This is a genomic window from Enterobacter cloacae complex sp. S3 (assembly GCF_014930495.1).
Taxonomy (GTDB): domain Bacteria; phylum Pseudomonadota; class Gammaproteobacteria; order Enterobacterales; family Enterobacteriaceae; genus Enterobacter; species Enterobacter asburiae_B.
This window is the reverse complement of sequence record NZ_JADBRD010000008.1, coordinates 1-57,671: the sequence shown is the minus strand read 5'-3', so window position 1 is coordinate 57,671 and position 57,671 is coordinate 1. Positions and strand designations below refer to the sequence as shown.

The window sequence follows — 57,671 nt, the reverse complement described above, 5'->3', positions numbered from 1 at the left end:
CGGGCTCTCAATGACTTTATCCAGTCGAGATGTAATCTCTTCACGTACCTGTGAAACCGTTTTTCCCGCCACCCGCAGCTTACCGACGTAGGGATAAAAGAGCGTACCATCGGCGTTGACCCAGTTGCCGGCATCGCTCGCACTACGATATTGTCCCGCGGGCGTCGTTAATTCAGGGTGATCCCAGACGGTGACCGTCAGGATGTCGCCTGTGCCAATACGGTATTCCCAGTTTTTGATCTGCTCATCCAGATTAGGATTTGCCTGAGATTTCGACACGGTCGGAAGTAGTTTTTCAATTAATCCCGGCGTCAGTGGAAAAATCTCCACGCGCTTATCAAGCTGATAATTGTTCTCTTCCACAGAAATGACTTTTTTCCCGGATACGCTTAAGTTCTGACCTGAGGAAAAAACACACCCTGCCAACTGACTAACAGTAAGAAATAAAAGAGAAAATGCAGTTATATTTTTCATTTATATAAATATTAGTTTTTTAACGTTATGTTTATTGTTAAACCTGCAAAGAGATTCGAGCTAACACCATGAAATTTAATTATTTATTTTCCTTAACATGAGTTTATGGCATAATTAACCGCAACCCATCAGCTCTCTAGTAAAAACAATGAGAATACTCAGTCTTCTAAAAAGTAAGTGAGTACGTTTCACCCGACGACGATATTAAATCTTGTTGAGTGAGAAAGCATTCGTATAGAAGTCCAATTTTGACTTAGAAAGTTATTTTTAGAATTGATGAATGAAATAATAAATATTAAAAATACATTACACAGAAAATATTCACCACAATGATAAACATCATCCAGTTTGACTACACAAAACCGTCCACTTTTGTTACATTTTTTCTCAAACATACCCTGCGTTGATACTTAAAATGGACTGTCTGCTCCGCTTTGCACGACCTGCAGACGAAAAGTATCTGTAACGATATCACTGGAGAAAAAATGGCTAAGCGTAAATTGCTGCTTCTGGGTGTATTACTGTCTCTGGCGGGATCCGCATTCGCTGCCCCGCAAACGGCCGCTGCGCCATCGGGCATCAAGGCCTATGAAGAACAAGAGTTCATCGCTGACTTTACGAAATTCAAGATTGGCGACACGGCGCCGGCGCAGTACCAAACGCCGGAGTACACCATCAAACAGTATCAGCTGCGTAACCTGCCGGCTCCGGATGCCGGAACCCACTGGACCTACATGGGTGAGAACTACGTACTGATCGGCGATGCTGATGGCAAGATCTACAAAGCCTACAATGGAGATATTTTCTATCACCGCTAACGCAATTCTGATTCGCCCCTGGCAGGAAAGCGACCGCCCTTTCCTGCGCACGCTCTACCTCCACGCCCGGCGTGAAGCCTGGCCATGGCTGGACAGCGCGGACTGGCAGCTTGAAGACTTTGACGCGGCAACCTGCGACGAAGTGATTTGGGTTGCTGTTCAGAACGGTCATCGCCTGGGTTTTGCCTCCGTCTGGACGAACGATAATTTCCTGCACAACCTGTTTGTCGATCCGCAGTATCAGAGCCTGGGCGTCGGGCATGAGTTGCTTGAACACGTACAGAAGACGTTTACCAGTACGGGTTCACTTAAGTGCCTGGTGAAGAATGCGCGGGCTATTGCGTTTTACCAGCGACACGGCTGGCACATAGAGGCGACGGGTAATTCTCCGGACGGAGAGTATTATTTGATGCACTATCGGTTGAGTTAAAGTCGGGTGGCGGCTTCGCCTTACCCGACCTACGTGATGGTGCCATTTGTAGGCCGGGTAAGCGAAGCGCCACCCGGCAATTAGGAGCTGAGGAATTACACCGCGCGGAACGCGATTTCCCCCGGGATGATTTCGCCCTGCCAGTAGAGCTGCGCCGCAACGCGTCCCGCCAGCTGGCGATACATTTCCGCAAATTCGCTGTCCGGACGGCTGACAACCGTGGGCTTTCCGCTGTCCAGATCTTCACGCAGGGTAATGTGCAGCGGCATCTGCCCCAGCAGCTGGGTGTGATACTTCGCGGCCAGTTTTTCTGCACCACCCGTACCGAAGATAGGTTCGTGGTGACCGCAGTTGCTGCAGATGTGCACGCTCATGTTCTCGACGATACCGAGCACCGGCACTTCCACCTTCTCGAACATCACGATGCCTTTTTTGGCGTCGATCAGCGCGATATCCTGCGGCGTAGTCACGACGACCGCCCCCGTGACCGGAATGTTCTGCGCCAGCGTCAGCTGAATGTCACCGGTGCCCGGCGGCATGTCCAGCACCAGATAATCCAGATCAGGCCACATCGTCTCCTGCAGCATCTGCAGCAGCGCTTTGCTGGCCATCGGGCCGCGCCAGACCATGGCGTTATCGTCAGTCACCAGGTAACCGATGGAGTTGGTCGCCAGACCGTGCGCCATAATTGGCGCCATGTGGGTCCCGTCCGGCGAGGTGGGGCGCTGGTTTTCCGCGCCCAGCATGTTCGGAATAGACGGACCGTAGATATCCGCATCCAGAATGCCGACCTTTGCCCCTTCCGCTGCCAGCGCGAGCGCCAGGTTAACGGCGGTAGAAGATTTCCCTACCCCGCCCTTGCCCGAGCTGACGGCAATGATATTTTTCACGCCGTTCACGCCAGGCTGGTTTTTCACGCGCTTCAGCGTGGCGATGCTGTGGCTCAGCTTCCAGTCGATCGCCTTCGCACCGGTAATACGCAGCAGCTCAGAGCTGGTCTGCTCTTTCAGCGCGTCAAAGGCGCTGGTCCAGACGAACGGCATCTGCAGCTCAATGTGCAGGGTATCGTCCAGCCAGGCAACGTGGTGTAACGCTTTCAGCGTAGTGAGATTGTGCTTCAGGGTTGGATGCTGAAAGTTAGCCAGCGTCCCGGCGACCATTGCTCGTAAGGCTTCCGGTGATTTGGCCTGGGATTGAGAACTCATCCCGACTCCTTTGTTCTTGTGAATAAGACCTTAGATGAACAAGTTTACCTGAAAGGCCGTGGTTTGTGCTTACTTAATAATGCCCCTTTTGGTAATATCGAAAACCCTTTTCACAGTTAAAAGAAGTAATGCCTACTATGACTCAAGTCGCGAAGAAAATTCTGGTAACGTGCGCACTCCCGTACGCCAACGGCTCAATCCACCTCGGCCACATGCTGGAGCATATCCAGGCTGATGTCTGGGTCCGTTACCAGCGAATGCGCGGCCACGAGGTTAACTTCATCTGTGCGGACGATGCTCACGGCACGCCGATCATGCTGAAAGCGCAGCAGCTGGGGATCTCCCCGGAGCAGATGATTGCCGAAATGAGTCAGGAGCATCAGACTGATTTTGCTGGCTTTGACATCAGCTATGACAACTATCACTCCACGCACAGCGACGAAAACCGCGAGCTGTCGGAGCTGATCTACACCCGTCTGAAAGAGAACGGTTTTATCAAAAACCGCACCATCTCTCAGCTGTACGATCCGGAAAAAGGCATGTTCCTGCCGGACCGTTTCGTCAAAGGCACCTGCCCGAAATGTAAATCCCCGGACCAGTACGGCGATAACTGCGAAGTGTGCGGCGCGACCTACAGCCCGACCGAGCTTATCGAGCCGAAATCCGTGGTTTCCGGCGCAACGCCCGTCATGCGTGACTCCGAGCACTTCTTCTTCGACCTGCCGTCCTTCAGCGAAATGCTGCAGGCGTGGACCCGCAGCGGCGCGCTGCAGGAACAGGTGGCGAATAAAATGCAGGAGTGGTTCGAATCCGGCCTGCAGCAGTGGGATATCTCCCGCGATGCGCCGTACTTCGGCTTTGAAATCCCGAACGCGCCGGGCAAATACTTCTACGTCTGGCTAGACGCACCAATCGGCTACATGGGCTCCTTCAAGAACCTGTGCGACAAGCGTGGCGACACCGTCAGCTTCGACGAATACTGGAAAAAAGATTCTACTGCCGAGCTGTATCACTTTATCGGTAAAGACATCGTTTATTTCCACAGCCTGTTCTGGCCGGCGATGCTGGAAGGCAGCAACTTCCGCAAGCCAACCAACCTTTTCGTTCACGGCTACGTGACGGTGAACGGCGCGAAGATGTCCAAGTCTCGCGGAACGTTCATTAAGGCCAGCACCTGGCTGAACCACTTCGACGCGGACAGCCTACGCTACTACTACACCGCGAAGCTCTCTTCCCGCATCGACGATATCGACCTGAACCTGGAAGATTTCGTGCAGCGCGTGAACGCGGACATCGTCAACAAGGTGGTAAACCTGGCCTCCCGTAACGCGGGCTTTATCGCCAAGCGTTTTGACGGCGTGATGGCGGCTGAACTGGCTGATCCTGCCCTGTACAAAACCTTTACCGACGCGGCAGCCACCATTGGCGAAGCCTGGGAAACCCGTGAGTTCGGTAAAGCCGTGCGCGAAATCATGGCGCTGGCCGACCTGGCAAACCGCTATGTGGACGAACAGGCACCGTGGGTTGTCGCCAAACAGGAAGGTCGCGATGCCGATCTGCAGGCCATCTGCTCCATGGGCATCAACCTGTTCCGCGTGCTGATGACGTACCTGAAGCCGGTTCTGCCGCAGCTGGCATCCCGCGCTGAAGCGTTCCTGAACACCGAACTGACCTGGGATGCCATGGCGCAGCCGCTGCTCGGCCACAAGGTGAACACCTTCAAGGCGCTGTACAACCGCATCGAGATGAAGCAGGTTGAAGCCCTGGTGGAAGCGTCTAAAGAAGAGGTTAAAGCGGCTGCGGCACCGGTGACCGGCCCGCTGGCAGACGATCCGATTCAGGAAACCATTACCTTTGACGATTTCGCCAAAGTCGACCTGCGCGTGGCGCTGATCGAAAACGCGGAATTCGTGGAAGGTTCTGACAAGCTGCTGCGCCTGACGCTGGATCTGGGCGGCGAGAAGCGTAACGTCTTCTCCGGCATTCGTTCTGCGTACCCGGACCCGCAGTTGCTGATCGGTCGTCAGACCGTGATGGTGGCGAACCTGGCGCCGCGCAAAATGCGCTTCGGCATCTCTGAAGGGATGGTGATGGCCGCAGGCCCTGGCGGGAAAGATATCTTCCTGTTAAGCCCTGATGAAGGCGCGAAGCCTGGCCAGCAGGTGAAATAACAAAAAAGCCGGAGATAATCTCCGGCTTTTTTTTGCCCGGCGGCGCTACGCTTGCACGGGCTTACGGGTTTTGTAGGCCGGGTAAGGCGAAGCTGCCACCCGGCTAAATCACGCTTTCGGGTGATGCACCCGGTGGGTCAGCCCGCGCAGGAAATTACGCAGAAACTGGTCGCCGCACTCGCGGTAGTTTTTGTGGTCCGGCGCGCGCATCATGGCGGTCACTTCCGGCACGGATACGCGGTATTTTTGCTCGGTCATGATCGCCACAATATCGTCCGTTTTCAGCGAGAACGCGATGCGCAGCTTTTTCAGCACCGTGTTGTTGTTCACGCGACGCTCCAGCGCCAGCTCCGGCGCGGCCGGATCCTTGCCACGTTTGTCGTAAATCAGGCCATTCAGGAAACCCGACAGAATGATGTCCGGGCAGCGAACGAAGCCCTCTTCGTCTTCTTTGGTCATCCAGGTATCGAAACCGGCAGACGTGGATTCCATGTCCGACAGCGCAAGAATGCGCACCATGTCGTTGTTGTTTGCTTTCAGGGTGTAGCGCAGGCTACGAAGAATGTCGTTACTTAGCATAGAGCCTTCGAATGTCGATGATGCAATGGCGCGCAGTGTACCAGTTTTACAGGCCAATCGCCTCTTTCAAACTCTTGAGATAGCGACGGCTGACGGGTACCGTTTGCCCGGCACGCAGCACCAGCTCGGCCTGGCCGTTATCTTCCAGGCGGATCTCCTTCAGGTGCGCCATGTTCACCAGATACTGGCGATGGCAGCGGATCAGCGGCGTGCGGCTCTCCAGCGTGCGCAGGGTCAGCTCGGTAAACCCTTCGTTCCCTTCGGCGCTGGTGACAAACACCCCGCTCAGGCGGCTGCTGACAAACGCCACATCATCCATCTGCAGAAGATAAATTCGGCTGTGCCCGGTGCAGGGGATAAACTTCAGCGGCTGCTGGTTTTCCGGCAGCAGCGTGACGTCCTGTACGGTTCGCTCCTGGCGTAAACGGGTGAGCGTTTTTTCCAGACGCTTCTCTTCAATCGGCTTGAGTAAATAGTCAAACGCGTGCTCCTCAAAAGCCTTAACGGCATATTCGTCGAACGCCGTCAGAAACACGATATAGGGGCGATGCGCCGGGTCGAGCATGCCGACCATCTCCAGCCCGCTGATGCGGGGCATTTGAATGTCGAGGAACAGCACGTCCGGGCGCAGCTTGTGCACCGCGCCGATGGCCTCAATGGCGTTCGCGCACTCCCCCACAATCTCAATATCAGGCTGCTCCTGCAGCAGAACGCGCAGGTTTTCTCGTGCCAGCGGCTCGTCATCCACGATCAGCACTCTTAACATGCGTTTTCCTCCAGCGGCAGTCGTACGGTAATACGGGTAAATCGGTCTGGCTCACAGGCGACGGTAATGCCGCAGTCGTCGCCAAAATGGGCGCGCAGGCGTTTATCCACCAGGCTCATCCCTAAACCGCCCGAGGCGGAAGGCTGGTAAAGCCCGGCATTATCTTCAATATCCAGCACCAGATGGTGGTTGAAACGGCTGGCGGCAATGGTTATCTCCCCCGTTCCCAGAAGCTGTGACGTGCCGTGTTTAATGGCGTTTTCGACAATAGGCTGCAGGGTAAAGGCCGGGAGATGCTGATACGCCAGCTCGTCCGGAACGGAGAGCGACACCTGCAGGCGCGACTGGAAACGCGCCTGCTCGATCTGCAGATAGGCATTCACGTGCTCAATCTCATCGGCGAGGGTCACGATCTCAGACGGCCGTTTCAGGTTCTTACGGAAAAAGGTCGACAGAAACTGCACCAGCTGCGCGGCCTGATCGCTGTCGCGGCGGATCACCGCTTTGAGCGTGTTGAGGGCATTAAACAGGAAATGCGGGTTGACCTGAGCATGCAGCAGCTTAATTTCGGACTGCGTCAGCAGGGCTTTCTGCCGCTCATACTGCCCGGCGAGGATTTGCGCGGACAGCAGCTGGGCTATCCCCTCCCCCAGCGTGCGGTTGATGGAGCTGAACAGACGGTTTTTGGCCTCATACAGCTTGATAGTCCCCATCACCCGCTGATTTTCCCCGCGCAGCGGAATCACCAGCGTGGAGCCCAGCTTGCACTGCGGATGCAGCGAACAGCGGTAAGGCACTTCGTTACCGTCGGCATACACCACCTCACCGGTTTCAATGGCGCGCAGCGTATAGGCTGAGGAGATCGGTTTACCCGGCAGATGGTGATCGTCCCCGGTGCCGGTAAAGGCCAGCAGCCGCTCGCGATCGGTTATGGCCACCGCGCCGATATCCAGCTCCTTGTAGAGCACCTGCGCGACCTTCATGCTGTTCTCTTCGTTAAACCCCTGGCGCAGGATCCCTTCGGTCGAGGCGGCGACCTTCAGCGCCGTGGCGGAAAACGCCGAGGTGTACTTCTCAAACATGGCGCGCTTGTCGAGCAGAATGCGCATAAACAGCGCCGCACCCACGGTGTTGGTGACCATCATCGGAGCGGCAATACTGCTGACCAGGTGCAGCGCATCTTCAAACGGACGGGCAATGAGCAGAATGATCGCCATCTGCGCCACTTCGGCCACAAAGGTAATGGCACCGGCGGTAAGCGGGCTAAAGACTTTATCCGGGCGGCCGCGTTTGATCATGTAGCTGTGCACCAGGCCGCCGAGCAGCCCTTCCACGATCGTTGAGATCATACAGCTGAGCGCCGTCATTCCGCCCATGGAATAGCGATGCAGCCCCCCGGTTAAGCCAACAAGGCCACCGACGACGGGACCGCCCAGCAGCCCGCCCATCACCGCGCCGATAGCGCGCGTGTTGGCAATAGAGTCTTCGATATGGAGGCCAAAATAGGTCCCCATAATGCAGAAAATAGAGAAGGTAACGTAGCAGAGCAGCTTATGCGGCAGACGTACGGTAACCTGCATCAGCGGGATAAACAGGCGCGTTTTGCTCATCAGCCAGGCAATGACAAGAAACACGCACATCTGCTGAAGCAACAGCAGCACCAGATTAAACTCGTACATACTCAAAACCGCACACGCTAAAAACGCGTAACATACACTGATGCGGGTTTACTTTCTTTGAAGCATCCCAAAAAAGCGCAAAATCGTGTCCGTTATCACACCTTTTTCTGAATATCGCGCATGCTTCGCATTGTTTGTTCAAAAATCAATCAATCCTTCCTGGTTCGCCAAAGTGGGTCTACAGTTAAGCTGGGAACGCGTAAGCCAGGGGGCGAATATGGCGCTTTACACGATAGGTGAAGTGGCACTCCTTTGTGATATCAATCCCGTTACCCTACGGGCGTGGCAGCGACGGTATGGATTGCTTAAACCGCAGAGGACCGACGGTGGGCATCGCCTTTTCAATGAGGCCGATATCGACCGCATCCGCGAAATTAAAAGCTGGATCGACAACGGAGTGCAGGTCGGCAAAGTGAAGTCCCTGCTGAGCCATGATGACCCGGACACGCAACACCTCTGGCGCGAACAACAGGAAACCCTGCTGCGGCTTCTGCAGGCGGGGAATCTTCAGCGCCTGCGCGCATGGATAAAAGAGCAGGGCCGCGACTATCCGGCACAGACGCTGATCTCCCATCTTTTCATTCCGCTCCGTCGACGTCTGCAATGCCAGCAGTCCACCCTGCAGGCGCTGCTCAGCATGCTCGACGGGGTGCTGATCAACTATATTGCCGTCTGCCTTGCCTCAGCGAAGAACAAAGCCGGAAAAGATGCGCTGGTGGTCGGCTGGAACGTGCACGATACCACCCGCCTGTGGCTGGAAGCGTGGATTGCGACCCAGAAGGGCTGGCGCGTGGATGTCCTGGCGCACTCGCTGGCGCAGCTTAAGCCCGAGTTTTTCGACGGTCAGACCCTGCTGGTCTGGTGTGGAGAAGTGCCGTCCGCCACGCAGCAACAGCTGCTGACGGAATGGCGAGAGAATGGTTACCCGGTTTATTCCCTTGGCCCGGATGAGCCATAACGGCATTTAATGGTTCATTAACAGCTGCGCTTCACCGTATAATTGTTCCGTTAACAACAGGAGCACATGATGAAGGCAACCAAACTGGCCATTATTACCCTTTTTGTCCTGATGGCCGTGAGCGGTATCGGCGGCGTGATGCTGGCAGGATACTCGTTTATTGTTCGCGGCGGTGTCGGCTGAGGTACAGCGCCAGCCGCTCAAAAAGGCGATCGACGACGATTGCCGCCAGCGCGACCAGCACCGCCCCCTGCACGATATAAGCCGTATTAAACCCGCTCAGGCCGATAATAATCGGCGTTCCCAGCGTATTGGCACCGACCGTAGACGCAATGGTCGCCGTCCCGATGTTAATAATCACCGACGTGCGGATCCCGGCAATGATAACCGGCGCCGCAAGTGGCAGTTCAACCTTGCGCAGCCGCTGGCCGCGACTCATCCCCATCCCTTCTGCCACGCTCAGCACCGACGCCGGTACCGCCGCGAGGCCCGCCAGCGTGCCCTGCAGCACCGGCAATACGCCGTATAAAATCAGCGCGATAATGGCGGGCTGCTGACCAAAGCCCATCACCGGAACCGCTATCGCCAGCACCGCCACCGGGGGAAACGTCTGGCCAATCGCCGCTATCGTTTCCACCAGCGGACGAAACTCCTTGCCCGCAGGCCGCGTGACCGCGATGCCTGCCCCTACCCCCAACACAACCGCGATGGCGCTTGAGAGCGCCACCAGCCAGAGATGCGCCAGAGCGAGATTAATGAAGCTCTCCTGCTGATAGACCGGCCGCGGCAGCCCCGGGAAAAGAGCATTAAACAGCGCCGCGCTGTGGGGCATCAGAAACAGTAAGGCGACAAAGAGCGCTACCAGCCAGAGGAGCGGATCACGCAGTGCCTTCACGCGTCACCTCCCCGGCCAGCAGATCGCGAAAATGTAAGGTTCCGCACGGCGTACCGCGGGAGTCCGAGACGGGCAATACCTCGCACTGACGCGCGACAAACGCCGAGAGGGCATCCCGCAGGCTCATCTGCGCCTGCAGCGGTTCGCCGCTCACCGGTACCTCCTCCCGACGCATATAGTCGCTGACCGTCCGCAGGGAGAGCAGCCTCACGCCCAGCTCGCTGCGGCCAAAAAACTCGCGCACAAAGTCGTTCTTCGGCCATGTTAATAGCTCAAGCGGCGAGCCCTGCTGCACCACTTCGCCATGATCCATCAGCACCAGATGGTCGGCCAGGCGCAGAGCTTCATCAATATCGTGCGTCACGAGAACGATCGTGCGTCCGAGAATGCGGTGAATGCGGGTCATCTCCGCCTGCAGCGCCCCGCGCGTGACCGGATCCAGCGCGCCGAAGGGTTCATCCATCAGCAGTACCTGCGGGTTAGCCGCCAGCGCGCGCGCCACGCCCACGCGCTGCTGCTGGCCTCCGGAAAGCTGGTGCGGATAGCGATCGCGCAGCGCGGGCTCCAGCCCCAGGAGCGACATGAGTTCATCCACCCGGTCGGCGATTTTCACCCGCGACCATTTCTCCAGCTGCAGCACGGTGGCGATGTTCTGCGCCACCGTCCAGTGCGGAAACAGGCCGATAGACTGAATGGCATAGCCCATCCGGCGGCGCAGCTCCAGCACCGGCAGACTGCGGATCTCTTCCCCGGCAAAGCGGATCAGCCCGCTGTCGTGCTCAACCAGGCGGTTGATCATCTTCAGGGTGGTGGATTTTCCCGAGCCCGAGGTGCCAATCAGCACGGAAAACGCTCCCTCGGCAAAGTTCAGATTCAGGTGGCTCGCCGCCGGGCGACCGGCAAAGGTTTTACTGACATCATGAAATTCAATCATTGGCTCTTCTCCTGAGCAGCGCGAGCCATAAGGCAAACAGCGCGTCGACGACAACCGCCAGCGCAATCGTGGGCACCACGCCCAGTAACACCAGATCGAGGGCACTGCTGAGCAGCCCCTGAAACACCAGCGCGCCAAAGCCGCCCGCACCAATCAGCGCCGCTATCACCGCCATGCCGACGGTTTGTACCGCCACCACCCGCAGGCTGCGCAGCAGCAGGGGCAGCGCCAGCGGCAGCTGAATTTTCCAGAAACACTGCCGCGCGCTCATCCCCATCGCATGGGCGCTTTCAAGCACATCCGGCGCGACCTGACCCAGCCCCGCGACCACGCCGCGCACCAGCGGCAGCAACGCATACAGCACCAGCGCGATAAGCGCGGGCGTTAACCCCGTTCCGGCTATGCCGAGCGTACCCAGCACCGGAAATGACTTCACCAGCCCCGCCAGCGGGGCAATCAGCAGGCCAAACAGCGCGACGGAAGGTATGGTCTGGATCACGTTGAGCACGGCAAACACCCCACCCTGGCGTGAAGGATGACGATAGCACCACATGCCGAGCGGTATCCCGATCAGCAGAGCCGGGATCAGCGTGCCAAAAAGGATCGTCAGGTGTTGCGCCAGGGCATCATCAAACACCTCCTGACGGTTGGCGTACTCTTTCAGCAGCGAGAGATTGTTCAGCTCACCGCTGAACAGCAGGAACAAGGGAATGCACCATATCTGCGCGTTGAGCACCCAGCGCCAGACGCCGCTGGAGATGAGTCGACGAATGGCGTCGCTGCTGGCCAGCAGACACAGCGCCAGCCACAGCCAGAGGCCGCTGCCCACCGTGGTTCTCGCCAGCGGACTTTCCGCTGACGCCATATGCGTCGCCGCCTGCCCGGCCCCCCAGAACAGGATGATAAACAGCCCTTCAGCGAGGAGCAGCGTCAGCCACTGCGCCGTGCGCCCTTGCCAGAATGAAAGAGCAACCCACGCGGCCAGCGCCGCCGTCAGCCACCACGGCGTAAAGGACCAGACGTCCCAGAGAGAGCGCCCCTCCCCTGACATCAGGCGGTTAGGGGCGACATTCACAAACGGCAGCGCGACTGCCGCGATGGCCACGCAGGCCAACAGCAGCAGTACGCGGTTATGACATTTTATTGGCACAGCCCTTTCCCGTTACTTCACAAGCCCTTGTTGTTTCAGGAAGTCGGCGGCCACTTTTTTGGCATCCAGCCCCTCGACGGCAATGCTGGCATTCAGCTGTTGCAGCGTTTTTTCATCCAGTTTTTCGAAGACCGGCTTGAGCCATTCTGCAATATCCGGATAGGCTTTCAGCACCGCCTCGCGCACGACCGGGGTCGGGGCGTAAATCGGCTGTACGCCTTTTGGATCGGTCAGGGTTTGCAGGCCGAGCGCCGCCACCGGGCCGTCGGTGCCGTAGGCCATTGCCGCGTTAACGCCGGAAGTTTGCTGCGCCGCCGCCTTAATGGTTACCGCCGTATCCCCGCCCGCCAGCGAGAGCAGCTGCGCCTGGTCAAGCTTGAAGTCGTAGGCTTTTTCGAACGCCGGGAGCGCGTCAGGACGCTCGATAAACTCCGCGGACGCTGCCAGCTTAAAGTCGCCCTTCTCTTTCAGATAGCGGCTGAGATCCGCAAGCGTAGTCAGCTTACCTTTCTCCGCCACGTCCTTGCGCACGGCGATAGTCCAGGTGTTGTTGGCCGGGGCCGGCGTCAGCCAGACCAGCTTGTTCTGTTCTGCGTCCAGTTTTTTGACTTTCTCATACCCGGCTTTGGCGTTTTTCCATGCCGGATCGTTTTCATCTTTGAAGAAGAATGCCCCGTTGCCGGTGTATTCCGGATAGATATCCAGCTCGCCGGAGGTGATCGCCCCGCGCACGACGGGCGTGGTGCCCAGCTGAACTTTATTGACGGTTTTCACGCCGTGGCTTTCCAGCACCTGCAAAATAATATTGCCGAGCAGCGCGCCTTCGGTATCGATCTTTGAGCCCACTTTTACCGGCTCCGCCGCCTGTAACGGCAGGCTTAGCGCCGCCAGCAGCACCGCAGATCCCAACATCCCCTTTGCAATCGTCATTCCGCTATCCTCATTTTTTTATCGCCTTTTTCAGAGGCTTGAGAGAAAAGCGTAGCTTAAAACAGCGGATTTACCCGGCAAAATGCCTTTTTAGCATAACGTAAGACGCATCCCCCGGAAGCCGGGGGATGCAAAGAAGGGAAGGTTACAGCAGCTCGAACTCGCCTTTATTCACGCGGGCAGAATCCACCCCGATAAAGACGTTAAACTTGCCCGGTTCCGCATCGTATTTCATCTGCTGGTTCCAGAACTTCAGCGCCTCCACGTCAATCGGGAAGCTGATGGTTTGGGTTTCGCCAGGCTTCAGATTGACCTTCTCGAAGCCGCGCAGCTGCTTAACAGGACGGCTCATCGAGGCGGTGACATCCTGCACGTACATCTGGATCACCGTTGCCCCTTCGCGCTTGCCGGTGTTGGTCACCTCGACGCTGGCGGTAACTTTGCCGTCACGCTTCAGGGTCGGCGCCGACATTTTCACGTCAGAAACCTTGAAGCTGGTGTAGCTCAGACCGTAACCAAACGGATACAGCGGGCCGTTAGCTTCGTCGAAGTAACGGGACGTGTACTTGTTCGGCTTGTCGGCGTTATACGGGCGACCGGTGTTCAGGTGGCTGTAGTAGACCGGGATCTGCCCAACGGAGCGCGGGAAGGACATCGGCAGCTTGCCCGACGGGTTGTAATCACCAAACAGCACGTCGGCGATGGCGTTACCGCCTTCGGTACCAGCGAACCAGGTTTCCAGAATGGCGTCAGCCTGCTGGTCCTCTTTCACCAGCGCCAGCGGACGACCGTTCATCAGTACCAGCACCAGCGGCTTGCCGGTGGCTTTCAGGGCGGCGATCAGATCGCGCTGGCTCTGCGGAATGGTGATGTCGGTACGGCTGGAGGCCTCGTGCGCCATACCCTGCGCTTCGCCCACGACCGCGACAACCACGTCAGACTGTTTCGCGGTATTCACCGCCTCGTCGATCATCTCCTTCGGCGTGCGCGGATCGACCTTCACCGCTTCCTCGTACTGGTTGAGGAAGGTGACGATGTCTTTATCGTTGGTGACGTTCGCCCCTTTGGCGTACACCACTTTCGCGTTATCACCCACGGCACTCTTAATCCCGGTCAGCACGGTCACGGACTGGTCGGCCACGCCTGCGGCAGACCAGCTGCCCATCACGTCGCGCTTGCTGTCGGCCAGCGGGCCCACCACGGCAATGGTGCCGGATTTTTTCAGCGGCAGCGTGTCGAGGCGGTTTTTCAGCAGCACCAGGCTTTCGCGCGCCACGTCACGCGCTTCTTTGCGGTGCAGACGGCTTTCAGCGTTGGTATCTGCCGGGTCAGAATCCTTCGGCCCCAGATGGCTGTACGGATCGTTAAACAGCCCCATGTCGTATTTCACGTTCAGCACGTGGCGCGCGGCATCGTCCAGCTCCGCCATTGTGACCTTGCCGCTCTTCACCAGCCCCGGCAGGTATTTGCTGTAGTACTCGTCGCTCATGCTCATGTTGATGCCCGACTTGAGCGCCACGCGCACCGCGTCTTCCGGATCGGAGGCGGTACCGTGCTTAATCAGCTCTTTAATCGCGCCGTGGTCGGAAACGGTGATGCCCTTAAAGCCCCACTGATCGCGCAGGACGTCTTTCAGCAGCCAGGAATCGGACGTCGCAGGCGTGCCGTTCAGCGAGTTCAGCGCTACCATCACCGCGCCGCTGCCCGCATCCAGCCCTGCCTTGTACGGCGGCATGTAGTCGTTGAACAGGCGCTGCGGGCTCATGTCGACGGTGTTGTACTCTTTCCCGCCTTCAACCGCGCCATAGGCCGCGAAGTGTTTGACGCTGGTCATCACCGAGTAGCGATCCGCCGGGCTTTTGCCCTGCATCGCTTCCACCATGGTTTTCCCCATCGTGGAGGTTAAATAGGTGTCTTCACCAAAGCCTTCCGAACCGCGGCCCCAGCGCGGATCGCGCGAGACGTCCACCATTGGCGCCCAGGTCATGTTCAGGCCGTCGTCCGCCGCTTCATAAGCCGACACGCGCCCGACGGTTTTCACCGCGTCGAGGTTAAAGGAAGAGGCTAAACCGAGGCTAATCGGGAAGACGGTACGCTGGCCGTGCACCACGTCATAGGCAAAGAACAGCGGAATTTTCAGGCGGCTGAGATCCATCACCTGATCCTGCATCTTGCGGATATCCTGGCGGGTGACGGTATTAAAGATGGCTCCAACCTGCCCGTCTTTGATCATCTCGCGGATGGCCTCTTTCGGGTTATCCGGACCGACGCTGATAAGACGCAGCTGGCCGATTTTCTCATCAACCGTCATTTTCTTGAGCAATTCCGTGACAAACGCGTCCCGTGCTTCAGGCGTGAGCGGGTGATTACCAAACAAATCCTCTGCCAGCGCAGGTTGCAGCGCCAGGCTGACGGCGACACCTACAGAACATAGCCATTTCATGTCGTTTTACTCTCTCATCAATAACCGCCGGACGATCTCGGCCATACCGTGCGAAAAGCGCAGTGTGCCACAAACCCTCGAAACGTTGCAGGGTTATTCTCTGATTTTTCTCGTGAATACTCGACCGCTTAACAGTTAATCGCGCTATGCTTTACAGCGAGAAATTTGCCCCACCACAAGGAGTGGAAGATGACTTCTGTTCGAACAAACGATAACACGACTTTTATTAACGAACTGTCGCGCCTGGTTGGCTCCTCTCACCTGCTTACCGACCCGGCCAAAACCGCCCGCTACCGCAAAGGTTTCCGCTCCGGTCAGGGCGAGGCGCTGGCGGTGGTCTTCCCCGGCACGCTGCTGGAGCTGTGGCGCGTGCTGAGCGCATGCGTCGCCGCCGACAAGATTATTTTAATGCAGGCCGCCAATACCGGCCTGACCGAAGGCTCCACGCCGAACGGCAACGATTACGATCGCGACATCGTGATTATCAGCACCCTGCGCCTCGACAAACTGCACCTGCTGGATAAAGGCGAGCAGGTGCTCGCGTTCCCCGGCACGACGCTCTACTCCCTGGAAAAAGCGCTTAAGCCGCTGGGCCGTGAGCCGCACTCGGTGATTGGCTCCTCCTGCATTGGCGCCTCGGTGGTCGGTGGGATCTGCAACAACTCCGGCGGTTCGCTGGTGCAGCGCGGCCCGGCCTACACCGAGATGTCGCTGTTTGCCCGTATTGACGAAAACGGCAAGCTGACGCTGGTGAACCATCTGGGTATCGATCTCGGCGTAACGCCGGAACAGATCCTCAGCAAGCTCGACGACGATCGCGTGAAGGACGAAGACGTTCAGCACGACGGTCGTCATGCGCACGATCACGACTACGTCACCCGCGTGCGGGATATCGACGCCGATACGCCGGCGCGCTACAACGCCGACCCGGACCGCCTGTTTGAATCCTCCGGCTGCGCCGGGAAGCTGGCCGTGTTTGCCGTACGTCTGGATACCTTCCCGGCGGAGAAAAAGCAGCAGGTGTTTTACATTGGTACCAATCAGCCTGAGGTTCTGACCGAAATTCGTCGTCATATTCTGGGCGAATTCACCCATCTGCCGGTGGCGGGCGAGTACATGCACCGGGACATTTACGACATCGCCGAGCGTTACGGCAAAGATACGTTCCTGATGATCGACAAGCTCGGCACCGACAAAATGCCGTTCTTCTTCACCATGAAGGGCCGCACCGACGCGATGCTGGAGAAGGTGTCGCTGTTCAAACCCCACTTCACCGACCGCTTTATGCAGAAGCTGGGCAACGTTTTCCCGGCGCATCTGCCGGAGCGAATGAAAACCTGGCGCGATAAGTACGAGCACCACCTGCTGCTGAAAATGGCCGGGGACGGAATTGCCGAAGCGCAGTCCTGGCTGACCGAATTCTTCAAAACCGCCGAAGGGGATTTCTTTGCCTGTACGCCTGAAGAGGGCAGCAAAGCGTTCCTGCACCGTTTTGCCGCCGCGGGCGCCGCCATCCGTTATCAGGCGGTGCATTCGGAAGAGGTGGAAGACATTCTGGCGCTGGATATCGCCCTGCGACGTAACGACACCGAGTGGTTTGAGCACCTCCCGCCGGAAATCGACAGCAAGCTGGTGCATAAGCTCTATTACGGCCACTTTATGTGTTATGTCTTCCATCAGGATTACATCGTCAAAAAAGGGGTCGATGCGCACGAACTGAAGGAGCAGATGCTCGCCCTGCTGCGTGAACGCGGCGCACAATATCCTGCGGAACATAACGTCGGGCATCTTTATAAAGCCCCTGACGCACTTAAGCAGTTTTATCGCGAGAATGACCCTACAAACAGCATGAATCCCGGCATTGGTAAAACAACGCGGAAGAAATACTGGAAAGAGAGCGCGGACGCGGAGCAGCGCGTAACGCAAGCGTCTGATTAATTCCTATAGCCAAATTTGAGAGATTGTTTAGCGCGCCTTAATCGTAATAGAGTAACCGTCTGACGCCGGAGGAACGTTTCTCCGGCTTTCTATAACGAGGAGCAGGCACATCATGTCGGCTGTTGATGTTTTATCCGAGACCGAACTGGAAGTGCGCGATGCCCTTCCCGATGATGTGCATGCCATCGCCGCCATCTATGCATGGCATGTGCTGCACGGGCGCGCGTCATTTGAAGAAGTCCCCCCTACCATCGACGAAATGCGTCAGCGTATGAAAAGCGTGGCTGAGAGCGGTTTGCCGTGGCTTATCGCGCTGTATCGCGGCATCGTGGTGGGCTACTGCTACGCCACGCCTTACCGCCCGCGACACGCCTACCGCTATACCCTGGAAGAGTCGATTTACGTGGATGCCAGCATTACCGGGCGCGGTTTTGGCTCGGCATTAATGGATGCGCTGATCGCCCGCTGCGAGCAAGGCCCGTGGCGGCAGATGATTGCCGTTGTGGGCGATGGCAACAATAATGCCGGCTCGCTGCGGCTGCATAAAAAGCACGGCTTCGAGATTGTCGGTCAGCTGCGCAGCGTGGGGTATAAGAAAGGCGACTGGCGGGATACGGTGATTATGCAGCGCTCGCTCAACGATGGGGACTGGACGCTGCCGGAATAAACGCAAAACGGTAACCTGGGTTACCGTTTTTAGTGTTTTCGCCCTCTCCCTGCGGGAGAGGGTCGGGGTAAGGGCATCAGCGCGTACAAACGACTCAGTCGTTCTGCGCCGTCGCCATCTGTTCCGCTTTCTGCTTTTTATACGTCAATGCTGCGGCCGGAACGGGCTGCACTTTCCCGGTTTCAATCCAGGTACGCAGGCGGCTCGCGTCCGCGAAGTGGGTATATTTGCCGAAGGCATCCATCACCACCAGCGCCACCGGCTTACCGTTAAACACGGTGCGCATCACCAGACAGTGTCCTGCCGCGTTGGTAAAGCCGGTTTTGGTTAACTGAATATTCCAGTTATCGCGGTATACCAGATGGTTAGTGTTGCGGAACGGCAGCATATAGGCCGGGTTCGCAAAGGTCGCCATCTCTTCACGGGTGGTGCTGAGCTGACCAATCAGCGGATACTGTTTGCTGGCAATCAGCAGTTTCGTCAGATCGCGGGCCGTGGAGACGTTGTTGATCGACAGACCCGTCGGTTCAACATAATGCGTATTGGTCATCCCCAGCGCTTTGGCTTTCGCGTTCATCGCGCGGATAAAGGCGTCATAGCCGCCCGGATAGTGGTGCGCCAGGCTCGCCGCCGCACGGTTTTCAGACGACATCAGCGCCAGCAGCAGCATATTTTTACGGCTGATTTCACTGTTCAGCCGCACGCGAGAGTAGATCCCCTTCATCTCCGGCGTGTGGCTGATGTCCACTTTCAATTTTTCGTCCAGCGGCAGATGTGCATCAAGCACCACCATCGCGGTCATTAATTTGGTAATCGAGGCGATCGGGCGCACCAGGTCCGGATGGCTGGCGTAGATCACCTTATTGGTGTTGAGATCGACAATCATCGCGCTGCCGGACGCAATTTGCGGCTGAGCAGCAGCGGCGGTCACCGCGGGCGTTTTAGCGACGGCCGGCACGGCAGCGGACGCACCCAGCAGCAGCGCCAGGCTAAGTAAAGAGACTCGGAATTTCAGCATGGTGAGACTTCTGATAATTATTCACGCACGTCATGACGTACACCGCCTGTATCAACGGATAAACACAGGCTGGCTTCGGCATCATAGCGGTCACCGGGCGTTGTCGCCAGCGGATAATCGTGAACAGATGCTGCATTGCTGGCATTTACGCCAGCAATGCAGTGAACTCAGAAGAGACGGTATCCGTAACCCCAAAGAATAACCGTCAGCGCCAGTAGCGCCTCCAGCACCAGCACCCCGATGGCGAGTGTTGAACTGGAAAAACTCAGGCCTTCTTCTTTATTGATATTCAGGAAGGTTGGAACCCCCAGATACAGCAGATACCCGGTGTAAAAGAGGGCAATGGTACCGATCAGCGCGCACAGCCAGACCAGTGGATAGAGCGCCACAATACCGCTTAAGAACAGCGGGGTCGCGACATATCCGGCAAAGACCATACAGTGCGCCAGCGATGGACGTTGCGGGTAGTTACGCGCCATCCAGTGAATGACGCGCCCCATTATCGCCACACCCGCCAGCATCAGGCCATAAAAAACGATGGCCAGATAGAGCCCGGTAAACCAGGAAAGCTGAACCACGGTGCCGTCACCGAAGTTCCAGCCGATTTGTGTTGTTCCGATAAAAGCGCATATTACCGGCACCGCAGCCATCAGCAGCACATGGTGCGTGTAATGATGCGAGACCGTCTCGTTCTCACTTTTAATGACATGCATTTCACGATCGGGATGGGAGAAAAGTCCCCAGACATGGTTCATAGCGCCCCCTTGTTGTCGGCCCGTCAGCGATACCTTAAGTATAATGCAGGCTTTAGATTATTTTCTGTACAGTGGGAAATTTCCGTTGATTTCCCCGCTGTTGATTCATGGGGTATATGATTAAACGAGGTAAGCAGAGGGAGATAACATTTACGTAATGGATATTAACGCACTCATTGAACAATATGGATATGCCGCGCTGGTCGTCGGTAGCGTGGCAGAAGGTGAAACCATCACGCTGTTAGGCGGCGTCGCCGCGCATCAGGGATTGCTGAAATTCCCGCTGGTCGTCGCTGCGGTCGCGCTTGGCGGAATGATTGGCGATCAGCTGCTCTACTTTCTCGGGCTGCGCTTCGGGCCCACGCTGCTTAAGCGTTTCGCAAAGCATCAGAAGAAAATCCGCCGCGCTCAACGGCTCATTCAACGTCATCCCTATTTGTTCGTCATCGGCACGCGCTTTATGTATGGCTTTCGCATTATCGGGCCGATACTGATTGGCGCCAGCCATCTGCCGCCAAAAATTTTCCTGCCGCTCAATGTTCTTGGTGCGATTGCCTGGGCGCTGATCTTTACGACGCTCGGCTACGTAGGGGGCGAAGTGATTAGCCCGTGGCTGCATAATCTCGACCAGCACCTGAAGCACTGGGCGTGGCTGATTCTGGTGGTGGTGGCGGTGATTGGGGTCAGGCTGTGGCTGAAGCATCGGGAAAAGACGCGGGATGAGGAGTGAGTGCGGTCTCCTCCCCTCACCCCGGCCCTCTCCCAAAGGGAGAGGGTGTTTTTAGTTCCCTCTCCCTTTGGGAGAGGGTTAGGGTGAGGGAAAACTACCCCTCCGGCTTAAACTGCGGGTTCGCCAGCATAAAGCCCCCGTCGACAATAAACGATTGCCCCGTCGTGTAGCTGGCGTCGCTGTCGCACAGCCATGCCACCAGGCTGGCTATCTCTTTGGTGCGGCCCGGCCGCGCCAGCGGGATTTCCGGCATTGAGCCTTCCTTCACTTCGCTGTCGTCCATGTCGTTCATCGGTGTGGCAATGGCGCCCGGCGCGACGGCGTTCACCAGAATGTTGTGCTTAACCAGTTCCATCGCCATGGATTTGGTTAACCCGCCGAGCGCGTGTTTTGCCGCCGTGTAGGCGCTGGCCTCCGGCAGCGGCGTGTGCTCGTGCACCGAGGTGATATTCACAATCCGCCCCCCTTCCCCCTGCTTCACCATCTGCCGGGCGGCAATCTGCGAACAGAGAAACGCGCCGTCTACGTCGACGGTGAAAATGTTCCGCCAGTCGTCAAACGGCATCTCAAGGAACGGCGCTTTGGTCATCGCTCCGGCATTGTTAACCAGCACGTCCAGCCGACCAAAACGCGCAATCAGCGTTTCAATAGCCTTTGCGCCTTCCGGCAGCGCGCTTAAATCAAGATGGATAGCCTCTGCGCGCTGCCCCTGCGCTTCAACTTCGCGGCAGGTTTCCAGCGCCCCTTTTTCATCCGAGTGCCAGGTGACGCCAATATCAAACCCGCGCTCTGCGAGCATCAGCGCCGTGGTTTTACCAATCCCGGAATCCGATGCGGTCACTATCGCTACTCTGGTCATACTCACCTCCTGAAAAACTGCAAAGAGGTAAGTATAGATAATGACCTTTTTTAGCCATGATGATAGCCGCCGCCCAGCGCCGAGGTGAGCTGCAGCGTGGCGTCGACATACTGGCCTTTCAGCAACAATCCGGCGAGGTCTTCCCTGAGGGCCGGGATCCTGGCTTCACTGACCCGCGAGCCCGCAACAATCCCCGCGCTGAAACGCGCCTGCGCCAGCGCCACAACCCGCGCCGCATCTTTTTCGACCTGCTGCTGATGGCGGTTCTTCGCCGTCAGCGTTTCGACTTCGCTGGCCGTGCGCGCCACCTGATTGACCGCTTCGACCACCGCTTTGTTGTAGTTCGCGACCGAGAGATTGTTCTGCGCCTGGGCGATATCCAGGCTGGCGTTCAGCCTGCCGCTGTCGAAGATCGGCAGCGTAAGCCCGGCGGTCACGCCCATCTGCTGCGCTGAAGCGCGAAACAGATCGCTCAGATGGAGGGCATCCTGCTGTAAGAACGCCATCAGGTTCACATCAGGATAGAAAGCCGCTCTGGCGGCCTCCACCTCGCTCATGGAGGCTTCGATATACCAGTGCGCCTCCTGGAGATCCGGACGGCGTGCCAGCAGCTCATAACCGAGCGTCGGCGGTAACGCGGCGTCAACCGTCGGCAGCGCATGCCGCGTAAGCGTTACGGAGGAAGAATTCGTCAGCGCGACCAGACGCGCCTCAACGGCTTTCATCTTCCCGTTGACTTCTGCCAGCTGTTCTTCGGTTTTGCTGGCGTCGATATCGGTTTCCACCCCTTCAACGGACGAGGTGATCCCGTGCTGATACAGTTCGCGATCGGCGCCGATTATGTTGTCCTGCTCATGTTTGATCTGCGCGAGAACCTCCCCTGCGGCGGCCTGAGTTTGCCACTCCCAGTAGAGCCGCGCCACGCTGCTGGCCAGCAGCTGGCGGGTCTGCTCCAGCTCCGCTTTTTGCGCATTCACTTTGCCAATCCGGGCCTCGACCCGGGCGCGATTTTTTCCCCACAGATCGAGATCCCAGCCTGCGGTCAGCCCAAAGGTGCCGTTGGTGTACCACGGCCCGGTGGTGCCTGCAGCCGGGTCGGTAAGGGCGAAAGGCCCCATCAGCCCTTCGGCGGACATTTTCTGGCGTTCCGCATCGGCGGAAAAATCAATCTGCGGACCGTCAGCGGCCATTGCGGCTTTGGCCTGGGCTTCGGCAAGCGTAATGCGCTGACGGGCAATCTGCATATCCGGCGCATCGCTCAACGCTTTCGCAATCAGCCCGTTAAGCTGGGGATCGTTATACGCTTTCCACCACTCATTCTTCGGCCAGTCCTGATGATTCAGAACCGTATTCACCGACGCCGCAGCGGTTTGCGTTTTAACGGGAGACACCGTGGCATGTTCAGGCGCACAGGCTGCCAGAATAAAAGCGAAGGGTGCGCTCAGAGATAAAATAAGAGAACGTTTCATGACGCCATACACTCAAAAAATAAAGGCGCACGTTACGCTCGATATCGTTCATTTTTTTAGTAACGCGTGGCAATCCGCAAATTGTCATACATTTTAATACCCGGAAATTTATTCCCAAAGAGAATGATTAAATTCAATGCATTCACGCCAAATATAAATACGCTGCTACACTTATTCAGGACATACATGAGCGGGAGAAAGGAATGAAAATATTACTGTGGGTTATTTTAATTATATTTCTGATAGGGCTCTTAGTGGTTACCGGCGTATTCAAGATGATTTTCTGATCTATTTGCCCGGCTCAGAGCCGGGCAACGTCATTAATATCAGGCTTTCAGCGAAGCCCCTTTCGTGGCAATCACCTCTTTATACCAGTAGAAACTTTTCTTACGGCTGCGCGCCAGCGTGCCGTTACCGCCGTCATCGCGATCGACGTAAATAAAGCCGTAGCGCTTGGAGAGTTCAGCTTTAGACGCGCTCACCAGGTCGATTGGCCCCCAGCTGGTATACCCCATCACCTCAACGCCGTCGTCAATGGCTTCACGCACCTGCACCAGGTGGTCGTTAAGGTAGCTGATGCGATAATCATCCTGCACTACGCCGTCCGCATCCGGTTTATCCTTCGCCCCGAGGCCATTTTCCACGATAAACAACGGCTTCTGATAGCGATCCCAGAGCACGTTTAGCAGGGTACGCAGGCCGATGGGGTCAATCTGCCAGCCCCATTCGGAACTTGCCAGATGCGGGTTTGGCACCATGCTCAGGATATTGCCGCGCGCCTGCTGGTTGAGGGCCTCATCCGCGGTAACGCAGCCCGTCATGTAGTAGCTGAACGAGATAAAATCGACGGTCGATTTCAGCGCCTCGCGGTCGTCATCCGTTACCTCAAGCTGAATACCATTGTCGCGGAAGAAGCGCTGCATATACCCCGGATAGGCGCCACGGCACTGCACGTCGCCAAAGAATTGCCACGTGCGGTTTTCCTGCAGCGTCTCCAGAACATCTTCCGGCTTGCAGGTCAGCGGATACATCAGGCCGCCCAGCAGCATGTTGCCGATTCTGGCATCCGGGATAATCTCGTGGCAGGCCTTCACGGCCAGCGCGCTGGCCACCAGCTGGTGGTGGATCGCCTGGTACACCTCCCCTTTACTGCTGGTTTCCGGCAGGCCCACGCCGGTCATGGGCGCGTGCAGAGACATATTGATCTCGTTGAAGGTCAGCCAGAGCTTCACCTTCTCCTTGTAGCGCGCAAACACGGTACGGGCGTAGCGCTCGAAGAACCCAATGGTCTGGCGGCTGCCCCACCCGCCGTACTGCTTCACCAGCCCCCACGGCATTTCGTAATGCGAGAGCGTCACCAGCGGGGTAATGCTGTGCGCGGCCAGCTCGTCAAACAGCCGGTCGTAAAACGCCAGCCCCGCCTCGTTAGGCTGCTGCTCGTCGCCGTTCGGAAAAATGCGGGTCCAGGCAATGGAGACGCGCAGGCAGCTAAAGCCCATCTCAGCGAAGAGTTTGATGTCTTCCGGGTAGCGGTGATAGAAGTCGATGGCGACGTCCTTGATGCCGCTGTCGCCCGCCACGCGCTCAACCACCGGGCCGAAGACACCCTGCGGCTGAACGTCCGAGGTGGATAGCCCTTTCCCCTCCTCCAGATACGCGCCTTCTACCTGATTCGCGGCAACCGCGCCGCCCCATAAAAAATCGTCCGGGAAAGTTTTCATCACGTTCTCCTGTTATTGATGACTTACGCTGAGTAACGGCGCACCGGCGCTGACGGACGTTGCCGCCACGGTCACCACATCGCGATACTCATCGCTGTTACTGATAATGATCGGGGTCGCCAGGTCGTATCCGGCATCGATAATCGCCTGTCGGTCAAACTCCAGCAGCAGATCGCCGGGCTGTACCCTGTCGCCCACCTTCACGTGGGCGGTAAACGGCCTGCCGTCGAGCTTCACGGTATCGATCCCCACGTGAATCAACACTTCAATTCCGCTGTTGCTGAGCAGGCCGATGGCGTGTTTGGTCTGAAACAGCGAGGCCACCACGCCGGCAAACGGGGCCACCACTTTGTTATCCGAGGGAATAATCGCGGCACCGCTGCCCAGCAGGCCGCTGGCAAACGTGGTATCCGGCACCTGGTCGAGCGCCAGAACGGTCCCGGTCATCGGGGATAAGACATCGTTTTCCCTTGCCATAACCGCAGCTTCCGCCTCTGCGCGTCCCGGCATACCTGCCACCAGCGTCAGGCCACAGCTCAGCACCAGCGCTACCGCGGTGCCGATCACGCCGCCCCACAGCGTGGCGTTTACCCCACCCGGCGGAATCATCTGGGCGATGGTAAAGATATTGGCGAAGCCGAAGGAGTAAACGTGGGTATCGCTGAAGCCGACAATCGCGCCGCCGATAGCTCCCGCCACGCAGCCAAAGATAAACGGGCGGCGCAGCGGCAGGTTTACGCCATACACAGCGGGTTCGGTGATACCAAATATCCCGGCCGTTACCGATGAACCCGCCAGCATCTTCTGACGGGCATCGCGGGTACGCAGGAAGATCCCCAGCGCCGCCCCCACCTGGCCAAACACCGCGGGCAATAGCATTGGCAGCATGGAGTCATGCCCCAGCACCGCCAGGTTGTTGATCATCAGCGGCACTAGCCCCCAGTGCAGGCCAAAAATAACGCAGACCTGCCACAGCGCGCCCATCGCCGCGCCCGCCAGCCACGGTGCCAGAACGTAAATGCTCTGATAGCCGTTCGCCAGCATCTGGCTCAGCCAGGTCGCCAGCGGCCCGATAACGAGGAAAGTCAGCGGCACGGTCACGCCCAGACAGATCAGCGGCGCGAAGAAGTTTTTCATCGAGGAAGGCAGCAGCCTGGTGCTCTGCTTTTCCAGCCAGCAGCTGACCCACGCGGCGAGAATAATCGGGATCACCGACGAGCTGTAGTTAAACCAGGTGACGGGAATGCCCAAAAAGGCGTCCGATACCGCGCCCGGCTGCTGGCTGGCGTTAAACGCCGCAATCATCATCGGATGGGTGAGCGCCCCGCCGATGACCATGGTAATAAACGGGTTGCCGCCGAATTTTTTCCCGGCGGTATAGCCCAGCACCAGCGGGAAGAAGAAGAACAGCGCGTCGCTGGCGGCGAACCAGATTTTATAGGTGCCGCTCTCGGTGCTGAGCCAGCCGCACACCACCGCCAGCGCCAGCAGCCCTTTCAGAATACCGGACGCGGCCAGAATGCCGATAAACGGGGTAAAGATCCCGGAGACAATGTCAATCAGGCGGCCCAGCAGATTCCCTTTTTCGCCCCTCTCTTCCATGACGGGCGCGTCATCGGTAAGGCCTGCCTCATGGCGCACCGCCTGCCAGACGTCGTGGACGTGGTTGCCAATCACTACCTGAAACTGGCCGCCGCTTTCGACCACCATGATGACGCCCGGGTTTTTCTTCAGCCCTTCCGCATCCGCCCGTTGATTCTCTTTCAGTTTGAAGCGAAGCCGGGTCGCGCAGTGTACAAGACTGACGATGTTCTCTTTTCCGCCAACGTGGCCGAGAATATCCTTCGCTAAAGCCTGGTATTCCATCTCGATTTCCTTACATCCGATGCCTGCAGGCACCTGTTGACTGAGTACAAAAAATAAAAAAACCCGAGAACGACCTTCTGACGAAGGCCGCGCTCAGGTTTTGCCTGCGTGATGCAGTAACAATCCTGTTTTGAGGCTTAACGCCCCTCTTTTCTCACCCGCTCGATATGAATGGCGAGGAACATAATTTCTTCGGTCGTCAGCTCACGCTGATAGCTTTTGTTCAGGTGCTGAGCGATTTTCTCAGCGCATTTCCACGCTTTCGCGTAGTTGTCTTTTACCGCCGTATGCAGCGAGACGTCGTCATCTTCCACCACGGTGCGGGTGAGCATCCGCTGGGCAAAAAACTTCAGATGCGTGACAAAACGCTGATAGCTGAGCGAGTCTTCATCGTACTCAAGCTGCAGCTGATACTTCACCAGCTGCAGGATCTCCTGCATCACCCGCGTCACGTGCATCACTTCCGGCATTTCGCTGTTCAGCTGCGCGGTGACCAGATGCAGCGCGATAAACCCGGCCTCATCCTCTTCCAGCTCGACGTTCAGGCGTCTGGCAATAATGGCCCGCGCCTCCTGCCCTAATTCGAACTCCTTCGGATACAGCCGTTTAATATCCCACAGCAGCACGTTTTTGATGGCCAGCCCGTTCTTCTGCCGCTCAATCGCAAAGTAGCAGTGGTCGGTGAGGGTGATATACAAACTCTCCTGCAGCTTGCCCAGTCGCTGCGCCGCCAGCCCGATGATGCGGTCGCAGGTGGTCATCACTTCCAGCGGAATTTGACTCAGCAGCTCGCCAAGTCGACGCACCAGTTCATCGCTTTGCAGCGCAAATACCTTTTCAACCAACGCGGTATCCAGCGCTTCGCCGACGCGCTTCTGAAAGGCCAGCCCACGGCCCATCACCACCTGTTCGCGCCCGCGCTCATCCTGAACAACCACCACGTTATTATTGAGTATCTTGGCGATTTTCATCTGAACCCCAGAAACAAAAAAACCTGACCTCCGGCAGATGCCAGAAAATCAGGTTTTGCCTGCCTAAGCAGTAACAATCCAGTTCTGGCACTCTATCAGTTTCATTCATAGCCTCAATGCATCACGCGTCAGAAACGTGACGCGGATCGAACTTGCTACGGTGATATCAGAAGCTCACCACCGTTTTCAGCTCGGTAACCCAGGCATCCTGGGTGCGACTGACCCCGCCGGGATGGTGCCAGTACTGAATGCCCGGCTGCAGCTCCAGCCACGACACCGGACGGAAGCGATAATAAAACTCACCGTTCAGGGAGTGGCCTGGCTCCGGGTGATACGCCGGATCGTTATAGTCCGACACGCCGCTCAGGCTGTTCATATAGCGCTGGTTGCGGGCGTACTGGCTGCTCATATCAATCCAGGTTAGCCCGAAGCCAATCCAGTCTTCCGGCCGCGCGTCAAAAAGCCCGCGGTAGCGCAGCGAGGCGGCGTAAACCTGATGCATGTAGTTGGTACTCTGATCCGCAAGGCTCATGCTGAAAGAGGTGCTCAACCCGCGATTCGGATCGTCCTGATGCTGCGTAAGCTGCTGGTTTAGCCCGGCGTACATAAACCAGGTCCGGCTGTGCGTTTCGAACCCGTTCGGGTCCGTCGCGCCCGCCCCGCCGGATTTGCCGCGATAGAGATCGGTTTGCGGCGCGTTGGTAAACACCACGCCCAGGTTATACGCCCCCGGCAGGCCGTTAATCAGCGGACGCGCTTCAATTTCAACCGGCAGTAAAACCCCTTTGCTGCCCTTCGTCGACCAGCTCCACGCGTGGCTGCGGCTGGAGGCCTCGGGATTTTGCTCCATCACGCCACCTTTTAAGGTCAGCGTCGGCGTTAATTTATAGGCAAGCGTGGTGCCCCAGGTGTGAACGTTCCAGTTGTTCCACGTCAGCGAGTTGGCTGACTTCCCGCCGCACTGCGACAGGAGCTGGAAATCACAGGGGATGATTTGATCGAAGGTCTGCACCTTGTTCATCATCCCGATGCGCCAGGTCAGACGCCGGTCGTCAAAGCTGCGGGCAAAGGTCAGCCAGCCCAGACGGGTAATCGACTGCCCGCCCCAGCTCTCCTGGGTCAGATCGTTAAAGTTAACGCGCGGGTCCTGTACGCGTTTAGTGGTGAGGTCGTCATTGTGGTTACGGTTGACGATATTCCCCTCGATACGCGCGTCCGGGATACCGGTCCAGCGCTCCAGGTCCTGGTTGAAGGTCAGCGCAAACTGGTCAATATAGGCCACGTGGGAGTCGTGGTTATATCCGCCACCGCCGTTCCAGCCAATTTCATTCAGGTATCCGAGGTTATAGGTAAAACCGTTATCGTTGAGGATTTTACGTATGCCGAGCATTTCGCCCAGAACAGGCTCCGGCGGAGCTTCAAAACCTAATACCGTTCCGTTCCAGTCCTGCGCCACCGACAGCGGGGATATCGCTAATAAGGCGAGTGCAAAGAATTTATTTTTATATGCCATAATAACAACCTGTGATTGAGTATTTTGTGCGTAACCGGCCGCAGGAAATTTTTCTATTTCCTGTCGATATTTCATTTTTTTAAATCAGTAAAAAGCGCTAAGCCAAATTTCTCTCCTGCGTAAACGAGAGGCAAAAAAAAACCTAAGCGCTCCACAGCGAAAATGCTGTGAAACGCTTAGGTTTTGCCTGTTAACCAGTAACAATCCTGCGTTGAAAACAGTGGCACCTTAACACCGTCGCGCCACGTTGAAAACCAGAACGGTTTTCTGGTTTAAAAAAGTGTGAGCAATTTAACGCTTATTATTTTGACTGAATCACCCGGGCAATTTCAGACGAAGTCTGCAATGTCCGAATCTCCTGAAATAATCCCAGCGCTTCATCGTACTCTTTGCGTAAATAACTCAGCCACTGTTTAATTCGCGCGACGTGATACAAGCCGGTGTCGCCCTGCTTTTCCAGTCGGCTGTATTTTTGCAGCAGCGTAACGACGTCTGCCCACGGCATTCGCGGCTCGTTATATTTCACCACCCGGCTGAGGTTCGGCACATTCAGGGCGCCGCGACCGATCATCACCGCATCGCAGCCGGTGGCCTTCAGACAGGCCTGCGCGCTCTCGTAGTCCCAGATTTCGCCGTTAGCGATCACCGGAATGGTGAGGCGCTTGCGGATCTCACCGATCGCCTGCCAGTTAATGCGCTCGGCCTTGTAGCCATCTTCTTTGGTGCGGCCATGCACCACCAGCTCGGTGGCCCCGGCCTGCTGCACCGCATCGGCGATTTCAAACTGCCGCGCGTCGCTGTCCCATCCCAGGCGCACCTTCACCGTCACCGGCAAATGCGAAGGCACGGCCTCACGCATGGCCTTCGCGCCGCGGTAAATCAGCTCAGGATCTTTCAGCAACGTCGCCCCGCCGCCGCTGCCGTTCACCAGCTTCGACGGGCAGCCGCAGTTGAGATCCACCCCGTAAGAGCCCAGCTCAACCGCGCGGGCGGCGTTTTCCGCCAGCCATTCGGGATACTGGCCGAGCAGCTGAATACGCACCAGCGTGCCGGAAGAGGTCCGGCTCTGGTTGTGCAGCTCGGGGCACAGGCGGAAGAAGGATTTTACCGGCAACAGCATATCGACCACGCGCAGAAATTCCGTCACGCAGAGATCGTAATCGTTCACCTCGGTCAGAAGCTCGCGCACGAGGGAGTCGAGCACGCCTTCCATTGGGGCCAGTAAAACACGCATAGCAGTACCTGTGAAAAAAGACGCGCTATAGTAGCCGCTCTCTATATCGCTGGGAAGCGCTTCTGTTCAGGGAGAAAGTCAGCCGGCGTTGCCCCCACAATGGCGCGAAACGCCGCCGCAAATGCCGCCGGGCCAGAAAACCCCAGCATCCAGGCCACCTGCTTAACCGGGTATCCGTTGGCGAGCAGATCCAGCGAGGCACAAATCCTTGCGCGCTGTCGCCAGGCCCGGAAGCTAAAGCCGGTATCTTTGATAAAGGCGCGTGAGAATGTGCGTTCAGACATCGCGGCCTGTTCCGCCAGCCTTTCCATCGAAACATCCCAGAGATTGCTGGCAATGATGTCACAGGCAACGCGATGTAACCGCTCATCCACGGGCATCGGTAATTCGGCCGAAATCTGCTGCGCCTCGCTGAGGATTTCGAGCAGCAAAACGGCCATGCTGCGCTGACTGGCTGGCCGGTATTGCGCACTGAACAGCCCGGCAATCAGCTCTTTGAACAACGCCGTCGCCATAATCACGTGAACCTCTTCTTTCCGTTTAAAAGATCGGCATTGCGATATCAGCGCGGGGCTAAACCAGACCGCGCGGAGCTCCGTTGCGGATAACACGCTGTAGGTATGCTCCTGAAAGGGAGGGATCCAGAGCGCGCGCTGTGGCGGTATGACCCAACGCTTATTGCCGGTTTCGACCAGCATCACCCCTTTGATGGCAAACAAAAGTTGCCCCTGTGGATGCCGGTGAGGGGGATCCACTTCGCCGCGCGTATAGCTAATAGCCCCTCTGGACCATCCGATGGCATCGTCGTGAATTGGCGTTTTATCGATAACGGTTGGCATTTCACATTCCTCCCTTCCTCTTATGATGCTGCTTGTACACGTAACCGGAGAGAGACGCAATGCACATTCATTTTATCATTCATGAATATTTCGAAGCGCCAGGCGCATATGAAGTCTGGGGGGAAAATCGCGGCTGTAGTATGAGCTACTCCAGAGTTTATCAGGGCGATCCGTTACCCGAGGATCTGCAGAGCACAGACTTGCTTATCATCATGGGAGGCCCGCAGTCACCTGCCACCACGCTTCAGGAGTGCCCCTGGTTTGACGCGCAGGCGGAAATGCGGCTCATCGGCCGCGCAATAGAGGCAGGTAAAACGGTGATTGGCGTTTGTCTGGGCTCGCAGCTTATCGGTGAAGCGCTGGGCGCAGCGTTTTGCCATAGCCCGGAAAAAGAGATCGGCAAATTTCCCGTCAGGCTCACAGATGCAGGCAAGGCGAACCCGCTGTTTGAGGATTTTGGCCACGAGCTGAACGTCGGACACTGGCATAACGACATGCCAGGGTTGACGCCGCAGGCTAAAGTGCTGGCTTACAGCGAGGGCTGCCCCCGTCAGATCGTGCAATATGGCGAACGGGTTTACGGTTTTCAGTGTCATATGGAACTGACGCCGGAGGTGGTTGAGCTGCTGATTGAACATTCGCAGAACGATCTCCGCCGCGCGGCTGAATTTCGTTTTGTCGAAACGGCGGAAAAACTTCGCTCGCATGATTATCAAGAAATGAATCAGGTGCTGTTTTCTTTTCTGGATAAACTCGTCGCCCAACGCGAGGCCTGACTCAGAGGCATTTCTCTGGCTCGTCACTTCGCCACCGCACGCCCTTTCCTCTAAACTGTAGCCTGCCCCTGTGCGGTGATACCAGACGTTCCATTCTGGAATGTCTGGTATGCTCAAATTTCATGATGTGATCCGTGGCACATTTTTGGGTTTAATTGTATGATGAATGCGTTTCAGCAAGGACTATCACCATGAGCAAATCATTGAACATTATCTGGCAATATCTGCGCGCATTCGTCCTGATTTACGCCTGCCTGTACGCCGGGATTTTCATCGCGTCGCTGCTGCCGATCGTCATTCCCGGCAGCATTATCGGTATGCTGATCCTCTTCGTTTTGCTGGCGCTGCAAATCCTGCCCGCAAAATGGGTCAACCCCGGCTGCTTCGTCCTCATTCGCTACATGGCGCTGCTTTTCGTGCCCATCGGCGTCGGGGTCATGCAGTATTTTGATTTGCTCAAGGCCCAGTTCGGCCCGATTGTGGTCTCCTGCGCGGTCAGTACGCTGGTGGTTTTCCTTGTGGTGAGCTGGAGTTCGCATCTGGTGCATGGCGAACGTAACGTGGTCGGGGAGAAAACAAAAAAATGATGGCCAATATCTGGTGGTCGCTGCCGTTAACCCTGGCGGTGTTCTTCGCCGCGCGCAAGCTTGCCGCACGCTTCAAAATGCCATTGCTGAACCCGCTGCTGGTGGCGATGGTGGTGATTATTCCGTTCCTGCTGCTCACCGGCATTCCCTACGAACGCTACTTTGCCGGCAGCAAAATTTTAAACGACCTGCTGCAGCCTGCCGTTGTGGCGCTCGCCTTTCCTTTATACGAGCAGCTCCATCAGATCCGCGCCCGCTGGAAATCCATCATTACCATCTGTTTTGTGGGCAGCCTGGTGGCGATGATCACCGGCACGTCGGTGGCGCTGTTGATGGGGGCCTCCCCGCAAATTGCCGCCTCTATCCTGCCTAAATCGGTGACCACGCCTATCGCGATGGCGGTCGGCGGCAGCCTCGGCGGGATCCCGGCCATCAGCGCGATGTGCGTCATTTTCGTCGGTATTCTGGGTGCGGTGTTTGGTCACACCCTGCTGAACGGGATGCGTATTCACACTAAAGCGGCACGGGGGCTGTCGATGGGAACAGCTTCCCACGCCCTGGGCACCGCCCGCTGCGCGGAGCTGGATTATCAGGAAGGGGCGTTTAGCTCCCTGGCGCTGGTGATCTGCGGGATTATCACCTCCCTGCTGGCCCCGTTCATTTTCCCGCTGATTCTGGCGGTGATGGGCTAAAATTTGCGATGCGTCGCGCAAATTTCATTTTGATTTCATAAGTTGCATACATAATGAGAAGTGGATCACATATAAAGCCCTGACGGCTCCGTAAACTACCGATCCATTAACCTTTATGAGGCAAACGCCATGCACCCACGTTTTCAAGCTGCTTTCGCCCAGCTTGCAGAGAATTTGCAGTCAGCCCTGGCTCCCGTTCTGGCAGATGCACACTTCCCCGCCCTGCTGACCGCGGAGCAGGTCACGATGCTGAAACAGGCAACGGGACTGGACGAAGACGCGCTGGCTTTCGCACTGCTTCCCCTGGCTGCCGCCTGCGCGCGGGCCGATCTCTCCCACTTTAACGTCGGGGCCATTGCGCGCGGCGTCAGCGGAACCTGGTACTTCGGCGGCAATATGGAGTTCCTGGGCGCGACCATGCAGCAGACCGTTCACGCCGAGCAGAGCGCCATCAGCCACGCCTGGCTGCGCGGTGAAAAAGCCCTGAGCGCCATTACCGTTAACTACACCCCCTGCGGCCACTGCCGTCAGTTTATGAACGAGCTGAACAGCGGGCTGCAGCTGCGCATCAACCTGCCGGGCCGCGCGCCGCATACACTGGGAGATTATCTGCCTGACGCGTTTGGCCCGAAAGATCTGGAGATCAAAACGCTGCTGATGGACGAGCAGGACCACGGTTACGCCCTGTCCGGCGATGACCTGAGCCAGGCGGCCATTCGCGCGGCCAACAAAAGCCACACGCCGTACAGCAAGTCTCCGAGCGGCGTGGCGCTGCAGTGCCGCGATGGCCGGATCTTTAGCGGCAGCTACGCGGAAAACGCCGCGTTTAACCCAACCCTGCCACCGCTGCAGGGCGCGCTTAACCTGCTGAGCCTGAACGGCTATGACTATCCGGACATTCAGCGCGCTATTCTGGCAGAAATTGCCGATGCGCCGCTGATTCAGTGGGATGCGACCGCCGCGACGCTTAAAGCGCTGGGCTGCACGACGATTGACCGCGTACTGCTTGCGTAATCCTTCCGGCGGGCAGAAATGCCCGCCAGTTTGCTGAAAAACCCCTCAGTTGAGTCGCTGTTTCTTGCGCTAACCAGGCGGGTAAAGTAGCCTGAGTTAAATTTCATCCACGAACGAGCCATCTCCATGTTAAAGCGCGTTTTTTACAGCCTGTCTGTCCTGGTCGGCATACTGCTGTTGATCGTGCTGGGTCTCGACCGCTGGATGAGCTGGAAAACCGCCCCCTACATCTTTGATGACCTGCAGGACCTGCCCTATCGTCAGGTTGGCGTGGTGCTCGGCACCGCCAAGTATTACCGCACCGGCGTGATCAACCAGTATTACCGTTACCGCATTCAGGGCGCGCTGAACGCCTACAACAGCGGCAAGGTGAACTACCTGCTGTTAAGCGGGGATAACGCCCTGCAAAGCTACAATGAACCGGTGACGATGCGGAAGGACCTGATTGCCGCGGGCGTGGACCCTGCCGATATCGTGCTCGACTACGCCGGATTCCGCACCCTGGACTCCATCGTGCGCACGCGTAAAGTCTTCGACACCAACGACTTCATCATCATCACCCAGCGCTTCCACTGCGAGCGCGCGCTGTTTATCGCGCTGCATATGGGCATTCAGGCGCAGTGTTACGCGGTGCCGTCGCCAAAAGATATGCTGAGCGTGCGCGTGCGCGAGTTCGGCGCGCGTTTTGGCGCCCTGGCCGATCTGTATATCTTCAAACGCGAACCGCGCTTTTTAGGCCCGCTGGTTCCGATTCCGGCGATGCACGAAGTGCCGGAAGACGCGCAGGGTTACCCGGCCGTCACGCCCGAGCAGCTGCTGGATATGCAGAAAAAGGAGAAATAACAGGACCGCCTTTATACTTTCTTTACGCCGGGCCTGACGCTTTTTATCCCCCCTTTACGTCGGCTCTTTTAAGCTGAGTTCACTGCCGCTACGGCTTCATTGAAGACTGACTATGAACTCAATAATGAATGCGTTTTTCCTCAAAAGTCTCCGCCCGTATTTTAACTTTCCCGGTTTATCACTTCCTGGCGCACTCAATTCCGGTCTCTGGCTTGATGAAAAAATTGACGCCCTGCAGCACAACATTTCAGTGGAAGTGGCAGATTATCTGGAACGCTACCCCCAGACGAAACACATTGACGTTTACCTGAACGATATCAACGGCACGATGCGCGGCAAGCGTCTGTCGGTGGAGAGCATGCTGAGCCTGGAAAAAGGCTGTTATTTTCCCCTTTCGGTCTACTCGATGGATCAGAAAGGAAAAATCGCCGCCCCGCTTCATGATGAGCCGGACCGACTCTGCGTGCCGGTCGCCGGCTCCCTGCGCCCCTCTCCGCAAGATCCGCAGCACAACGCGCAGATCCTGCTGACGATGAAAGACAGCGACGATAATCCCTGCCCGCTTGAGCCGCGCGTGATACTGCAGAACGTGCTGGCCCGCTTCCACCAGCATGGCCTCTTCCCGGTGATTGCCCCGGAAATCGAGTTCTATCTGACGGGGCATGACGATCGGGATCCGCAAAATCAGGGCTGTTTTCACATGGATACTACGACGGCCCACGCGGCGTTGTTTGACGAGCTGGAACAGCTGGCGCACCTGCAGCACATCCCGATGTGCGGGATCGTGGCGGAAGCCGAGTCCGGTCAGTACGAATTAAACCTGAAGCACAGCCATCGCGTCGTTGAGGTCTGCGATAACGTGCTGGCGCTTCGTCGCCTGACCCGATTCGTTGCCGAAAAGCATGGCCTGCAGGCCAACTTTATGGCGAAGCCTTTCAGCCAGCTTTCCGGCAGCGGCCTGCACTTCCATTTCAGCCTGAACAATCGTCACGGCGAAAACGTCTTTGCTTCCCCGGTGAACGCGCTTAACAGCATGATGCGTTTGTGCATCGCGGGGCAGCTGGCGCTGATGCCCGCCTCTGTCGCCATTCTTGCGCCGGGCGTTAACGCGTTTCGTCGCCTGCGTAAAAACCTGACGGAGCCCGTATTTAACTCCTGGGGCTATAACACCCGCTCCGCCGCCCTGCGTATTCCCTGCTCGGATGACCACAACCGTCGTATCGAGTACCGGCTGGCCGGGGCCGATGCCAATCCCTATCTGGTGGCAGCCACTATCCTGATCGGCATGCTGTACGGGCTGGAAAACACCGACGACGAGGATTTGCCGGAACCGCAGCACGATCGTCCCGAGCTGCCGCTGTTTCAGCAGGAGGCGATTGAGACCTTTGCCCGCTGTCAGTACCTCACCGACAGCCTGGGCGACGCCTTTTCCGAACAGTGGGTCGCCTGCAAGCTCTCTGAACTCGACTGGTTTGAGCGCATCGTGACCCGAGAGGAGTCGCATCTGGCGTAGGGCATAAAAAAGCCCGCTCGATGAGCGGGCCGGATAACGCGAGGAGGAATTACTTCTTACGCGCGTACTTCAGTGAATCCAGCGCGACCGCGAAGATAATGATGGCGCCTTTGATGATGTACTGCCAGTACGGGTTCACGCCGATATAGGTCAAGCCGTAGTTGATGACGGTGAAGATGATCACACCGGTCACCACGCCCAGTACCGTACCCACGCCGCCGCTGAAGGAGACGCCGCCCACCACGCAGGCTGCGATTGCATCCAGCTCGTACATGAAGCCAAGGTTGTTGGTTGCAGAGCCGATACGGCCCGCTTCCAGCATCCCGCCGAAGGCGTAGAACACGCCGGACAGGGCATAAATGATGAGCAGGTTCAGGGCAACGTTCACGCCGGAGACTTTCGCCGCTTCCGGGTTACCGCCGATAGCGAAGATGTTTTTACCAAAGCGCGTTTTGTTCCACAGGATCCAGACGAAGGCCACCGCAATCAGCGCATAGAAGGTGATATACGACAGGCGGAAGCTGCCCAGCGCGATGAACCCTTGCGTAAAGGTAGAGAAGCCGCTGTCAAAACCCGAAATCGGCGACGCACCCACGAAGTCGTAGTACAGGGAGTTGATACCGTAAACGATGATCATCGTACCCAGCGTGGTGATAAACGGCGTCACGTTCAGGTAGGCGATAATGATACCGTTGATCAGACCAATCACCGCACCGATGGCGCAGACAATCAGGATCACCACGAAAATCGGCATGGTGGCCATTTCCGGGAAGACCTTGTTGGCGTTTTCCATCGACTGCAGCAGGGTTGCCGCGATAACCGCCGCCAGCCCCACCTGACGACCGGCAGAAAGGTCCGTCCCCTGGGTCACGATCAGACCCGCCACGCCCAGCGCAATGATAATACGCACGGAGGACTGGGTCAGAATGTTACTCAGGTTCAGCAGGCTTAAGAACGTAGGGTCCTGGAAAATGATGATAGCCAGCAGTACTAAAAGAACAACGTAAATACCGCCTTCTTTCAGGTAAGTGAGAAAACTTTTTTTATTTAACGCACTCATGAGGAGCCCCTGATCTTAAAGGTGCAAAGACGCAAGACGCAAAATTTCGTTTTGCGTTGTCGTTTTGGTGTCAACAATACCGGCAACGAGACCATTGCTCATAACCAGAATACGATCCGTGATCCCTAACAATTCCGGCATTTCGGAAGAAATAATAATGATCCCTTTATTCTTTTTCGCCAGCTCGGCAATCAGCTGATAAATTTCAAACTTCGCGCCGACGTCAATACCGCGGGTCGGTTCATCCAGCATCAGAATTTCTGGCTGGGTTAATAACCAACGTCCAATAATGACTTTCTGCTGGTTACCGCCTGACAGCGAACCAATTTGGGTGCGGTGTCCCGGCGTTTTCACGCGCATGGAGTCAATAACCCATTGGGTATCGCTCTTCATGCGGGAGTTATCCAGCAGCCCGACTTTGTTTTTGTAATTGCGAATGTTAGAAATTAACGAGTTAAAGTTAATATCCAGATAGGCATAAATACCGGTTGAACGACGCTCTTCCGTCACCAGCGCAAAACCATTATTAATGGCTTCGTTGGCGTTGTGGTTGTTAATTTTCTTACCGTGCAGCGTAATAGTGCCTTCGGCTTTCTCACGGATACCGAACAGAGTTTCCACGATATCGGTACGTTTTGCCCCGACCAGACCGGCAATCCCCAGGATTTCGCCCTTGTGCAGGTCGAAGGAGACATCGCGAATAGACGGCTGGCGTAACGAGGTCAGATTACGTACTTCCAGGATCACTTCGCCCGGCTTGTTTTCTTTGTCCGGGAAGCGCTGGTTAAGGGAACGGCCGACCATCATGGCGATGATCTTGTCCATGTCCAGCCCTTCCAGCGGCTGCGTGGCAATCCACTGACCGTCGCGCAGAATGGTAATCTCATCGCACAGCTGGAAGATCTCTTCCATTTTGTGGGAGATATACACAATGCCGCAGCCGCGATCTTTTAGCTTACGAATAATGGTAAAAAGGTGATTAACCTCTTTTTCCGTTAATGACGATGTCGGTTCGTCCATGATGACGATTTTCGCATCATAGGAGAACGCTTTGGCGATTTCGATCATCTGCATCTGGGAGACGGATAATGTTCCCACGCGGGCGCGCGGGTCGATATCAATATCCAGCTCATCAAAAATCGCTTTGGTGTCGCGATACATTTTGTCCTGATCGACAAAGACACCCTTGGTTGGATAACGCCCCAACCACATGTTATCCATGACTGAACGCTGCAGCACCAGGTTTAATTCCTGGTGAACCATCGAGATACCGTTTTCCAGTGCTTCTTTCGCTGAATGGAAATCGATCTCTTTCCCCTGAAAAAGAATGCTGCCAGAATCTTTTTGATAGATCCCAAAAAGACATTTTAATAATGTTGATTTACCCGCACCGTTCTCCCCCATCAGGGCATGAATAGAGTGAGGACGAACTTTTAAATTAACATTATCGAGTGCCTTAACGCCGGGAAATGACTTGTTGATACCGCTCATTTCCAACAGGTATTCACCGGATGACTGAGTATTTGTGCTGACCATAATTATACCTTGTTGGCCTCGCATATCGCGTTATAAAAGGGCGCAACGAATTGCGCCCAGTGGAGACAGTACCGCTAACTTATTTACCGATAAACTCAGCCAGGTTGGACTGGTCTACGCCCACGTAAGGTACGCGAACGATTTTGTTTTCAATTTTCCAGCTGGTGCCATCTGCCGCGCCTTTGCCATCGGCCAGGTTTTTCGCCAGATCGAAGGTGGCTTTCGCCTGGTTGTTGGCATCGTTCAGAACGGTACCGGCCATCGCACCGGATTTAACCAGCGCCAGCGCTTCTGGCAGTGCATCTACGCCGAACACAGGAATGGAGGATTTGTTGTGTGCTTTCAGCGCTTCTACCGCACCCATTGCCATCGCATCGTTGTTCGCGATAACCACTTCGATTTTGTTCGCGTTAGGGCCGGACAGCCACGCGTCCATCTTATCTTTCGCCTGAGCGGTATCCCACATCGCGGTATCTAACGCCAGCTGCTGGGTTTTCAGACCCTTGTCGTTCAGCTCTTTGATAACGTAAGTGGTACGGGCTTCAGCATCCGGGTGGCCTGGTTCGCCTTTCAGCAGCACGAACTGAATCTGACCGTCTTTGTTCAGGTCCCAGTTCGGGTTCGCCGCCCAATGTTTTGCGATCAGATCGCCCTGAATAATACCGGACTCTTTGGAGTCGGTACCGACGTAATACGCTTTGTCGTAGCTATCCAGCGCTTTACGGGAAGGTTCTTTGTTGAAGAAGACGATTGGCACGTTCTGGCCGCGCGCTTTTTCAATAACCGTGCCTGCTGCAGCCGGATCAACCAGGTTGATGGCCAGGGCTTTCACGCCTTTCGCCAGCAGAACGTCGATCTGGTCGTTCTGTTTGGACTGGTCGTTCTGGGAGTCGTTCATCAGCAGCTGAACGTCTGGCGCTGCTTTCGCATCTTTCTCAATCGCTTTACGTACAACAGACATGAAGTTGTCGTCGTATTTATAGATGGTCACACCAATACGGGTATCCGCAGCGTGCGCTGCTGCACCAAAAAGCATGCTTGCCATTACGGCAGACAGGGTCAACACCTTCTTATTCATGGTATCTCCGGTTTTTTTTATGCAGGGTAGTTCTTGTGAATAACGATCGGCGGGCAGGTGTTAATAAAACGTTACTGACAGCCGAAGTTCACTTATAAAATTTCTATCTTCCGTGTTCGGTAACGCTCCAGAAATGCGTTTTATTCGTTGTTTGCGGCACATTGGCTATAGTGAAAGTGAATAATCACCGTTACATAGCGTTTCAGCCCCTAAAACGCTGACATCATAGTCAGCGCCTTGTTAAGATACTGTGAATTTACTCACAGATTGAAAACGGTTACATCACCTCAAGTAATCAGTTAGTGATCGGAACCACAATTTGCCGGGCCGCGACGGAGTGCCGACGCACTAAAGTCGGCATGAAACAGTGCGTTGCGCCCGGATCCAGCAGCCCTGCCGCCCCCTGTAACGCCAGCTCAGTCGCCAGTTTCGCCATAGAAGCAATGGGGTAACGCACCGTTGTCAGCTGCGGGTCGGTGTAACGGGCAATCGGGATATCATCAAAACCAATGAGTGATAAATGCTGTGGCACCGCAATGCCGTTATCCTTCAGCGCCGTCAGGGCGCCTGCCGCCATGCTGTCGTTATAGGCAAACACCGCAGTAAGCTGCAGGTTGCGGCCCAGCAGCTCCACCATTGCCGCCTCGCCGCCCTGCATGTCCGGCGTACCGGTGCCCGTCCAGCTTTCTGACGGCGTAATGCCGTGCTCTTTCAGAGCGCTTTGCCACCCCTCGCGCCGCAGGTCGTCATCTTCAATATGATGGCTGGAGGCCAGATAACCGATCCGCTGATGCCCGTTGTTGATGAGCATTTTCGTCGCCATCATGGCACCGCTGACGTTATCCAGCCCGACGCAGCGATGGGCATAGCCGGGGACGATGCGGTTGATCAGCACCATGCCCGGGATCTGATCCATAAAGCCGGTTAGCTCTTCATCACTCAAAGCTTTTGAGTGGACAATCAAGGCGTTACAGCGCTGGCGGATCAGCACTTCGATGGCATGGCGCTCCTTTTCCGCCTCATGATAGCTATTGCCGATCAGGACATATTTTTGATGCTGCTGGGCGACCACGTCGACCGCTTTGACCAGCGCGCCGAAAAAGGCATCCGATACATCCATCACCACCACGCCGATGGTGTCGCTGACCTGCGTCGCAAGCGCCTGGGCATTGGCATTTGGCCGGTACCCGAGCTGGGTCACGGCTTTCATTACGGTTTCACGGGTTTCAGGGCTGACCAGCGCGCTATTGTTCAGCACGCGTGAGACGGTAGCCACAGAAACGCCCGCCTGACGGGCGACGTCACGAATGGTGATCATATTCACCATCCTTCAAAGGATTGCAGCAACTCACAGACACCCCCTGTGTTTAGCAAGGTGGCTATTTTGGCAGCGAGAGAAAGGGGACTACGTGAAGAAGCTCACACTCATGAAAACGCTTACATCCGTTTTGTTAATGATTGTGATCCAGATCGTTATCTGGATGTGTTCCTCAATGATACCCCTGAAGCATGTGCGGTTAACTGACGCCACACCCACTCCAGCGGTCCCTGGCGGAAATAGCGTAGCCAGAGAACAGAAAACGCCAGGTTAATCACCCAGACCGGAATAACAAACGCCAGCAGCGTGAGGCGGTCGAATTTCATAAACAGGCCAAATCGATAGAAAAGCGTGGTGCAGAGAAGCGTTTGCAGGAGGTAATTGCTCAGCGCCATGCGGCCTACGCAGGCAATAGCGCTGACGATCCACAGGCGGGAAAGCGTTGGCCAGAAGCCATAGATCAGCGCCGCGTAGCCGATGGTCTGGAACGGCGCGCTCAGTTCGCGCGGCACCTGGAGCAGGAACGCGCACCAGCGGTAATCCCAGTGGATGTGCCACTGCGTAATGACCGCCGGGAGGTTAATCAGCACGCCGATCAGCACCAGCCCGACACCCGTTCGCCGATAGTGACGCAGGCTAAACTCCCCTTTCAGCCAGCCGGTGCGCATCAGTGACGCGCCCATCAGCATCATGCCCGCCAGCTGCCAGCCGTATTGCGCGCCCAGCGCAAGGAGGTTATCCCCCAGCATATCCGCGCGGTTGCTTATCGCTTCCGTACCGCCCTTCAGCTTCCAGTACTGTTCGTACTGCAGGTTAGCAGCATCCGGTATCCAGGAACGGTTCGTCGCCTCGCCGGAGATCATCCCCAGCAGCAGCAGGACCCCAAGCCCCATGACATAGAGCATCACGCCGGTGTTAAACAGGCTTTTTACGCTGTGCGCATCGCGAATCAGACGCCAGCAGATGAGCCCGACTAACCCATACGCGAGAAGAATATCGCCGTCCCAGAAGAAAAGGCCGTGGATAAAACCGAGGAGAACCAGCAGCGTCAGGCGCGACTGGATCCAGCGCGTACCGCGTTTGAGAAGGAGTTGCAGACCTGCACCAAACAGCAGGGCAAACAGCGTGAGGAATTTAACCTGTGCGAAGAGATCGAGAACAGCCCAGGTCCATGCATCACTGCGCGTGATGTCGCCATACCAGGCAGGATTGAGATAAGCCGCCTTCGGCAGGCCGAAGGCGCTGATATTAAGCAGCAGGATACCGAGAATGGCGACGCCGCGAACAAAATCGAGCGTGACATTTCGCTCCATGGTTCCTGCCCTGTAAGACTTAGTTGTGGTGACGTACGGCGCGCAGGAACTCCTGGCGGGTATTCTGGCTCGATTTAAACAGGCCGCCCAGCGACGTAGTGGTCGTTGCACTGGTCGCATCACGCACGCCGCGCGCCTTCACGCAGTAGTGAACCGCGTCGATAGAGACGGCCACGTTATTGGTGCCCAGCAGCGTTTGCAGCGCGGTCAGGATCTGCTGCGTCAGACGCTCCTGCACCTGCGGACGCTGAGCAAAGAACTGCACGATGCGGTTGATTTTCGACAGGCCAATCACCGTATCTTTTGGGATATACGCCACGGTCGCTTTACCGTCGATGGTCACGAAGTGGTGTTCGCAGGTGCTGGTCAGCGTGATATCGCGTACCGTCACCATCTCGTCCACTTTCATCTTGTTTTCAATGACGGTGATTTTCGGGAAGTTGGCGTAATCCAGCCCGGAAAAAATTTCGTCGACGTACATTTTCGCGATGCGGTGCGGCGTCTCCATCAGACTGTCGTCACTCAGATCGAGATTCAGCAGCTCCATGATCTCGGTCATATGACCGGCAATCAGACGCTTGCGGGTTTCATTGTCCAAATCCTGTACGGGCGGACGCAGTGGCGTTTCAAGACCGCGCGCAACCAGGGCTTCGTGGACCAGGGCAGCTTCTTTACTGAGTGATGACATTTTGTTCTCCTGCAGGTGGGGCGTCTTTTGCCCTCGTTGTGGCAAAAGTATGCGCTCATTGTGCGTGAGGCGGCGCACATAATCCAGTATTCACGACGATAATTATTGCAATTGCTGTTGCCTTTCAGCGTGACGATTCCAGACCAGCGCTCCGCCGACGAACAGCGCAACGCCCGCCAGCCCCAGCGCGGGCTCCAGCCGGTGGGTAAGCCAGGTTGATAACGCCGAGGTCATCGGGCCAACCAATTGACCAATCGCATACCCGGTGGTGAGCAGGCCTGCCATATAGCGCGTATGGTTTGGCGCCAGTTCGCGACCGTATAAAAGAGAGAGCTGCACGGCACACAAAAAACCGCCGCCCACCAGCAGCCCGCCCGTCAGCAAACCGCCAATCCCCGGCAGCAGCCAGGCCGCCAGCACGCCAGCCCCCTGTAACCACAGCACGATAGCCAGCCTGCGGTTAGCCGTTGAGGTGTGGCGTAAAAGAATACTGAGCGCAATGCCCACCACGGCGGCGATACCAAAAATCGGCCAGACAAACTGGGCGAACAGGCTGCCGGGAAAACGCACCGCAGCCATTTGCGACAGAAAGGTCGCCGGGAGGATATAGCCAAACCCGGCCAGGCTGTAGCTCCAGACCAGGCGCTTTAAATCCGCCGTCAGCACCAGCGGCTCCGGCGCGGTGCCGGGGCGATGGAGCTGCCCGGATCGCGGCAGGTAGCGCGCCACCAGCGCAATCAGCACCAGCGCCAGCACGCCGTAGATTTGCCATGCCGCCCCGGCCGAAAGGGATTTCGCCTGGATATAGACGGCGAGCAGCCCGCTCAGGGCAATGCCCGCTCCCGGTCCGGCAAACACGGCGGCGCTCAGGCCCGGTTTACCCAGCTGCCCCAGCCGCTCGTTGGTCCAGGCGGCAATGAGTACCATCGACCAGCCGCTCATGCAGCCAATCACGAAGCGCAGCAGGCCGTGCACGACGGCGTTATCCGCCGCCGCGGAGAGCAGCGTCAGCGCAACCGCGCCGGTAATGCCAAGCCAGAGGCGCGTTTCCACAAAGCGGTGCGCGCGCATGGCATCCCATGCGCCCACCAGATAGCCCAGATAATTCATCGCCGCCACCAGACCCGCGCTGGTCAGCGTAAGCTGCCCGGCAGCAATCATGAGCGGCACCTGAGGCGTAAAGGCAAAGCGCCCTATCCCCATCGCCACCACCAGAACGACAAACCCACTGAGCGCAATACGCAGCGCCATGACCGCTCCAATTGTTAAAGAAAAGTAAATTTATGATGCAGCATCTCGCCGTCTGGCGAAAGTGAAAGTTACTCACAGGTCAATGAAAAGGCTGTATTATGGTTTTTATGAATACGCATTCTCATTAAGGAGCCCTGCATGGAACTGCTCGAAGAGCACCGTTGTTTTGAAGGTCGACAGCAGCGCTGGCGGCATGACTCCACCGTCCTGAACTGTGCGATGACGTTCAGCATTTTCCTGCCGCCGACGGAAAATCCGCCGGTTCTGTTCTGGCTTTCAGGCCTGACCTGCAACGACGAAAACTTCACCACCAAAGCGGGCGCGCAGCGACTTGCCGCCGAGTTGGGTATTGCACTGGTGATGCCTGATACCAGCCCGCGTGGTGATGATGTAGCCGACGATGCAGGATACGACCTGGGTAAAGGCGCCGGGTTTTATCTCAATGCGACCGAGCAGCCGTGGGCAGGCCACTACCGCATGTATGACTACATTCGCGACGAGCTGCCCGCGCTGATTCAGTCCGGGTTTGCGGTAAGCGACCGCTGCGCCATCAGCGGACACTCTATGGGCGGTCACGGGGCGCTGATCATGGCGTTAAAAAATCCGGGAAAATACGTCAGCGTGTCGGCATTTGCGCCAATTGTGAACCCAACGCAGGTGCCGTGGGGGCAGAAAGCCTTCACGAACTATCTGGGTGAAGATGAAGCAAAATGGCAGGAATGGGACAGCTGTGCGCTGATGCTGGCCAGCAGCTCGGCCAATGCGATCCCGATGCTTGTCGATCAGGGCGATGCGGATCAGTTCCTCGCCGGGCAGCTACAGCCTGCGGTGCTCGCCGAAGCGGCACGCCAGAAGGATTGGCCGCTGACGCTGCGCATTCAGCCGGGGTATGACCACAGCTATTACTTCATCGCGTCCTTTATTGAGGATCATCTCCGCTTCCATGCGGAGCATTTGTTTGGGTAAGTGCGAGTGTGTGCGCTCTGATGCCCTCACCCTGGCCCTCTCCCACAGGGAGAGGGAACAAATACTAAAAACGGCAACTTACGTTGCCGTTTTGCTTTTACCCTGGCCGCATCAGAACTTGTAATCCACACCGACAAAGTAGCGACGGCCGTCTTCCGTATAGCTGTAATCGTCACGGCTCAGATCTTTATCCAGCAGGTTCTGCACGCCCGCGCGCAGCTTCACGCTTTTCGTCGCCTGCCACGCGGCGCCGGTATTCCAGATGACATAGCCACCCGGCGTTGCTGCACTGCTGGTCAGCGCGCGTTTCTCACCGGTGTAGTTGCCCTGAACGTAGAACGACCAGTCCTGCGTTGCCTTCCAGTCAACGGTACCGTTGGCGGTGTGGAACGGCAGATCGGACAACGGCTTGTTGCCGCCGTTGCTGATGTCACGGCCGTCGTTGTAGGTGTAGTTCAGGGTCAGTTTCCAGTCGTCCGCCAGCGGGATTTTCAGCTCGGTCTCCACCCCGCGGATGCGCGCCTTGTTAACGTTGTAGTAGCGGAAAATCGGTTCACCGTCCGCATTCAGGCCAACGTAGTTAGGGTAGCCCAGGGCCTGTTTTGCATTGGCCGTACGGCTGATGCTGATGCGGTCATCCACGTTATTCTGGAAGGTGGTGACGCTGACCTGCACGCCCTCTAACCAGCCCTCTTCCCCGCTGTAGTACAGACCGAATTCGAAGCTTTCGCTGGTTTCCGGTTTCAGATCCGGGTTACCGACAATCTCACAGGCACCGCGACACGAGCCGGTGACCCAGTCCGGGCTCAGCTGGAGCAGTGACGGCGCTTTAAACGCGGTAGCCCAGCCCCCTTTCACCGTTACGGTATCGGTCGCGTTGTAAACCAGATAGGCTCGCGGGCTCCAGTGGTCGCCGTAGGTATCATGGTCGTCCATACGGATGCCGGTGGTCAGCGCCAGAGGTTCAAAGAGACGCCACTCATCTTCAAGGAACAGGGCATACTGGCTTGTCGAGGTACTGCTGCTGGAACCGCCCGTCAGGTTGACCGGATCTTTCAGCTTATCGTGACGCCATTCCCCGCCGAAGGTCAGCAGCTGGTTGATTTCACCCAGCGGCAGCACGTATTTCCCGTCCACCGCGTTGCTCTCGGAGGTGATCGGATTGCTGTTGCCCGGGTTTTTGTTATCCACCTTTTCGCCGTAAACCTTCAGCTCGCTGTTGCCGACGCCCCAACGGCCGTTGTGGCTGAGTGAGTAGTTCTGACGTTCAAGGCGGTTTTTGTCGAGGGAATCCGAGTCGCGATCCTGACGGTCGAAGCCGTAGCCCGCCGTAAAGTCGTGGTTTTCAGACGGTGTCCAGGCGAACTCCACATTCGCATCGCGGCTGGTGAAGCCCTCAATGCGCGGCGTTTCACCGCTCGCCGTGGTAGAGGACTTCTGCTGACCGTCTTTCTCACGCTTCGCGAGGCTACCGTAGGCTTTCAGCCCCAGCAGGCCGTCCACCAGCGGACCGCTGGTATAGAACTGACCGTTGTAGGTGTCTCCACGGTCGCGGTGCTCCTGAATTGTGGAATCGGCGCTCAGGGTGCCCGTCCACTTCTGGCCGATTTTTTTGGTGATAATGTTCACCACGCCGCCCAGCGCATCGGAACCGTACAGAGAAGACATCGGTCCGCGCACCACTTCGATTCGTTCGATGGCGTCAACCGGCACCCAGTTGAGGTCGAAATCATTATGGCGGAATACCGCGTTACGCGAGTTAACGCGCTTGCCGTCGATCAGGATCAGCGTATAGCTGCTGTCCAGTCCACGAATACTTACCCCTTTACGGTTGTCCCCTTCGCTCGTGAGCTGAACGCCCGGCACCTCCCGTAACACATCTTTCAGATTCTGAACGGGTTTGCGCTGCAAATCTTCCTGGGTAATCACGCTGATGCTTGCCGGGGCGTCTTTCAGGTTTTGCTCGGTCGCGGAGGCCGTTACAACCATTGTGTCGCTGGATTCCGCTGCGATAACAGGCAGGGCCAGGGACATTGCGGACGCACAAAGTCCTCCCCTGACGAAGGGATTCAACCTAAACATTCCATATCTCCATGAGGTAAATACAACTAAATCAAATCATCATTGCTCACAGCGTCTTCCTTGCCGCCCACATCTGAGGTGGGTCGGTGACACGCTTATTTTTGATAACGATAAAGCAAACGATAATTATTATCAATTAAATTGTTAAGAAATATATCTTTGTATCAGAATGCGGGAATAAAAAAACCCGCTCGATTGAGCGGGTTAAAAGAGAGGAACTGCGGTTATTGTTTAAATCGTTCCGGGAATTCCATTTCACTGTAGCGAACGAATTTTGTTCCTTTCGTCAGCTTGTAGCCAAACCAGATGACGAGGAACAGCGGAATACCAATGTAGGTCGCCGTCACGGCGCCCCAGTCAATGGTGTCCGCCAGGAACGCTTCATAGTTCTGTCCCAGCGTAATGATCAGGCACAGAATGAAGGCGAAAATAGGACCCAGTGGGAAGAAGCCGGAGCGATACGGCAGCGAGTTAATATCGTGACCCTGCTTGACGAAACCGCGGCGGAAACGGTAGTGGCTAATAGCAATCCCCAGCCAGGCAATAAAGCCCGTCATCCCGGACGTGTTAAGCAGCCACAGGTACACCGTCTGGTTGCCAAACATGGAGGTCAGGAAGCACAGACCGGCAATCACCGTTGTGGCGTACAGCGCGTTACGCGGTACGCCGCCACGGGACAGCTTCGCGAAGATACGCGGCGCCTTACCGTCGCATGCCAGCGTGTAGAGCATACGGGTGGACGCGTACATCCCGGAGTTACCGGCTGAAAGCACAGCGGTCAGGATAACGGCGTTCATCACTGCCGCAGCTGAAAGCAGACCGGCGTGCTGGAAGACCAGCGTGAACGGGCTGACGCTAATGTCTTTTACGTCATTACGCAGCAGGCTTGGATCGGTGTACGGGATGATCAGGCTGATAATCAGGATCGCGAACACATAGAACAGCAGGATACGCCAGAAGACCTGACGGACCGCACGCGGAATATTTTTCTCCGGGTTCTCTGACTCACCGGCGGCGATACCAATCAGCTCGGTACCCTGGAACGAGAAGCCGACAATCATCGCCACGCCAATCATCGCCGAAAGGCCACCGGCAAACGGCGCATCGCCTATCGCCCAGTTACTCCAGCCCGCAGGTTCTGCGCCTTTGAAAATACCAACGATCATCGCCACACCGACGACGATAAAGATGATGACGGTTGCCACTTTGATCAAAGAGAACCAGTATTCCGCTTCGCCGAAACCGCGCACGGAGATGTAGTTCAGCAGGAAGATGACGGCGAGGAACAGGGCGCTCCAGATCCAGCCCGGCGTATCCGGGAACCACCAGTTCATCACCAGCTGTGCGGCGACAAGGTCAACGGCGATAGTGACCGCCCAGTTGTACCAGTAGTTCCAGCCCAGCGCGAAGCCGAAGCCTTCTTCAACGTATTTTTGACCGTAGGTCGAGAACGAACCGGATACCGGCATGTACGCGGCCAGTTCGCCAAGACTGGTCATCAGGAAGTACACCATCAGGCCAATCAGGATATAAGAGAAGAGTGCCCCACCCGGGCCGGCTGCCGAAATCGTTGCGCCAGAGGCAACGAAAAGACCTGTACCGATTGAGCCGCCAATGGCGATCATCGTCAGGTGACGCGCCTTGAGTTCACGACGTAGCGTGGGCGCTTCTGTGGTTTTAATTTCTGAAACCATATGAAAATGCTGTCCATTTAATAAATGAGGCGCGATTGTAGCAGACGATCCGCGTTCCTTCCGGCAGAAATACTCAGTTATAAGAGAGCTTCATGACTCGGCCAGGATTATAAGTAAAGCATAAAAATGTAGGGTGACAGGCGCGCGTAGCCCCGGTAAGCGAAGCGCCACCGGGAAACGTTAAATGGCGCAGTAGCGCAGAAAACGCTGCAGAGAGCTGGAAAGGTGTTTCTGACGATGATGGATGCACCACAGGGTACGCACCAGTTTCGGCAACGGAACCGGGATTTCAACCAGCGACCCCGTCTCAAGCTGTTCGGCAATGACGCGCCGGGAAAGACAGCTGATCCCCAGGCCATGACGCACCGCGTGCTTGATAGCCTCGGAGTTCCCAAGCTCCATCCCTAACTGGAAATGCGGCAGATGGGAAAGCAGCAGATAATCGACAATTTCACGCGTGCCGGAACCCTGCTCGCGCAGGATCCACTGCGCCTGCGCCAGGCGCTCCAGCGTCACCTCGCCCTGCAATAACGACGAGGCCGGGGACGCAAACACCACCAGCTCATCCTCCAGCCAGGGCTCGGCAACGATATCGACGTTATGGCAGGGCCCTTCGATGAGGCCGATATCCACGCGGAAATCGATCACCGCGTTGATAACGTCCTGGCTATTGCCCACGCTCATCTCCAGCGGCAGGGTTGGGAAATCCCGGCGGTAGCGGGCAATCACTTCCGGCAGGATGTAGTTCCCAATGGTGCTGCTGGCGTAGACGCGGATCGCGCCGTTGTCTTCGCGGAACAGCTGTTCGATTTCGATAGCCTGCTCCAGCAGCGCCAGCGCGCGTGGATAAAGAAGACGGCCGTGCTCGTTGACTACCAGTCGCTTCCCTACCCGGTCGAACAGCTGCACGCCCAGCTGTCCTTCAAGATCGGTCAACGCCGCGCTGACCGCAGACTGCGAGAGCGCCAGCATTTGTGACGCCTGGGTCGTCGAGCCGCTTTTCAGCACCTCGGCAAACACTTCCAGCTGACGCAATGTAATGTGCATGGTTGCTTACCACTTATATAGATTGATTATAAGTATATAATCAATTTTATTTTTAAGCCAGAGCGCCGTAACCTTTAGCCAGACAAAGGAGAAGGTTATGTCAGAAATCACCTTACAACATCATCGTACAGTGTGGCACTTCGTGCCGGGCCTCGCGCTTAGCGCAGCAGTGACCGCCGTAGCGCTATGGGGCGGCAGCATCCCGGCTATCGCGGGCGCAGGTTTTAGCGCGTTGACGCTGGCCATTTTGCTGGGCATGGTCGTGGGAAATACGGTTTACCCGCACATCTGGAAATCCTGCGACGGCGGCGTGATCTTTGCCAAACAGCACCTGCTGCGTCTCGGGATCATCCTTTACGGCTTCCGTCTCACCTTTTCGCAGATTGCGGACGTGGGCGTGAGCGGAATTGCCATCGACGTCCTGACCCTGACCAGCACCTTTTTACTGGCCTGCTTTATCGGCCAGAAAGTCTTTGGCCTGGATAAGCAAACCAGCTGGCTGATCGGTGCCGGGAGCAGTATCTGCGGGGCCGCGGCGGTGCTGGCAACAGAGCCCGTCGTTAAAGCCGAAGCCAGCAAGGTAACCGTGGCGGTGGCGACGGTGGTGATCTTCGGTACGCTGGCGATCTTCCTCTACCCGGCGATGTATCCGCTGGTTGCCCACTGGTTTAGCCCGGAAACCTACGGCATCTATATCGGTTCGACCATGCACGAAGTGGCTCAGGTGGTGGCGGCAGGACATGCCATTAACCCGGAAGCCGAAAACGCGGCGGTGATTGCCAAAATGCTGCGCGTAATGATGCTGGCGCCGTTCCTGATTTTCCTCGCGGCGCGGGTTAAGCAGCTGGCACCGGCAGGCGGCAGCGAGAAAAGCAAAATCACCATTCCGTGGTTTGCGATCCTGTTCATCGTGGTGGCGATTTTCAACTCCTTCCACCTGCTGCCGAAAGCGGTGGTGGATATGCTGGTGACGCTGGATACCGTGCTGCTGGCGATGGCCATGGCGGCGCTGGGGGTGACCACACACGTCAGCGCGCTGAAAAAAGCCGGTGCCAAACCGCTGCTGATGGCACTGGTGCTCTTCATCTGGCTAATTGTCGGGGGCGGTGCGATTAACCTCGCGGTCCATAGCCTGATGGCATAAACCATCTCGTCCTTCTCCTGCTAACCCGCTATCATAAGCGTTTCGGGTTAGCAGGAGTTTTTTATGAAATATGTTGGAGCGCACGTCAGCGCTGCAGGTGGCCTTGCGAATGCCGCCATTCGCGCCGCCGAAATCGAGGCGACCGCTTTCGCCCTGTTCACCAAAAACCAGCGCCAGTGGCGCGCCGCGCCGCTCACCGCTGACGTGATTGATGATTTCAAAGCCGCCTGTGAAAAGTATCACTACGGGCCAGGCCAGATCCTTCCCCACGACAGCTACCTGATCAACCTCGGTCACCCGGTTGAAGAGGCGCTGGAAAAATCCCGCGAGGCGTTTCTTGATGAAGTTCAGCGCTGCGAACAGCTTGGGCTGACGCTGCTGAACTTCCATCCGGGAAGCCATCTGATGCAAATCGATGAAGATGCCTGCCTGGCGCGCATTGCCGAATCCATCAACATCACGCTGGACAAGACCAAAGGCGTCACCGCGGTAATAGAGAATACCGCCGGTCAGGGCAGCAACCTCGGCTTTAAGTTTGAACATCTGGCGGCGATCATCCACGGCGTGGAGGATAAATCCCGCGTTGGCGTGTGCATTGATACCTGCCACGCGTTTGCCGCCGGCTATGACCTGCGTACCACCGAGGCAACGAAAAACACGTTCGATGAGTTCGAGCGCATTGTTGGCTTTAAGTACCTGCGCGGAATGCACTTAAACGATGCGAAAAGCGCCTTTGGCAGCCGCGTTGACCGCCACCACAGCCTGGGTGAAGGCAACATTGGCCACGATGCGTTCCGCTTCATTATGCAGGACGCCCGCTTCGACGGTATTCCGATGGTGCTGGAAACCATTAATCCGGACATCTGGGCTGAAGAGATTGCCTGGCTGAAGGCACAGCAAACCGCTGAACAGGCGGCATAAAAAAAGCCGGGTGCATAATGCAACCCGGCTTTTTTGTGGTTTATCGCTTACGCTGCTTTCGCCACGACTTCCGCTTCAGGACGTTTCAGCACCGCGTATGACAGACCCGCCACCAGCGTACCGGCAACGATGGCCAGCAGGTAGCCCAGCACCGGCGTGATGGCGCCAGGGATAAGCAGCACGAACAGACCGCCGTGTGGTGCCATCAGTTTTGCGCCAATCGCCATGGAGATCGCCCCGGTCACTGCACCACCCGCGATACAGCACGGCAGTACACGCATTGGGTCACGGGCCGCGAACGGAATCGCACCTTCGGTGATGAAGCACAGACCCAGCACCAGCGCGGCTTTACCGCCTTCCTGCTGCGCTTTATCGAACTTACGACGGGCAATAATCGTCGCCAGGCCGAGCGCCAGAGGAGGCACCATACCTGCCGCCATGATCGCTGCCATCGGTGCGTAGGTCTGGGTACTCAGCAGGCCAACACCAAAGGCGTACGCCGCTTTGTTCACCGGACCACCCATGTCGGTACACATCATGCCGCCGAGAATTGCGCCCAGCAGAACCGCATTCGCGGTGCCCATGGTTTGCAGCCAGTGGGTCAGACCCGCCAGGATACCCGCAACCGGCTTACCAATCAGGTAAATCATCGCCAGACCGACCACCAGGCTGGAAATCAGCGGGATGATCAGAATCGGCTTCAGCGCTTCCATACTCTGCGGCAGCTTGAGCTTCGAGCTGATGAGCTTCGCGACGTAACCGGCCAGGAAGCCCGCGATGATACCGCCGATAAAGCCGGAACCGGTGCTCACGGCCAGCATACCGCCGATAAGCCCCGGCGTCAGGCCTGGACGGTCAGCGATGGAGAAGGCAATAAAGCCTGCCAGAACGGGAACCATCAGTGCGAACGCGGAACCGCCGCCAATCTGCATTAACGCAGCGGCCAGCGTGCCTTGCTCTTTAAACGCGGTAATACCAAATGCGAACGAGAGGGCGATACACAGACCACCTGCAACTACCATCGGCAGCATGTAAGACACACCGGTCAACAGATGGCGATAGGCGCCTGCAGACTCTTTCTTACCTTCCGTCGCGGTTTGACGCGCGCCGGTTGCCTGATACGGCTTCGCTTCCACCAGCGCTTTATCAAACTCCTGCGCGGTCTTTTTCAGCGCCAGGCCGGTAGACGTGCGGTACATTGGCTTACCGGCAAATTTCGCCAGGTCCACTTCGATATCCGCCGCCACAATCACCAGATCGGCCTCAGCCACTTCTTCAGGGGTGATAGCGTTGCCGGCACCGACGGAGCCGCGCGTTTCAACTTTAACCCACCAGCCGCGTTTTTTCGCTTCGGTTTCAATGGCCTCAGCCGCCATGAAGGTGTGAGCTACGCCCGTCGGGCAGGCCGTCACCGCAACAACGCGTTTCGGACCCGTGGCCGCAGCCGGTGCCGTCGCGACAGGCGCGCTGTAGACAGACGCGTGCCCTTTCGCTTCGCTCAGGAACAGTTCCGGATGTGCCACCGCGCGATTAATATCGCCCAGCCACACTTTTTTGCCGTTCAGCGCACTGTCAGCCGGGATGTTGTCGCCCAGGACAATGGCCAGTTCGGCATCGCCCGGGTTATCAATGATCTCGAGATGTGCTTTGTTCGCCGCCGCTCCCAGCAAGGTCTTCGCCATATAGGCGCGAGCCTGTCCGAGACCGGAGTCAATGATCAGCAGCGTTTTCATTATTCCTCTCCTGCTGTTAGTTAAAAGGTTTTAAGTCAACGCGCGCCATCATCGCGGCTAACTGGGTACGATCGGTAATACCGACATTGCTCTGGCTTACGGCCAGGGCAGCAACGGCAGTGGCAAGACGTAAAGTATGTTCACTGGATTCACGCATCAGCAGACCATAAATCAGGCCGCCAACCATCGAATCCCCTGCGCCAACGGTGCTGACAACGTCAACCGACGGCGGTTTGGCGATCCATTCGCCAGAAGCGTTAACCCACAACGCTCCTTCTGCACCAAGCGAGATAACCACGTGAGCGATACCCTGCTCGCGCAGCGCATGGGCAGCGTCAATCACATCTTTTAATTCCGGCAGCTTACGACCCGCCCAGATCTCCAGCTCGCGGCGATTCGGCTTCACCAGCCACGGAGAGGCTTTCAGACCCGCAACCAGCGCGTCGCGGCTGCTGTCAAAAATGATGCACGGGCACTGGCTGCGCAGGCGCGTCATCCAGTCGGTAAACGCTTCCGGACTGACGCCGGACGGCAGGCTGCCGCTGACGCAGACCATGTCAAACTGACCGAGCCAGGTCAGAGAGTCGTTAACAAAACGCTCCCAGTCAGACGGCGTCACTTCGAAGCCAGAGAAGTTCAGATCGGTCACTTCACCGTCTTTCTCCGTCAGCTTGACGTTGATGCGGGTACGGCCCTGAACAACCTGAAAACGGTTGGCAATGCCCAGCTCGCTGAACAGCTGCTGGAAACCATCCTGGTTATCTTTACCGAGGAATCCACCCACGGTGACATCGATACCGAGATCCTTGAGCACTTTCGCGACGTTAATCCCTTTGCCCGCAGCATGCAGGCCAGTGGTACGCACGAGGTTGACTTCGCCGCGCTCAATTTCCGGGCAAAATCCTACCAGGTCATAAGCCGGGTTCAGCGTAATAGTCGCAACACGTCTGCTCATTATGCGCCCTCCCCCAGACCTGCCGCGATGGCGTCGCCAATCGCTTTCAGCGCCTGTTCAGCATCAGCACCCTGCGCGGTGAAACGCAGACGGTGGCCTTTCTTCACGCCCAGCGCGACAACTTTCATCAGACTACGGCCGTTGGCCGGTTTGCCCGTGCCATCAAGATTCGCCACGGTGATCTCACTCTCGAATTGTTTAATGGTATTCACCAGCATCGTGCCCGGACGGGCATGCAGGCCGTGCTCGTTGCGTACCACGAACTCCGCGGTCTGCACGTCTTCAGTCGGCGCATCATCACTGGTCAGCAGTGCCAGCACGGTGGAGGCATCAGCGTTCAGCAGTTTTTCAGCTTGGTTGTTCAGCAGCAGATCGCCCAGACGCTTCAGCACGGAAACCGGCTGATCGTCGTTCATCGCCACGGTCACCAGCATGGCCGCGCGCTCGCCTTCCACGTCAAACGCATTGGCCGCACGGCTCACGGCGATAGCGCTGCGCAGGTTGCCTTCAGCACTGTCGTTCAGCCAGATACCCTGACCCAGGTTCAACGGCTTATCGTTAATCACGCGCGTCACAAACGTGGCATCCGCCGCGCCGGCTTCTTTCAGACGACCCGCGTTAAGCGCCTGCAGCGTTACCAGATCGGAGGCAACCACGTCCAGCGTCAGCGTTTCGTTATCCAGCTTCAGCGCTTCACTCTGTTTTTCGCCCATCAGCAAGGCGCGCAGCTCTTCAGCTGTGGTCGCGGACTTCAGCTGTTCAGCCACATCGTCATCGCTCAGGACATGCGTCAGCTGACGCAGCAGACCTAAGTGTTCGTCGCTGCTGGCCGCGATACCGATAGCCACATACGCCACCTGACCGTCGCCCCAGAGCACGCCCTGCGGGAACTGATAAACCTGAACGCCGGTTTTCAGCACCTGATCGCGGGTGTCGGTTGTGCCGTGCGGAATGGCAATGCCATTGCCGAGGAAGGTTGAGGTCTGCTGCTCGCGGGCCAGCATGCCGTTTACATAGCCGTCCGCGACGTTACCCGCCTGCACAAGCGCAGCGGCAACCTGGCGAATAGCCTCTTCTTTATCCCCGGCCTGAGCGCCCGGGTGGATATCCTGAACAGATAACTGGAACATGGTTCTCCACTCCTGCTGAACTTGAATCGTTTCAGCTTTAATGAGAAAAAATGCGCTAGCCTGCTCCGTTTGTTAAAACAAGATAGCGCTGAAACGTTTCAAAAAGTCTTGCGCTTTCTGCAATGTCTTGCAAGTAAACTCGTATTTGCGATATCAGAATTTAGAGATACAGCACATTTCTTCTTCGTTCAGCTGAATTTTGCTGAAGTTCAGCAAGAAAGTTTCAGCTAAGGTCAGCCGGGTGGGACGGAAGTTGAAATGCCATTTTGATTTTTCGTGGCATCATTGACCGCACCCACTGTTTATTTTTTAGCTGACGGCGTAAACTCCGCCCCTCTCTGCTACTCGCTAATTATAAAACATGCATAACACCCCTGCGGCCGTCTCGCCGAAGCCCTTTGATTTGACCTCAGCGGCATTCCTGGTTGTTGCCTTCTTCACGGGCATTGCCGGTGCGTTACAGACGCCAACATTGAGCCTATTTCTGACAAATGAGGTTCACGTCCGTCCGGCAATGGTCGGCTTCTTTTTTACCGGAAGCGCCATCATCGGCATCCTGGTCAGCCAGTTTCTGGCGGGACGATCCGACAGAAAAGGCGATCGCAAAAGCCTGATCGTTTTCTGCTGTCTGCTCGGGGTCATGGCCTGCGTTCTGTTTGCCTGGAACCGCAACTATTTCATTCTGCTCTTCGTCGGGGTATTCCTGAGCAGCTTTGGCTCAACGGCGAACCCTCAGATGTTCGCCCTTGCCCGCGAACACGCCGACCATACCGGACGTGAAGCGGTGATGTTCAGCTCTTTCCTGCGTGCTCAGGTGTCGCTGGCATGGGTGATTGGCCCGCCGCTGGCCTACGCGCTGGCGATGGGTTTTGGCTTTACGGTGATGTACCTGAGCGCGGCCGTCGCGTTTGTGGTGTGCGGCGCGCTGGTGTGGTTCTTCCTGCCGTCCATGCGCAAAGAGCCAAAAGTGGCAACGGGCGTGCTGGAAGCGCCGCGACGCAACCGCCGCGATGCCCTGCTCCTGTTTGTTATCTGTACGCTGATGTGGGGCACCAACAGCCTGTATATCATCAATATGCCGCTGTTTATTATTGATGAACTGCACCTGTCGGAGAAGCTGGCGGGCATCATGATGGGCACCGCGGCCGGGCTTGAGATCCCGACGATGCTCATTGCGGGCTATTACGCAAAGCGCTTCGGAAAGCGTTTTTTAATGCGCATCGCCGCCATCGCCGGTCTGCTGTTTTATATCGGTATGCTGACGGTACATACGCCGGGGCTGTTGCTGGCTTTACAGTGTCAACGCAAAGCAGAAGTG

The 57,671-nt window shown here is 56.8% G+C and carries 50 protein-coding genes and 1 pseudogene (1 of these 51 running past the window's edge); 18 read left to right on the top strand and 33 right to left on the bottom strand.

Annotated elements, in window-relative coordinates:
• Positions 1-474 carry the start of a polysaccharide export protein gene (locus tag IM317_RS03650; RefSeq protein WP_033146007.1) on the bottom strand. Its footprint begins 666 nt before the window's first position, so only the first 474 of its 1,140 coding nucleotides appear in the window; its start codon is at positions 472-474; its stop codon lies off the left edge, out of view.
• A 485-nt stretch (positions 475-959) separates the two neighbouring features.
• On the opposite strand from IM317_RS03650, the gene IM317_RS03645 reads away from it, so the two are divergent.
• Positions 960-1,292, top strand: coding sequence for an RcnB family protein (locus tag IM317_RS03645; protein ID WP_023336316.1), 333 nt, complete (start codon positions 960-962; stop codon positions 1,290-1,292).
• Complete coding sequence (locus tag IM317_RS03640) at positions 1,243-1,722, top strand: GNAT family N-acetyltransferase (RefSeq protein WP_033146561.1); 480 nt, start codon at positions 1,243-1,245, stop codon at positions 1,720-1,722. Before IM317_RS03645 ends, IM317_RS03640 begins: the two co-directional genes overlap by 50 nt.
• A gap of 95 nt (positions 1,723-1,817) precedes the next feature.
• On the opposite strand, the gene apbC is transcribed toward IM317_RS03640, so the two are convergent.
• On the bottom strand, positions 1,818-2,927 hold the full coding sequence (apbC, locus tag IM317_RS03635; RefSeq protein ID WP_033146008.1) for an iron-sulfur cluster carrier protein ApbC: 1,110 nt from the start codon (positions 2,925-2,927) through the stop codon (positions 1,818-1,820).
• A 137-nt stretch (positions 2,928-3,064) separates the two neighbouring features.
• Between apbC and metG the strand changes: the two genes are divergently transcribed.
• Positions 3,065-5,098 (top strand): methionine--tRNA ligase, encoded by a 2,034-nt coding sequence (metG, locus tag IM317_RS03630; RefSeq protein ID WP_033146009.1) that lies wholly within the window; start codon positions 3,065-3,067, stop codon positions 5,096-5,098.
• Positions 5,099-5,206: 108 nt separating this feature from the next.
• Here metG and IM317_RS03625 read toward each other — a convergent pair whose 3' ends face one another.
• From IM317_RS03625 to IM317_RS03615, 3 genes are read right to left on the bottom strand one after another with little or no spacing between them, the layout of a single operon-like run.
• The gene (locus tag IM317_RS03625; protein WP_023312442.1) at positions 5,207-5,677 is read right to left on the bottom strand and encodes a DUF1456 family protein; all 471 of its coding nucleotides are present in this window, start codon (positions 5,675-5,677) and stop codon (positions 5,207-5,209) included.
• A gap of 46 nt (positions 5,678-5,723) precedes the next feature.
• Complete coding sequence (gene btsR, locus IM317_RS03620; protein ID WP_023312443.1) at positions 5,724-6,443, bottom strand: two-component system response regulator BtsR; 720 nt, start codon at positions 6,441-6,443, stop codon at positions 5,724-5,726.
• On the bottom strand, positions 6,437-8,122 hold the full coding sequence (locus IM317_RS03615; protein WP_023312444.1) for a sensor histidine kinase: 1,686 nt from the start codon (positions 8,120-8,122) through the stop codon (positions 6,437-6,439). Before IM317_RS03615 ends, btsR begins: the two co-directional genes overlap by 7 nt.
• 217 nt (positions 8,123-8,339) lie before the next feature.
• Between IM317_RS03615 and mlrA the strand changes: the two genes are divergently transcribed.
• Together mlrA and IM317_RS03605 are read left to right on the top strand one after the other, a co-directional pair.
• A complete protein-coding gene (mlrA, locus tag IM317_RS03610) occupies positions 8,340-9,080 on the top strand; it encodes an HTH-type transcriptional regulator MlrA (protein ID WP_033146010.1) in 741 nt (246 codons plus the stop codon).
• Between the two features lie 69 nt (positions 9,081-9,149).
• Positions 9,150-9,263, top strand: a complete 114-nt coding sequence (locus tag IM317_RS03605; protein ID WP_008500895.1) for a protein YohO — start codon at positions 9,150-9,152, stop codon at positions 9,261-9,263.
• Here the strand turns inward: IM317_RS03605 and IM317_RS03600 are convergent.
• The 5 genes from IM317_RS03600 to bglX all read right to left on the bottom strand — a co-directional run bounded on the left by IM317_RS03600 (position 9,238) and on the right by bglX (position 15,432).
• Positions 9,238-9,975 carry an ABC transporter permease gene (locus IM317_RS03600; RefSeq protein WP_033146011.1) on the bottom strand — a complete coding sequence of 246 codons (738 nt, stop codon included), beginning with the start codon at positions 9,973-9,975 and terminating at the stop codon, positions 9,238-9,240. The genes IM317_RS03605 and IM317_RS03600 overlap by 26 nt on opposite strands.
• Positions 9,959-10,909, bottom strand: coding sequence for an ABC transporter ATP-binding protein (locus tag IM317_RS03595; protein WP_033146012.1), 951 nt, complete (start codon positions 10,907-10,909; stop codon positions 9,959-9,961). The genes IM317_RS03600 and IM317_RS03595 overlap by 17 nt, the downstream gene beginning before the upstream one ends.
• Positions 10,902-12,059 (bottom strand): ABC transporter permease, encoded by a 1,158-nt coding sequence (locus IM317_RS03590; RefSeq protein WP_033146013.1) that lies wholly within the window; start codon positions 12,057-12,059, stop codon positions 10,902-10,904. The genes IM317_RS03595 and IM317_RS03590 overlap by 8 nt, the downstream gene beginning before the upstream one ends.
• Before the next feature lie 12 nt (positions 12,060-12,071).
• Complete coding sequence (locus IM317_RS03585) at positions 12,072-12,989, bottom strand: ABC transporter substrate-binding protein (RefSeq protein WP_021241490.1); 918 nt, start codon at positions 12,987-12,989, stop codon at positions 12,072-12,074.
• 145 nt (positions 12,990-13,134) lie between these two features.
• Positions 13,135-15,432, bottom strand: coding sequence for a beta-glucosidase BglX (gene bglX, locus IM317_RS03580; protein WP_033146014.1), 2,298 nt, complete (start codon positions 15,430-15,432; stop codon positions 13,135-13,137).
• 189 nt (positions 15,433-15,621) lie between these two features.
• Here bglX and dld point away from each other — a divergent pair, with 189 nt between their 5' ends.
• Together dld and IM317_RS03570 are read left to right on the top strand one after the other, a co-directional pair.
• The gene (gene dld, locus IM317_RS03575) at positions 15,622-17,370 is read left to right on the top strand and encodes a D-lactate dehydrogenase (RefSeq protein WP_033146015.1); all 1,749 of its coding nucleotides are present in this window, start codon (positions 15,622-15,624) and stop codon (positions 17,368-17,370) included.
• Positions 17,371-17,482: 112 nt separating this feature from the next.
• Complete coding sequence (locus IM317_RS03570) at positions 17,483-18,037, top strand: GNAT family N-acetyltransferase (protein ID WP_033146016.1); 555 nt, start codon at positions 17,483-17,485, stop codon at positions 18,035-18,037.
• 94 nt (positions 18,038-18,131) lie between these two features.
• On the opposite strand, the gene pbpG is transcribed toward IM317_RS03570, so the two are convergent.
• Together pbpG and IM317_RS03560 are read right to left on the bottom strand one after the other, a co-directional pair.
• Entirely contained in the window at positions 18,132-19,055 is a 924-nt protein-coding gene (gene pbpG / locus IM317_RS03565; RefSeq protein WP_033146017.1) for a D-alanyl-D-alanine endopeptidase, read from the bottom strand.
• Between the two features lie 167 nt (positions 19,056-19,222).
• Positions 19,223-19,810: a Yip1 family protein gene (locus IM317_RS03560; RefSeq protein ID WP_033146018.1), complete on the bottom strand. Its 588-nt coding sequence runs from the start codon at positions 19,808-19,810 to the stop codon at positions 19,223-19,225.
• 157 nt (positions 19,811-19,967) lie between these two features.
• Here IM317_RS03560 and IM317_RS03555 point away from each other — a divergent pair, with 157 nt between their 5' ends.
• Positions 19,968-20,540: a DedA family protein gene (locus tag IM317_RS03555; protein WP_033146019.1), complete on the top strand. Its 573-nt coding sequence runs from the start codon at positions 19,968-19,970 to the stop codon at positions 20,538-20,540.
• A 94-nt stretch (positions 20,541-20,634) separates the two neighbouring features.
• Here the strand turns inward: IM317_RS03555 and IM317_RS03550 are convergent, their stop codons facing one another.
• The 8 genes and pseudogenes from IM317_RS03550 to IM317_RS03515 all read right to left on the bottom strand — a co-directional run bounded on the left by IM317_RS03550 (position 20,635) and on the right by IM317_RS03515 (position 31,012).
• Positions 20,635-21,399 (bottom strand): SDR family oxidoreductase, encoded by a 765-nt coding sequence (locus tag IM317_RS03550; protein ID WP_072196557.1) that lies wholly within the window; start codon positions 21,397-21,399, stop codon positions 20,635-20,637.
• A gap of 50 nt (positions 21,400-21,449) precedes the next feature.
• The gene (mdtQ, locus tag IM317_RS03545) at positions 21,450-22,868 is read right to left on the bottom strand and encodes a multidrug resistance outer membrane protein MdtQ (RefSeq protein ID WP_033146021.1); all 1,419 of its coding nucleotides are present in this window, start codon (positions 22,866-22,868) and stop codon (positions 21,450-21,452) included.
• A 326-nt stretch (positions 22,869-23,194) separates the two neighbouring features.
• The gene (locus IM317_RS03540) at positions 23,195-24,589 is read right to left on the bottom strand and encodes a glycoside hydrolase family 1 protein (RefSeq protein ID WP_033146022.1); all 1,395 of its coding nucleotides are present in this window, start codon (positions 24,587-24,589) and stop codon (positions 23,195-23,197) included.
• Between the two features lie 12 nt (positions 24,590-24,601).
• Positions 24,602-26,568, bottom strand: a pseudogene (gene bglF / locus IM317_RS03535) (PTS beta-glucoside transporter subunit IIABC).
• 24 nt (positions 26,569-26,592) lie between these two features.
• On the bottom strand, positions 26,593-27,426 hold the full coding sequence (licT, locus tag IM317_RS03530; RefSeq protein ID WP_032658940.1) for a BglG family transcription antiterminator LicT: 834 nt from the start codon (positions 27,424-27,426) through the stop codon (positions 26,593-26,595).
• Between the two features lie 166 nt (positions 27,427-27,592).
• The gene (locus tag IM317_RS03525; protein WP_033146024.1) at positions 27,593-28,939 is read right to left on the bottom strand and encodes a carbohydrate porin; all 1,347 of its coding nucleotides are present in this window, start codon (positions 28,937-28,939) and stop codon (positions 27,593-27,595) included.
• A 301-nt stretch (positions 28,940-29,240) separates the two neighbouring features.
• Positions 29,241-30,173 (bottom strand): tRNA dihydrouridine(16) synthase DusC, encoded by a 933-nt coding sequence (gene dusC / locus IM317_RS03520; RefSeq protein WP_033146025.1) that lies wholly within the window; start codon positions 30,171-30,173, stop codon positions 29,241-29,243.
• A 41-nt stretch (positions 30,174-30,214) separates the two neighbouring features.
• Entirely contained in the window at positions 30,215-31,012 is a 798-nt protein-coding gene (locus tag IM317_RS03515) for a helix-turn-helix domain-containing protein (RefSeq protein WP_033146026.1), read from the bottom strand.
• Between the two features lie 59 nt (positions 31,013-31,071).
• Between IM317_RS03515 and IM317_RS03510 the strand changes: the two genes are divergently transcribed.
• The 6 genes from IM317_RS03510 (at position 31,072) to IM317_RS03485 (ending at position 36,437) form a co-directional block, all read left to right on the top strand.
• Entirely contained in the window at positions 31,072-31,788 is a 717-nt protein-coding gene (locus tag IM317_RS03510; RefSeq protein ID WP_033146027.1) for a type 1 glutamine amidotransferase, read from the top strand.
• Positions 31,789-31,979: 191 nt separating this feature from the next.
• Positions 31,980-32,375, top strand: coding sequence for a CidA/LrgA family protein (locus IM317_RS03505; RefSeq protein WP_023312463.1), 396 nt, complete (start codon positions 31,980-31,982; stop codon positions 32,373-32,375).
• Positions 32,372-33,067, top strand: coding sequence for a CidB/LrgB family autolysis modulator (locus tag IM317_RS03500; RefSeq protein WP_029740398.1), 696 nt, complete (start codon positions 32,372-32,374; stop codon positions 33,065-33,067). The genes IM317_RS03505 and IM317_RS03500 overlap by 4 nt, the downstream gene beginning before the upstream one ends.
• Before the next feature lie 129 nt (positions 33,068-33,196).
• A complete protein-coding gene (cdd, locus tag IM317_RS03495) occupies positions 33,197-34,081 on the top strand; it encodes a cytidine deaminase (protein ID WP_029740399.1) in 885 nt (294 codons plus the stop codon).
• Between the two features lie 126 nt (positions 34,082-34,207).
• A complete protein-coding gene (gene sanA / locus IM317_RS03490) occupies positions 34,208-34,924 on the top strand; it encodes an outer membrane permeability protein SanA (protein ID WP_008500918.1) in 717 nt (238 codons plus the stop codon).
• Between the two features lie 124 nt (positions 34,925-35,048).
• The gene (locus tag IM317_RS03485) at positions 35,049-36,437 is read left to right on the top strand and encodes a glutamine synthetase family protein (protein WP_033146028.1); all 1,389 of its coding nucleotides are present in this window, start codon (positions 35,049-35,051) and stop codon (positions 36,435-36,437) included.
• Positions 36,438-36,486: 49 nt separating this feature from the next.
• Here IM317_RS03485 and mglC read toward each other — a convergent pair whose 3' ends face one another.
• From mglC to IM317_RS03450, 7 genes are all read right to left on the bottom strand, one after another.
• Positions 36,487-37,497 carry a galactose/methyl galactoside ABC transporter permease MglC gene (gene mglC, locus IM317_RS03480; protein WP_008500921.1) on the bottom strand — a complete coding sequence of 337 codons (1,011 nt, stop codon included), beginning with the start codon at positions 37,495-37,497 and terminating at the stop codon, positions 36,487-36,489.
• Between the two features lie 15 nt (positions 37,498-37,512).
• Positions 37,513-39,033: a galactose/methyl galactoside ABC transporter ATP-binding protein MglA gene (gene mglA / locus IM317_RS03475; RefSeq protein WP_023312467.1), complete on the bottom strand. Its 1,521-nt coding sequence runs from the start codon at positions 39,031-39,033 to the stop codon at positions 37,513-37,515.
• A gap of 79 nt (positions 39,034-39,112) precedes the next feature.
• A complete protein-coding gene (gene mglB / locus IM317_RS03470; RefSeq protein ID WP_023312468.1) occupies positions 39,113-40,111 on the bottom strand; it encodes a galactose/glucose ABC transporter substrate-binding protein MglB in 999 nt (332 codons plus the stop codon).
• 295 nt (positions 40,112-40,406) lie between these two features.
• The gene (galS, locus tag IM317_RS03465) at positions 40,407-41,429 is read right to left on the bottom strand and encodes an HTH-type transcriptional regulator GalS (protein ID WP_033146029.1); all 1,023 of its coding nucleotides are present in this window, start codon (positions 41,427-41,429) and stop codon (positions 40,407-40,409) included.
• A gap of 155 nt (positions 41,430-41,584) precedes the next feature.
• Entirely contained in the window at positions 41,585-42,742 is a 1,158-nt protein-coding gene (gene yeiB / locus IM317_RS03460) for a DUF418 domain-containing protein YeiB (RefSeq protein WP_033146030.1), read from the bottom strand.
• 19 nt (positions 42,743-42,761) lie between these two features.
• Complete coding sequence (gene folE / locus IM317_RS03455) at positions 42,762-43,430, bottom strand: GTP cyclohydrolase I FolE (protein WP_023312471.1); 669 nt, start codon at positions 43,428-43,430, stop codon at positions 42,762-42,764.
• A gap of 102 nt (positions 43,431-43,532) precedes the next feature.
• Positions 43,533-44,681 carry a YbfB/YjiJ family MFS transporter gene (locus tag IM317_RS03450; protein ID WP_033146031.1) on the bottom strand — a complete coding sequence of 383 codons (1,149 nt, stop codon included), beginning with the start codon at positions 44,679-44,681 and terminating at the stop codon, positions 43,533-43,535.
• Between the two features lie 138 nt (positions 44,682-44,819).
• On the opposite strand from IM317_RS03450, the gene fghA reads away from it, so the two are divergent.
• Complete coding sequence (fghA, locus tag IM317_RS03445; RefSeq protein ID WP_033146032.1) at positions 44,820-45,647, top strand: S-formylglutathione hydrolase; 828 nt, start codon at positions 44,820-44,822, stop codon at positions 45,645-45,647.
• 111 nt (positions 45,648-45,758) lie between these two features.
• On the opposite strand, the gene cirA is transcribed toward fghA, so the two are convergent.
• From cirA to yieE, 3 genes are all read right to left on the bottom strand, one after another.
• Positions 45,759-47,729 carry a catecholate siderophore receptor CirA gene (gene cirA / locus IM317_RS03440; RefSeq protein ID WP_033146033.1) on the bottom strand — a complete coding sequence of 657 codons (1,971 nt, stop codon included), beginning with the start codon at positions 47,727-47,729 and terminating at the stop codon, positions 45,759-45,761.
• A 224-nt stretch (positions 47,730-47,953) separates the two neighbouring features.
• Positions 47,954-49,423 carry an amino acid permease gene (locus IM317_RS03435; protein ID WP_023336352.1) on the bottom strand — a complete coding sequence of 490 codons (1,470 nt, stop codon included), beginning with the start codon at positions 49,421-49,423 and terminating at the stop codon, positions 47,954-47,956.
• A 180-nt stretch (positions 49,424-49,603) separates the two neighbouring features.
• The gene (gene yieE / locus IM317_RS03430; protein WP_033146034.1) at positions 49,604-50,470 is read right to left on the bottom strand and encodes a DNA-binding transcriptional regulator YeiE; all 867 of its coding nucleotides are present in this window, start codon (positions 50,468-50,470) and stop codon (positions 49,604-49,606) included.
• Between the two features lie 97 nt (positions 50,471-50,567).
• On the opposite strand from yieE, the gene IM317_RS03425 reads away from it, so the two are divergent.
• Positions 50,568-51,614: a YeiH family protein gene (locus tag IM317_RS03425; RefSeq protein WP_033146035.1), complete on the top strand. Its 1,047-nt coding sequence runs from the start codon at positions 50,568-50,570 to the stop codon at positions 51,612-51,614.
• Positions 51,615-51,677: 63 nt separating this feature from the next.
• Positions 51,678-52,535 carry a deoxyribonuclease IV gene (nfo, locus tag IM317_RS03420; RefSeq protein WP_033146036.1) on the top strand — a complete coding sequence of 286 codons (858 nt, stop codon included), beginning with the start codon at positions 51,678-51,680 and terminating at the stop codon, positions 52,533-52,535.
• Positions 52,536-52,582: 47 nt separating this feature from the next.
• Here nfo and fruA read toward each other — a convergent pair whose 3' ends face one another.
• The 3 genes from fruA to fruB are packed head-to-tail and all read right to left on the bottom strand — an operon-like array spanning position 52,583 to position 56,353.
• Positions 52,583-54,268 (bottom strand): PTS fructose transporter subunit IIBC, encoded by a 1,686-nt coding sequence (gene fruA, locus IM317_RS03415; protein WP_033146037.1) that lies wholly within the window; start codon positions 54,266-54,268, stop codon positions 52,583-52,585.
• A 16-nt stretch (positions 54,269-54,284) separates the two neighbouring features.
• Positions 54,285-55,223, bottom strand: a complete 939-nt coding sequence (gene fruK / locus IM317_RS03410; RefSeq protein WP_014170919.1) for a 1-phosphofructokinase — start codon at positions 55,221-55,223, stop codon at positions 54,285-54,287.
• Positions 55,223-56,353: a fused PTS fructose transporter subunit IIA/HPr protein gene (gene fruB, locus IM317_RS03405; protein WP_033146038.1), complete on the bottom strand. Its 1,131-nt coding sequence runs from the start codon at positions 56,351-56,353 to the stop codon at positions 55,223-55,225. Before fruB ends, fruK begins: the two co-directional genes overlap by 1 nt.
• A gap of 361 nt (positions 56,354-56,714) precedes the next feature.
• Between fruB and IM317_RS03400 the strand changes: the two genes are divergently transcribed.
• Positions 56,715-57,671 (top strand): MFS transporter (locus tag IM317_RS03400; RefSeq protein ID WP_193362464.1); only part of this gene is annotated, 957 nt, incomplete at its 3' end.

Coding starts and splice junctions, on each gene's coding strand:
- IM317_RS03645 (WP_023336316.1), top strand. CDS start 960: ATGGCTAAGCGTAAATTGCTGCTTCTGGGTGTATTACTGTCTCTGGCG.
- IM317_RS03640 (WP_033146561.1), top strand. CDS start 1,243: ATGGCAAGATCTACAAAGCCTACAATGGAGATATTTTCTATCACCGCT.
- apbC (WP_033146008.1), bottom strand. CDS start 2,927: ATGAGTTCTCAATCCCAGGCCAAATCACCGGAAGCCTTACGAGCAATG.
- metG (WP_033146009.1), top strand. CDS start 3,065: ATGACTCAAGTCGCGAAGAAAATTCTGGTAACGTGCGCACTCCCGTAC.
- IM317_RS03625 (WP_023312442.1), bottom strand. CDS start 5,677: ATGCTAAGTAACGACATTCTTCGTAGCCTGCGCTACACCCTGAAAGCA.
- btsR (WP_023312443.1), bottom strand. CDS start 6,443: ATGTTAAGAGTGCTGATCGTGGATGACGAGCCGCTGGCACGAGAAAAC.
- IM317_RS03615 (WP_023312444.1), bottom strand. CDS start 8,122: ATGTACGAGTTTAATCTGGTGCTGCTGTTGCTTCAGCAGATGTGCGTG.
- mlrA (WP_033146010.1), top strand. CDS start 8,340: ATGGCGCTTTACACGATAGGTGAAGTGGCACTCCTTTGTGATATCAAT.
- IM317_RS03605 (WP_008500895.1), top strand. CDS start 9,150: ATGAAGGCAACCAAACTGGCCATTATTACCCTTTTTGTCCTGATGGCC.
- IM317_RS03595 (WP_033146012.1), bottom strand. CDS start 10,909: ATGATTGAATTTCATGATGTCAGTAAAACCTTTGCCGGTCGCCCGGCG.
- IM317_RS03585 (WP_021241490.1), bottom strand. CDS start 12,989: ATGACGATTGCAAAGGGGATGTTGGGATCTGCGGTGCTGCTGGCGGCG.
- bglX (WP_033146014.1), bottom strand. CDS start 15,432: ATGAAATGGCTATGTTCTGTAGGTGTCGCCGTCAGCCTGGCGCTGCAA.
- dld (WP_033146015.1), top strand. CDS start 15,622: ATGACTTCTGTTCGAACAAACGATAACACGACTTTTATTAACGAACTG.
- IM317_RS03570 (WP_033146016.1), top strand. CDS start 17,483: ATGTCGGCTGTTGATGTTTTATCCGAGACCGAACTGGAAGTGCGCGAT.
- pbpG (WP_033146017.1), bottom strand. CDS start 19,055: ATGCTGAAATTCCGAGTCTCTTTACTTAGCCTGGCGCTGCTGCTGGGT.
- IM317_RS03560 (WP_033146018.1), bottom strand. CDS start 19,810: ATGAACCATGTCTGGGGACTTTTCTCCCATCCCGATCGTGAAATGCAT.
- IM317_RS03555 (WP_033146019.1), top strand. CDS start 19,968: ATGGATATTAACGCACTCATTGAACAATATGGATATGCCGCGCTGGTC.
- IM317_RS03550 (WP_072196557.1), bottom strand. CDS start 21,399: ATGACCAGAGTAGCGATAGTGACCGCATCGGATTCCGGGATTGGTAAA.
- mdtQ (WP_033146021.1), bottom strand. CDS start 22,868: ATGAAACGTTCTCTTATTTTATCTCTGAGCGCACCCTTCGCTTTTATT.
- IM317_RS03540 (WP_033146022.1), bottom strand. CDS start 24,589: ATGAAAACTTTCCCGGACGATTTTTTATGGGGCGGCGCGGTTGCCGCG.
- licT (WP_032658940.1), bottom strand. CDS start 27,426: ATGAAAATCGCCAAGATACTCAATAATAACGTGGTGGTTGTTCAGGAT.
- IM317_RS03525 (WP_033146024.1), bottom strand. CDS start 28,939: ATGGCATATAAAAATAAATTCTTTGCACTCGCCTTATTAGCGATATCC.
- dusC (WP_033146025.1), bottom strand. CDS start 30,173: ATGCGTGTTTTACTGGCCCCAATGGAAGGCGTGCTCGACTCCCTCGTG.
- IM317_RS03515 (WP_033146026.1), bottom strand. CDS start 31,012: ATGCCAACCGTTATCGATAAAACGCCAATTCACGACGATGCCATCGGA.
- IM317_RS03510 (WP_033146027.1), top strand. CDS start 31,072: ATGCACATTCATTTTATCATTCATGAATATTTCGAAGCGCCAGGCGCA.
- IM317_RS03505 (WP_023312463.1), top strand. CDS start 31,980: ATGAGCAAATCATTGAACATTATCTGGCAATATCTGCGCGCATTCGTC.
- IM317_RS03500 (WP_029740398.1), top strand. CDS start 32,372: ATGATGGCCAATATCTGGTGGTCGCTGCCGTTAACCCTGGCGGTGTTC.
- cdd (WP_029740399.1), top strand. CDS start 33,197: ATGCACCCACGTTTTCAAGCTGCTTTCGCCCAGCTTGCAGAGAATTTG.
- sanA (WP_008500918.1), top strand. CDS start 34,208: ATGTTAAAGCGCGTTTTTTACAGCCTGTCTGTCCTGGTCGGCATACTG.
- IM317_RS03485 (WP_033146028.1), top strand. CDS start 35,049: ATGAATGCGTTTTTCCTCAAAAGTCTCCGCCCGTATTTTAACTTTCCC.
- mglC (WP_008500921.1), bottom strand. CDS start 37,497: ATGAGTGCGTTAAATAAAAAAAGTTTTCTCACTTACCTGAAAGAAGGC.
- mglA (WP_023312467.1), bottom strand. CDS start 39,033: ATGGTCAGCACAAATACTCAGTCATCCGGTGAATACCTGTTGGAAATG.
- mglB (WP_023312468.1), bottom strand. CDS start 40,111: ATGAATAAGAAGGTGTTGACCCTGTCTGCCGTAATGGCAAGCATGCTT.
- galS (WP_033146029.1), bottom strand. CDS start 41,429: ATGATCACCATTCGTGACGTCGCCCGTCAGGCGGGCGTTTCTGTGGCT.
- yeiB (WP_033146030.1), bottom strand. CDS start 42,742: ATGGAGCGAAATGTCACGCTCGATTTTGTTCGCGGCGTCGCCATTCTC.
- folE (WP_023312471.1), bottom strand. CDS start 43,430: ATGTCATCACTCAGTAAAGAAGCTGCCCTGGTCCACGAAGCCCTGGTT.
- IM317_RS03450 (WP_033146031.1), bottom strand. CDS start 44,681: ATGGCGCTGCGTATTGCGCTCAGTGGGTTTGTCGTTCTGGTGGTGGCG.
- fghA (WP_033146032.1), top strand. CDS start 44,820: ATGGAACTGCTCGAAGAGCACCGTTGTTTTGAAGGTCGACAGCAGCGC.
- cirA (WP_033146033.1), bottom strand. CDS start 47,729: ATGTTTAGGTTGAATCCCTTCGTCAGGGGAGGACTTTGTGCGTCCGCA.
- IM317_RS03435 (WP_023336352.1), bottom strand. CDS start 49,423: ATGGTTTCAGAAATTAAAACCACAGAAGCGCCCACGCTACGTCGTGAA.
- yieE (WP_033146034.1), bottom strand. CDS start 50,470: ATGCACATTACATTGCGTCAGCTGGAAGTGTTTGCCGAGGTGCTGAAA.
- IM317_RS03425 (WP_033146035.1), top strand. CDS start 50,568: ATGTCAGAAATCACCTTACAACATCATCGTACAGTGTGGCACTTCGTG.
- nfo (WP_033146036.1), top strand. CDS start 51,678: ATGAAATATGTTGGAGCGCACGTCAGCGCTGCAGGTGGCCTTGCGAAT.
- fruA (WP_033146037.1), bottom strand. CDS start 54,268: ATGAAAACGCTGCTGATCATTGACTCCGGTCTCGGACAGGCTCGCGCC.
- fruK (WP_014170919.1), bottom strand. CDS start 55,223: ATGAGCAGACGTGTTGCGACTATTACGCTGAACCCGGCTTATGACCTG.
- fruB (WP_033146038.1), bottom strand. CDS start 56,353: ATGTTCCAGTTATCTGTTCAGGATATCCACCCGGGCGCTCAGGCCGGG.